Origin of the sequence: Microbacterium sp. CR_7 (assembly GCF_041954755.1) — a bacterium.
Lineage (GTDB): Bacteria > Actinomycetota > Actinomycetes > Actinomycetales > Microbacteriaceae > Microbacterium.
In genome coordinates this window covers 1-53,307 of sequence record NZ_JAVAYF010000009.1, presented here as the reverse complement: position 1 = coordinate 53,307, position 53,307 = coordinate 1, and the positions used below count along the sequence as shown (strand labels likewise).

The 53,307-nt window shown below is 70.2% G+C and carries 42 protein-coding genes; 13 read left to right on the top strand and 29 right to left on the bottom strand.

What is annotated here, in order from left to right:
* Both RAC81_RS16360 and RAC81_RS16355 read right to left on the bottom strand, forming a co-directional pair.
* The coding region (locus RAC81_RS16360; RefSeq protein WP_375083345.1) for a LamG-like jellyroll fold domain-containing protein at positions 1-3,831 on the bottom strand (3,831 nt) is incomplete at its 3' end.
* A 112-nt stretch (positions 3,832-3,943) separates the two neighbouring features.
* Positions 3,944-4,546: a hypothetical protein gene (locus RAC81_RS16355; RefSeq protein ID WP_375083344.1), complete on the bottom strand. Its 603-nt coding sequence runs from the start codon at positions 4,544-4,546 to the stop codon at positions 3,944-3,946.
* Between the two features lie 210 nt (positions 4,547-4,756).
* On the opposite strand from RAC81_RS16355, the gene RAC81_RS16350 reads away from it, so the two are divergent.
* The 5 genes from RAC81_RS16350 to RAC81_RS16330 all read left to right on the top strand — a co-directional run bounded on the left by RAC81_RS16350 (position 4,757) and on the right by RAC81_RS16330 (position 9,401).
* The gene (locus RAC81_RS16350; RefSeq protein WP_375083343.1) at positions 4,757-5,497 is read left to right on the top strand and encodes a CDP-alcohol phosphatidyltransferase family protein; all 741 of its coding nucleotides are present in this window, start codon (positions 4,757-4,759) and stop codon (positions 5,495-5,497) included.
* Positions 5,490-6,185 (top strand): acyltransferase, encoded by a 696-nt coding sequence (locus tag RAC81_RS16345; protein WP_375083342.1) that lies wholly within the window; start codon positions 5,490-5,492, stop codon positions 6,183-6,185. The genes RAC81_RS16350 and RAC81_RS16345 overlap by 8 nt, the downstream gene beginning before the upstream one ends.
* A 209-nt stretch (positions 6,186-6,394) precedes the next feature.
* On the top strand, positions 6,395-7,387 hold the full coding sequence (locus RAC81_RS16340; RefSeq protein WP_375083341.1) for a glycosyltransferase family 2 protein: 993 nt from the start codon (positions 6,395-6,397) through the stop codon (positions 7,385-7,387).
* Positions 7,384-8,109 (top strand): polysaccharide deacetylase family protein, encoded by a 726-nt coding sequence (locus RAC81_RS16335; protein ID WP_375083340.1) that lies wholly within the window; start codon positions 7,384-7,386, stop codon positions 8,107-8,109. Before RAC81_RS16340 ends, RAC81_RS16335 begins: the two co-directional genes overlap by 4 nt.
* A gap of 11 nt (positions 8,110-8,120) precedes the next feature.
* Positions 8,121-9,401, top strand: a complete 1,281-nt coding sequence (locus tag RAC81_RS16330; protein ID WP_375083339.1) for a nucleotide sugar dehydrogenase — start codon at positions 8,121-8,123, stop codon at positions 9,399-9,401.
* Between the two features lie 89 nt (positions 9,402-9,490).
* Here the strand turns inward: RAC81_RS16330 and RAC81_RS16325 are convergent, their stop codons facing one another.
* Both RAC81_RS16325 and RAC81_RS16320 read right to left on the bottom strand, forming a co-directional pair.
* Positions 9,491-11,083: a hypothetical protein gene (locus RAC81_RS16325; protein WP_375083338.1), complete on the bottom strand. Its 1,593-nt coding sequence runs from the start codon at positions 11,081-11,083 to the stop codon at positions 9,491-9,493.
* 321 nt (positions 11,084-11,404) lie between these two features.
* Positions 11,405-12,619, bottom strand: a complete 1,215-nt coding sequence (locus RAC81_RS16320; RefSeq protein ID WP_375083337.1) for a glycosyltransferase — start codon at positions 12,617-12,619, stop codon at positions 11,405-11,407.
* Positions 12,620-12,744: 125 nt separating this feature from the next.
* Here RAC81_RS16320 and RAC81_RS16315 point away from each other — a divergent pair, with 125 nt between their 5' ends.
* The gene (locus tag RAC81_RS16315; RefSeq protein WP_375083336.1) at positions 12,745-13,203 is read left to right on the top strand and encodes an adenylyltransferase/cytidyltransferase family protein; all 459 of its coding nucleotides are present in this window, start codon (positions 12,745-12,747) and stop codon (positions 13,201-13,203) included.
* 13 nt (positions 13,204-13,216) lie between these two features.
* On the opposite strand, the gene RAC81_RS16310 is transcribed toward RAC81_RS16315, so the two are convergent.
* On the bottom strand, positions 13,217-13,609 hold the full coding sequence (locus RAC81_RS16310; protein WP_375083335.1) for an SIP domain-containing protein: 393 nt from the start codon (positions 13,607-13,609) through the stop codon (positions 13,217-13,219).
* 100 nt (positions 13,610-13,709) lie between these two features.
* Here RAC81_RS16310 and RAC81_RS16305 point away from each other — a divergent pair, with 100 nt between their 5' ends.
* From RAC81_RS16305 to RAC81_RS16295, 3 genes are all read left to right on the top strand, one after another.
* Positions 13,710-13,973, top strand: a complete 264-nt coding sequence (locus RAC81_RS16305) for a glutaredoxin family protein (RefSeq protein WP_375083334.1) — start codon at positions 13,710-13,712, stop codon at positions 13,971-13,973.
* Between the two features lie 68 nt (positions 13,974-14,041).
* Positions 14,042-15,805 carry an aldehyde dehydrogenase family protein gene (locus RAC81_RS16300; protein ID WP_375083333.1) on the top strand — a complete coding sequence of 588 codons (1,764 nt, stop codon included), beginning with the start codon at positions 14,042-14,044 and terminating at the stop codon, positions 15,803-15,805.
* 19 nt (positions 15,806-15,824) lie between these two features.
* Positions 15,825-16,454 carry a hypothetical protein gene (locus RAC81_RS16295; protein ID WP_375083332.1) on the top strand — a complete coding sequence of 210 codons (630 nt, stop codon included), beginning with the start codon at positions 15,825-15,827 and terminating at the stop codon, positions 16,452-16,454.
* 23 nt (positions 16,455-16,477) lie between these two features.
* On the opposite strand, the gene RAC81_RS16290 is transcribed toward RAC81_RS16295, so the two are convergent.
* The gene (locus tag RAC81_RS16290) at positions 16,478-17,359 is read right to left on the bottom strand and encodes a neutral zinc metallopeptidase (RefSeq protein WP_375083331.1); all 882 of its coding nucleotides are present in this window, start codon (positions 17,357-17,359) and stop codon (positions 16,478-16,480) included.
* A gap of 66 nt (positions 17,360-17,425) precedes the next feature.
* Here RAC81_RS16290 and RAC81_RS16285 point away from each other — a divergent pair, with 66 nt between their 5' ends.
* Complete coding sequence (locus RAC81_RS16285) at positions 17,426-18,415, top strand: malate dehydrogenase (RefSeq protein WP_375083330.1); 990 nt, start codon at positions 17,426-17,428, stop codon at positions 18,413-18,415.
* Positions 18,416-18,467: 52 nt separating this feature from the next.
* Positions 18,468-18,938, top strand: coding sequence for a recombinase family protein (locus RAC81_RS16280; RefSeq protein WP_375083329.1), 471 nt, complete (start codon positions 18,468-18,470; stop codon positions 18,936-18,938).
* A 127-nt stretch (positions 18,939-19,065) separates the two neighbouring features.
* On the opposite strand, the gene RAC81_RS16275 is transcribed toward RAC81_RS16280, so the two are convergent.
* The 11 genes from RAC81_RS16275 to RAC81_RS16225 all read right to left on the bottom strand — a co-directional run bounded on the left by RAC81_RS16275 (position 19,066) and on the right by RAC81_RS16225 (position 33,023).
* Positions 19,066-19,536: a hypothetical protein gene (locus tag RAC81_RS16275; protein WP_375083328.1), complete on the bottom strand. Its 471-nt coding sequence runs from the start codon at positions 19,534-19,536 to the stop codon at positions 19,066-19,068.
* 3 nt (positions 19,537-19,539) lie between these two features.
* A complete protein-coding gene (locus RAC81_RS16270; protein ID WP_375083327.1) occupies positions 19,540-20,019 on the bottom strand; it encodes a DUF6301 family protein in 480 nt (159 codons plus the stop codon).
* Positions 20,020-20,058: 39 nt separating this feature from the next.
* Positions 20,059-20,958, bottom strand: coding sequence for a hypothetical protein (locus RAC81_RS16265; RefSeq protein WP_375083326.1), 900 nt, complete (start codon positions 20,956-20,958; stop codon positions 20,059-20,061).
* Positions 20,959-21,136: 178 nt separating this feature from the next.
* Positions 21,137-21,547: a hypothetical protein gene (locus tag RAC81_RS16260; RefSeq protein WP_375083325.1), complete on the bottom strand. Its 411-nt coding sequence runs from the start codon at positions 21,545-21,547 to the stop codon at positions 21,137-21,139.
* Entirely contained in the window at positions 21,544-25,605 is a 4,062-nt protein-coding gene (locus RAC81_RS16255) for a hypothetical protein (protein WP_375083324.1), read from the bottom strand. The genes RAC81_RS16260 and RAC81_RS16255 overlap by 4 nt, the downstream gene beginning before the upstream one ends.
* 4 nt (positions 25,606-25,609) lie before the next feature.
* Positions 25,610-25,942, bottom strand: coding sequence for a hypothetical protein (locus tag RAC81_RS16250; protein WP_375083323.1), 333 nt, complete (start codon positions 25,940-25,942; stop codon positions 25,610-25,612).
* On the bottom strand, positions 25,939-26,382 hold the full coding sequence (locus RAC81_RS16245) for a WXG100 family type VII secretion target (protein ID WP_375083322.1): 444 nt from the start codon (positions 26,380-26,382) through the stop codon (positions 25,939-25,941). The genes RAC81_RS16250 and RAC81_RS16245 overlap by 4 nt, the downstream gene beginning before the upstream one ends.
* Positions 26,383-26,432: 50 nt before the next feature.
* Positions 26,433-26,726: a WXG100 family type VII secretion target gene (locus RAC81_RS16240; RefSeq protein ID WP_060928559.1), complete on the bottom strand. Its 294-nt coding sequence runs from the start codon at positions 26,724-26,726 to the stop codon at positions 26,433-26,435.
* Positions 26,727-26,834: 108 nt separating this feature from the next.
* Positions 26,835-27,491 carry a hypothetical protein gene (locus RAC81_RS16235; protein ID WP_375083321.1) on the bottom strand — a complete coding sequence of 219 codons (657 nt, stop codon included), beginning with the start codon at positions 27,489-27,491 and terminating at the stop codon, positions 26,835-26,837.
* Positions 27,492-27,660: 169 nt separating this feature from the next.
* Positions 27,661-31,998: an FtsK/SpoIIIE domain-containing protein gene (locus tag RAC81_RS16230; protein WP_375083320.1), complete on the bottom strand. Its 4,338-nt coding sequence runs from the start codon at positions 31,996-31,998 to the stop codon at positions 27,661-27,663.
* Positions 31,995-33,023, bottom strand: a complete 1,029-nt coding sequence (locus RAC81_RS16225; RefSeq protein WP_375083319.1) for a hypothetical protein — start codon at positions 33,021-33,023, stop codon at positions 31,995-31,997. Before RAC81_RS16225 ends, RAC81_RS16230 begins: the two co-directional genes overlap by 4 nt.
* Positions 33,024-33,098: 75 nt before the next feature.
* On the opposite strand from RAC81_RS16225, the gene RAC81_RS16220 reads away from it, so the two are divergent.
* Complete coding sequence (locus tag RAC81_RS16220) at positions 33,099-33,758, top strand: hypothetical protein (RefSeq protein WP_375083318.1); 660 nt, start codon at positions 33,099-33,101, stop codon at positions 33,756-33,758.
* A complete protein-coding gene (locus RAC81_RS16215) occupies positions 33,742-34,452 on the top strand; it encodes a hypothetical protein (RefSeq protein ID WP_375083317.1) in 711 nt (236 codons plus the stop codon). The genes RAC81_RS16220 and RAC81_RS16215 overlap by 17 nt, the downstream gene beginning before the upstream one ends.
* Before the next feature lie 19 nt (positions 34,453-34,471).
* Here the strand turns inward: RAC81_RS16215 and RAC81_RS16210 are convergent, their stop codons facing one another.
* The 12 genes from RAC81_RS16210 to RAC81_RS16155 all read right to left on the bottom strand — a co-directional run bounded on the left by RAC81_RS16210 (position 34,472) and on the right by RAC81_RS16155 (position 53,230).
* Positions 34,472-34,831 carry a hypothetical protein gene (locus RAC81_RS16210; RefSeq protein ID WP_375083316.1) on the bottom strand — a complete coding sequence of 120 codons (360 nt, stop codon included), beginning with the start codon at positions 34,829-34,831 and terminating at the stop codon, positions 34,472-34,474.
* A gap of 10 nt (positions 34,832-34,841) precedes the next feature.
* Positions 34,842-35,612, bottom strand: coding sequence for a hypothetical protein (locus tag RAC81_RS16205; protein WP_375083315.1), 771 nt, complete (start codon positions 35,610-35,612; stop codon positions 34,842-34,844).
* Between the two features lie 27 nt (positions 35,613-35,639).
* Positions 35,640-36,359: a hypothetical protein gene (locus RAC81_RS16200; protein WP_375083314.1), complete on the bottom strand. Its 720-nt coding sequence runs from the start codon at positions 36,357-36,359 to the stop codon at positions 35,640-35,642.
* A 5-nt stretch (positions 36,360-36,364) separates the two neighbouring features.
* Positions 36,365-38,032 (bottom strand): serine/threonine-protein kinase, encoded by a 1,668-nt coding sequence (locus tag RAC81_RS16195; protein WP_375083313.1) that lies wholly within the window; start codon positions 38,030-38,032, stop codon positions 36,365-36,367.
* Positions 38,029-39,405, bottom strand: a complete 1,377-nt coding sequence (locus tag RAC81_RS16190) for an FHA domain-containing protein (protein WP_375083312.1) — start codon at positions 39,403-39,405, stop codon at positions 38,029-38,031. The genes RAC81_RS16195 and RAC81_RS16190 overlap by 4 nt, the downstream gene beginning before the upstream one ends.
* The gene (locus RAC81_RS16185; protein WP_375083311.1) at positions 39,405-40,217 is read right to left on the bottom strand and encodes a PP2C family protein-serine/threonine phosphatase; all 813 of its coding nucleotides are present in this window, start codon (positions 40,215-40,217) and stop codon (positions 39,405-39,407) included. The genes RAC81_RS16190 and RAC81_RS16185 overlap by 1 nt, the downstream gene beginning before the upstream one ends.
* Positions 40,214-41,728, bottom strand: a complete 1,515-nt coding sequence (locus RAC81_RS16180) for an RDD family protein (protein WP_375083310.1) — start codon at positions 41,726-41,728, stop codon at positions 40,214-40,216. The genes RAC81_RS16185 and RAC81_RS16180 overlap by 4 nt, the downstream gene beginning before the upstream one ends.
* The gene (locus RAC81_RS16175; RefSeq protein ID WP_375083309.1) at positions 41,725-44,142 is read right to left on the bottom strand and encodes a transglutaminaseTgpA domain-containing protein; all 2,418 of its coding nucleotides are present in this window, start codon (positions 44,140-44,142) and stop codon (positions 41,725-41,727) included. Before RAC81_RS16175 ends, RAC81_RS16180 begins: the two co-directional genes overlap by 4 nt.
* Positions 44,139-45,401: a DUF58 domain-containing protein gene (locus RAC81_RS16170; RefSeq protein ID WP_375083308.1), complete on the bottom strand. Its 1,263-nt coding sequence runs from the start codon at positions 45,399-45,401 to the stop codon at positions 44,139-44,141. The genes RAC81_RS16175 and RAC81_RS16170 overlap by 4 nt, the downstream gene beginning before the upstream one ends.
* The gene (locus RAC81_RS16165; protein WP_375083307.1) at positions 45,401-46,372 is read right to left on the bottom strand and encodes an AAA family ATPase; all 972 of its coding nucleotides are present in this window, start codon (positions 46,370-46,372) and stop codon (positions 45,401-45,403) included. Before RAC81_RS16165 ends, RAC81_RS16170 begins: the two co-directional genes overlap by 1 nt.
* Positions 46,373-46,432: 60 nt before the next feature.
* Complete coding sequence (locus RAC81_RS16160; protein ID WP_375083306.1) at positions 46,433-52,489, bottom strand: Ig-like domain-containing protein; 6,057 nt, start codon at positions 52,487-52,489, stop codon at positions 46,433-46,435.
* Positions 52,490-52,648: 159 nt separating this feature from the next.
* Complete coding sequence (locus tag RAC81_RS16155) at positions 52,649-53,230, bottom strand: DNA-3-methyladenine glycosylase I (protein ID WP_375083305.1); 582 nt, start codon at positions 53,228-53,230, stop codon at positions 52,649-52,651.
* Between the last annotated feature and the right edge of the window lie 77 nt (positions 53,231-53,307).

The following is a 53,307-nucleotide window of genomic DNA, read 5'->3' as shown; positions in this document are numbered from 1 at the left end:
ACTCACGGAGACCCGGGCCCTGTAATCGTCGCCTCCGATGCGGCGCACGATCGCCTGAGCGAACACACTCCCCCCGGTCGGGACCGCGTCGAAGGTCGCATCCACCGACAGCTCGGTCGAAGCCGACGACACATCGGTCAGATACGCCGTCCGCAGCGCCCCGCCGGCGGAGAGCCGGAAGACACCTGAGCCGTCCGCGCCGTAGCTCGAGGCGGTGTTCGCCAGCGTCCAGGCACCTCCGGGATCGGCGCTGCCGAGCCCGTTCGCGACGCTTCGGTCGAACGCGTCCGCCGCGAGGATCCCGGTGCCGACGGTTATCGCCAGCGATTCCGTCTTCGACCCGACCGCGCCGTCGTTGTCGGTCACCGTCAACGTGACGGTGTAGGTGCCGGCCACCGCGTACGTGTGGCTCGCCGCCGCACCCGACCCGTGCGCACTGCCGTCGCCCCAGTCCCAGTCGTAGGACGCGATCGACCCGTCAGCATCCGAGGATCCCGACCCGTCGACCGTCACCTTCAGCGGAGACATCGTCGGGGTGAACGACGCGGTAGGCGCCGTATTCGCCACTGCGGTCACCGAAGACGTCGAGACGGCCGTCCCGCCTCGATCGTCCGTCACGGTCAGCGTGACCGTGTACGTTCCAGGCGCCGCGTACGTGTGCGCCGCCGTCGCGCCCGAACCGTGTGCGCTCGCGTCGCCCCAGTTCCAGTCGTACGACACGATGGAGCCATCAGGGTCCGTGGATCCGGAACCGTCCACCGAGACCTGCATCTTCGTCACCTGCGACGAGAACACGGATGCGGGCAGCTTGTTCACGGTCGAACCCGTGCGTCCCAGCGTGTAGTGATCGCCGACGACCGTCGCAGCGATGGCCGATGGATAGACGGCGACATCGTCGATGGTTCCCGCGAACGCGTTGCCGCCAGGGCCCCAGGAGACATCGCCGCCCACGTGCCAGTACCCGGTGTAGTTGCCCGCGGTCTTCGTCGCGTTGGAGCCGACCAGCTCGCCGTCGACGTAGAGCCGCATACCGGCGGCACTCTGCGTCGCGACGACGTGATGCCACTGACCGTTGTTGTACGCGCCGGCCGAGGTGAGTCGAACCTGACCTCCGCTCGATGCGCCGAAGACGAGCTGCCCCGTGTTGGTCATGTAGACGTGCCGGTCGTATGACGACGAGTTGCCGGTCGCGCTGTTTCCGAAGCCGATGATCTTGCCGCCCGCGGTCGACGTCGTCTTGAACCAGGCCTCAGTGGAGTACGTGGTCGGATTCACGAACGGGGTCTGTCCGATCAGTTGTCCCCCGCCGAACGTCACGGCCGTGTTCGCGTTGCCGTGAAGAGCTCCGACCTGCCCCTTCGTGTGGGCTCCGACGAAGGTTCCGCGCTGCCCCGCTCCCGACGAATCCTGCGCGACGGTGCCTGACGTCTCGGCCAGCCGCCAGTACAGCGTGGGGCTGGCCGCCACGACGGCGGCGCCGTATGCATCGGACGGCGGCGTCGACGACTCAGGTGTCCGCCCGGCGGCCGCATAGTGCTGGGCGATCCGAGTCGCGCTGAGCGGCGCGCCGTAGATCGCGACCTCGTCGATCGAGCCGGCGAAGTACTGGGCTCCGGACCACGTGGCGTCGCCGCCCACACGCCAGTAGCCGTTGTAGATCTGCGCCGAGATCGAGTCGGTACGCTGGCCGACTCGGACGCCGTCGACGTAGAAGGACATGCCGGCGACCGGATCGAGGGTCGCGACGACATGATGCCAAGAACCGTCGTTGTAGGCCTTGGAGGATGTGAGCACGCGCCGCTCGTTGGGATACACGCCGAAGTTCACTCGCCCCGCGGTGTCCATGTACACGAGCCGGTCGTTGGACGTGGAGGTGCCCGTGCTCTGACTGCCGAAGCCGACGATCCGTCCTCCGGCCGTCGTGGTCGTCTTGAACCACGCTTCCACGCTGAACGAGAGCGGAGCGCGCGTCGGCTTCACCGTGCCGGCGTATCCGGTGTTCGTCCCGTTGAAGCGCGAGGCGGGAATCGTCGAGGGGGTCAGCGCGCCGTCGACCCCTCGGGTCACCCCGGCGCGCACCGTCAGGTTGCTGTCGCCGGCCCAGTCGTACGAGGTCGTGCCCGTGTCGTTGAGGGGCCAGTAATGCAGCGGAACGTCGGCGAGCACCGCCTGCGAGTACGATGACGCGCCCGTGGATCCGGTCGTGCCCGCGGTGGCCGTGACGGTCGAGCTCCAGGCGACGTTGCCCTTCGCGTCCTCCGCCCTCAGGCGGTAGGTGTGAGTGCTCCCCGGGTCCACGCCCCCGTCGACGAACGACATACCGGGCAGCCCCCAGTCGGCGGACTTCGACCGCGCCGTGACCGTGTGGATCGGCGACGCGTTCACACCGTCACGGATCACCTTGTACTGCAGGTACTCGTTGTCGCGGTCCCAGTTGAGCGGCCAGGTGATCTGCACCGCGCCCGACGCCACCGGCGTCACGGTGGGAACCCAGTTGCTGCCGCTCAGGCGGGGCCCGTCGGAGTTCGGGGCCTTGTCGGTCGTGGCGAAGCGCACCAGCCCTTGCTGCGGTTGGTTGTTCACTCGCGTGAACTCTCCCGCCATCACGAGGTAGTCCGCATTGCCCGTGACGCTCCACGGACCCTGGGTGGCGCCGCTGACCTCCCCCGTATCGAAGGTCGGGTACCAGTGCAGCATCCGAGGAGCGGGATTGCCGACCCAGTTGAAGTAACCCAGCGCCAGCCCGTCAGGAGTCGCTCGTTCGGCGGCATTCGCGAACGCGATGCCGCGATAGTGCGTCCACGGGTCGCTCTGCGGGAAGCCGCCGACGACGCTCTCGCAGTAGTGGGCGTGGCCGGCGCCGTAGACGACATCAGGCGTCGCATAGGCGCTGTAGGTGTCGCCATGGCAGTCCTCGACCCAGGTGAGACCTCCGCTGGCCCAATCGCTCTTGAAGATCCCCTCGAGGTTTCCCCCGTCACGCCCGAATGTGTAGCCCGTTCCGTAGATGTCGGTGCCGTCGGTGCTCAGCGACCAGATGGCTCCGTTCTCCCCGCCGTTGCGCACGACGCCGTTCGCTGCGAACGGCAGGAGCCCACCCGTCCCGGCATCGACCAGAGCCATGCCGTAACCCGGATTAGACGATCCGTTGACCGTGGTGAAGTGACCCGCGATGGCGATCTTCTGACCGTCCGCCGAGACGACGATGTCATTGCCGCGGTTGTTGAGCTCCGGCGCCCAGGGGAGCAGGTCGCCGGCCGCGGTGACCCCCGCAGCACGCACACGGTCGTTGCTCGCGACCCGGCCGAAGTTGCCGGTGAAGTAGACGTTCGTGTCGGTTGCCGCGATGCCGCGCACCGACGCATTGACACTCGGGGACCACGAAGACACGAGAGCGCCCGAGGGCAGGTCGAACGCCGCCACCCGGTTGCGCACCTGTCCGTCGACCTCGGTGAAGTCCCCGCCGATGTAGAGCCGCGTGCCGTCCGGCGAGGCGGCGATCGAGTTGATCTGCCCGTTGACGTTCGGAGCGAAGCGGAGCAGAGCGCCCGTTCGCACGTCGTAGGCGAGGACATTGTTCCTCGTCACCTCGTCGACGCCCGCGGCGGCTCCGGCCGGTCGAGCCGTGGAGAAGGTGCCGGCCGCGAAGACGGTGTCCCCGACGATCACCTGATCCCAGGCTGCGCCGTTGATCTGCACCGTCGGCAGGGCATCGGACGTGACGGTCCCCGGCGTGCGCGGATCGGTCGGCACGGTGTCGGCGGAGGCCGCGGACGGCACCGCGGCGAGACCGCCGGCGATGATCGCCGACACGACGACCGTCGTGATCATTCCGCGTCGGAAGACGCGAGCGCGCGCAAAGAACCCCGATTGCACAGCCATAATTCATTCCCCAATGAATCAGCACGTCCGCGAGGACGAGTTCCCCAGATACCCCAGTCCGTCAACTGGCGGGGGCTGCTCCTCGGAAGACGGCGAGCGGCTCGCCAGTTAACAGATCAAGGGTAATGGCGACATCCCCCCGCGCGTCAAGAGGGAGGGAGAACGAATACTCTCCCTCGGCGCTCTCCCCCGGCGCCAGTGTCGACGGCAGGCCGTTCGCGACCGTGTCGCCCAACGGCGGGGCGGGGGCGCCGTCCGCCCCGGAGGCCAGGTTGACCGCCGCACCGCCGAGATCGAGCGGTGAATCCGTCGCGTTGGTCACACGCACGAGCACGCGCAGGGCGGGTCCGGCGAGATCACCCGGCTGCTCGCTCGACGACTCGAAGGACTCCATCGAGACGACCTCGGCGGTGACGCCCGTCACGACGGTGGCGACGTCATCGATGCCCACCTCGACAGGCCCTTCGTCCGACGGCTCGCCGTCTGTCGCGCCCGGAGTCGGCGTGGGAAACACGCTGGGGGTCGGCGGCACGGAGATCGTGGGCGCCGGAGATGCGTCGTCGGAGGACTGCGAGGAGACGCTCACGAGCCAGATGATCACGGCGAGCGCGACGACGATGACGGCGATCGCCGAGATGATCAGGATCTTGCGCGTGCGAGTCAATGGGTCCCCTCCCCTGCATCCCGGACGTCTCAGCGCCGCGGCGTTCGGCAAACTTTACCGCCTGCGAGACGAACCGTCGACGCGTCGGCTAAAGTCAGTGCAACCGCGCGTCACCGGCGGGGATCGGCCGCGGGGAGGTCGAAACCGATCGACGCCCATCGCGGTCTGTCAGCGATCAGACGTCCCCGTTCACATACGACCGGAGGATTCATGTCCCAGCCGACGCCACGGGTGCGAGAGACACTCGCCTCCCTCCGCGCAGCGCAGAAGTCCAGCTCTGGGGCTCCGGCCTACTCCCGCTTCGTCAATCGACCCATCGGCCGCGTCTTCGCAGCGATCGCCTTCTCGTGGGGGCGCACGCCCGATCAGGTGACCGCCGTCAGCGCCCTGTTCACCTTCGCCGGGATCGCCGTCGTCGCACTGGTGCCGCCGACGTTCGCATCATCGCTGCTCGTGGTTGCCCTGCTCGTGCTCGGCTACGCGCTGGACTCCGCCGACGGACAGCTGGCGCGCCTTCGCGGCGGAGGATCGGCGCGCGGCGAGTGGCTGGACCACATGGTGGACGCCACCAAGATGGCGACGATCCACCTCGCGGTTCTCGTGTGCTGGTGGCGCTTCTTCGATATCGACGCAGCGCTGCTGCTCGTGCCGCTCGGGTTCCAGGTGGTGGGCTCGGTCTTCTTCTTCGGCGTCATCCTCACCGACCTCATCCGACGCACCGGCGCCGGAGGTACCACATCGAAGGCCGCCTTCCGCACGTCCCCGCTCTACGCGCTCCTCGTCCTTCCCGCCGACTACGGACTACTGATCCTCGTCTTCGCCACGCTGTGGGTTCCGTGGTTGTTCGTCGTGCTCTACACCGCGCTCTTCGCCGTCAACGCCCTGATCCTGCTCGCATCGGTCTACCGGTGGCATCGATCGCTGCGCCCGACCGGAGCAGCCCATGCCTGAGTTCACCGGCCTCACCGACCGCCAGGCGAAGGCGGCGAAGTGGAGCGCGTATCGCCGGGCGGCGGGGATGGCGGTGCGCGGGATGCTGCGCAAGCCCTTCCTCGGAGAATCGAGCGGCCCACTTTTCGTCGGCCGCCGCGTGCGCATCACCAATCCGTCCTACATCCGGCACTCCGGGCGTCTCGTGATCGAGGACGGCGTCGAGCTGCAGGGCCTCTCTCAGCACGGCATCGTGTTCGGGGACGAGGTGTCGATCGGAGCCGGCACCGCGATCCGCCCCTCGTCGTACTACGGCGGGGAGGCTGGAGTCGGTCTGCGGGTCGGCGACCGGTCGAGCTTCGCGACCGGATGCTTCATCGGATGCTCCGGAAGCATCGTGATCGGGGACGACGTGATGCTCGGACCGGGTGTACGCGTGTACTCCGAGAACCACGTCTTCGCCGACCCCGAGGCGCCGATCAAGTCACAGGGGGTCGAGCGGGGCGAGGTCGTCATCGGCGATGACTGCTGGATCGGCAGCGGAGTGACGATCACATCGGGCGTCACGATCGGACGAGGTGTCGTGATCGGCAGCGGCAGCGTCGTCACCAGGGACATCCCGGACTTCAGCATCGCGGCGGGAAGCCCGGCCAAGGTGATCCGCAGCCGGAAGAACGCGACCGGTGGCGAAGATCGCGGCGTTGTGTAAGCTGAGCCTCGGTCGTGTCCGTGGGGACGGCACGCCCGGGGAGCACTTTGGGGGTCTGGGGATGTCAGCTGCGTCTGGCGCATCCGCGGCGACGGCGATGGGACCGTCCCGCGATCACGCGATCTGGCGTGCCGTCGACCGACGATCCTGGTCCGAACGACTCCCCGCACACCACTGATCCACGCGCGTCGGCTCCGAGGGGGAACCACATGCACGCAGTTCACGACGACAACCAGGCGTCCACCGGCGATCCCGTCTCGCTCGTGGTCGCGATCCCGACCTTCAAGCGACCGGACCGGCTGGTCCGGACGCTCGATCTCGTCGGAGCGCAGGTGGCGCCGCTCGCGTCAGACGGACGGGTGTCGTCCGCGTCGATCCTCGTGATCGACAACGATCCCGCCGAATCGGCCCGCGGCGTCGTGGACGACAGCTACCACGGGGTGAGGACGCGCTACGTGGCCGAGGCCACGCCGGGGATCCCTGCCGTCCGCAATCGAGCTCTCGACGAGTCCGCCGACATCCGCCTGCTCTCGTTCATCGACGACGACGAGGTCCCGCTCGAGGGGTGGATCTCCTCGCTGCTCGAGACCTGGTCGACCACCGGCCGTCCGGCTGCCGTCATGGGTCGAGTCGTATCGCTCTTCGACCCCGATGCCGACCCCTGGGTGCTGGAGAGCGGGCTCTTCCGACGCCCCCAGCGCCGGACGGGCGCCGAGATCGCCGTCGCGGCGACCGGCAACCTCCTGCTCGATCTCTCGCAGGTGCGACGCAGCGGCGTGCGCTTCGACCAGCGCATCGGCCTGGGGGGCGGCTCCGACACCCTCTTCAGCATGGGCCTGAAGAAGACCGGCGCACGCCTCGTCTGGTGCAACGAATCCGTCGCCGAAGACGCGGTGGAGCCCGAGCGTCAGACCAGACCATGGGCTCTCAAGCGGTCCTTCAGCCACGGCAACGTCTCGGTCCTCGTGCAGCTGCGCCTCGAACCTCGGTCCTCGAGGCGTGCCCTCATCCGGGTGAAGGGCGTCGTGGGCGGCGCGGCGCGAGTCGTCGCGGGCTTCGGCCGCCACCTGTACGGACGACTGAGCCGCTCGGTGCGCCATGACGCGCGCGGTCTTCGTCTGGTCTACCGCGGAGCCGGAATGATCTCCGCCAGCGTCGGTCAGACGTATTCGGCGTACTCGCGCCCGGGCAGCTCGGCATGAGGACGCGCGTGTCTGCTGCGGCGAAGAGATGGCTGCGCAGTCATGGCGGACCCCTGGGGTCGATCGTCCGCGTGCGGACGGCCCGACCCGAGTTCGTCCTCACCTATGACGACGGTCCGGACCCGACGCACACCGAGCGGATCCTGGACGTGCTGCGTGAGCAGTCAGCCACCGCCACGTTCTTCGTGCTGATGAACCGGGCGCGCGCCCACCGCTCCCTGCTCGCCGAGATCGTCGGCGGCGGTCATGAGGTGGCGCTCCACGGACCCGATCATCGGCCGATCTCGCGGCTCGGGTACCGAGCGGTGCGCGAGCGCACGGCAGCGGCGAAGGCCGAACTCGAAGATCTCGCCGAGGTGGCAGTGCGCTGGTACAGGCCCCCGTACGGCCTGCAGTCGCTCTCGAGTTTCCGGGCCGTCAAGGCCGCCGGCGTCGAGCCCGTTCTGTGGGGACCGACCGCCTGGGATTCACGGGAGGCGACGACCGAGCAGCGCATCGCTCGGTCGCTCCGCGGCGCCGAAGCAGGCGCCATCCTGCTCTCGCACGACTCGTATGCGGGGTTCGCCGACGGAGGGCGGAGCGATTCGCCCCCGACTGTCGACCGCCCCGAACTCGCCACGCGCATCATCGAGGCGTATCGCGAACGCGGGTTGGAGGCTCGAAGTCTCTCGCGCGCGCTGGCTTCCGGCACACCGGTCAAGGGAATCTGGTTCAAGAAATGAAGGGGAAAGACATGACGGAGGAGAACAGAGACGGGGCGAAGAAGGTCGTCGTCATCGGTCAGGGGTACGTGGGGTTGCCGGTGGCGATGCGGTCGGTGGCCGTGGGGCACGAGGTCGTCGGTCTCGACCTCGATCTCCGCCGAGTCGGAGCACTCGGGTCGGGTCGCTCGCACGTCGACGACATCTCGGACGACGAACTGCGCTCGGCCTTGGATTCGGGACGCTACCGCGTCTCGTCGGACTACGCCGACGCGGCCGACTTCGACGTCGCGATCATCACCGTGCCGACGCCACTGCGCGAGACGCTCCCCGACCTCTCCTTCATCGAGAGCGCGGCGGAATCGCTGGCACCGCATCTCCGCAACGGCGCGCTGGTCGTGCTCGAATCGACGACCTACCCCGGCACGACCCAGGAGCTCCTGATCCCTCTTCTCGAGCAGGGATCGGGCCTCGCCGCCGGCACCGACTTCTTCGCCGGCTACAGCCCCGAGCGGATCGATCCCGGCAACCCGACCTGGGGTCTGCAGGAGACTCCCAAGATCGTCTCCGGCATCGATGCCGCGTCCCTGGACCAGGTCTCCCGGTTCTACTCCGCGATCGTCGACACGATCGTGCCTGTGAGCTCGCCGCGCGAGGCGGAGATGGCCAAGCTCCTGGAGAACACCTTCCGCCACGTGAACATCGCGCTGGTGAACGAGCTCGCCGTCTTCGCGCACGCTCTCGGCGTGAACGTCTGGGAGTCGATCGACGCCGCGGCGACCAAGCCGTTCGGCTTCATGAAGTTCACCCCTGGCCCCGGGGTGGGCGGCCACTGCCTGCCCGTCGACCCGAGCTACCTCTCATGGCAGGTCCGCCGCAAGCTCGGCAAGAGCTTCCGCTTCGTCGAGCTCGCCAACGACGTCAACGATCACATGCCGGAGTACGTGCTGCAGCGCGTCAGTCGACGGTTGAACGCCGAGGGCAGCGCTCTCAACGGTGCCCGGGTGTTGCTGCTCGGACTCGCCTACAAGAAGAACACCGGCGACATCCGGGAGTCCCCTGCCCTGCCGCTGGTCGAGTTGCTGCAGGATCAGTCCGCGGTCGTGCACGCCGTCGATGCGCACGTCGAGGACCACCAGTGGCCGCGCACCGTCGAGCGCATCGATCCCGGCGCGGTCGATTTCGCCTCCTACGACCTCATCGTGCTGATCACCGATCATGACGAGATCGACTACCAGGCGCTCGAGGCGAGCGGAGCACCGGTCTTCGACACGCGGAACCGCCTTCGCGGAGCGACCGTCGAGCAGCTCTGACAACGAGACGAGGGCCCCGGAGCCTGAACTGCCGCCCTGCGGTCGTCCAGGTTCCGGGGCCCTCGTCTCTGTCTCGGGCCGCGTCCGTCTCAGCCGACGGTGAAACGGGTGAGCGGCTTGGAGCCGACCTCCCAGATGTTCGACGAGAGGATCGGGGCACTCGACTGCGGCGCGACGATCGCGCACCCCGAGTGGATCCGATCGGGGCCGAACACGTTCCCGTCGATCACGGGCGGATTGTTGCCGGCCGTCGAACCCACGTTGATCGTGCAGCCTCCGCCCTGCAGATAGTTGTCGCGGATCGTGATCGAACCCAGCTTCGCGACCGACGAGTTCTGCGTGATCTGCACCGCGGCGTTCGTCGCTCCTTCCATGCGGTTCCCCTCGAGGAGGATGGAGGCTCCGCCCTCGATCTGCACGGAGTCGTCGTGTGACGGGGTTCCGCCGCGGAGGGGATCCTTCTCCCAGTGGGAGTTGTCGTGCAGCCAGGAGTCCCGGACGACCGCCTTGTTCCCGAGAACGCGGACAGGGTCGACGACGTCGTGGATGTCCATGCGCGTCGCCGTGAAATTGGAGCCGACGATGCCGTTCCACGCGGGATCGGGTGACGCCGCGTAGATCTCGGAGTCCTGGATCGTGAACGGTTGACCGGAGTTCACGTTCGTGACGAGTCCGATGCTGCGCGCGGTCGACCCTCCGACGATCCGGGAGTTCTTGATGACGACCCCCGGCGCCTTGATGTCGATGATGCCGCGCACCTCGAGACCGTCGATGACGGTGTTGGGCTGCGTGACGACCAGGTCTCCCTGGTGGACGGTCAGCCTGACGCCGGCGGGAACCCCGGTGGTGGCGGCCGTGGGGAACCCCGAGTCCGTCACGGGCGGTGCCGGAGCAGGCGCGGGCGCCGGAGCAGGCGCGGGCGCCGGAGCAGGCGCGGGCGCCGGAGCGGGTACCGGAGCCGGCGGTGCGCTGGGAGCGGTGGGCGTCGTGGGCACGGGACGGGGCAGCGGGGCGGGTGTCGAAGGAGCCTGCAGGGACGCGATCGACGACCCGACCACGGTTGCTTCTACGCTCGGCGACTGCTTGGAGGTGTAGAAGGCGACGGAGCCCGTGCCCTCCGGACGGATCCGGGACGACGACGAATCCTTGGCCGAGAGAGTCCGGGACGCGGAGCCGTCGATCTTCGCCGTCGCCGTGATCTTGACGTCGGCGCTGCCCTCCACCCTGAGCGAGAGGGAGAGCTTCTGACCGGCGCGGATCTTCTGCGGCAGCGTGAGGTGCTGCGACAGGGTGGTCTGCGTCAGCGACCGCCCCGTTCCGTTGTTCCGCTTGATCGCGATCTTGACGGTGCCGTCGGGATCGGTGCGCGCCTGCACCACGTAGGCGCCGGCTGCGCTCCCTCGGAGCTGGGCGGACGTGTACACGCCGCCACCGCGGGACGGCAGGGAGCGGAGGCTCGTGGTGGTCGAGATCTGGGCGTCACGCAGAGAGGGTCCGGGGACGGTGACGGTCGAGATGGACCCCGGCCGTACCTGCACCGAGGTAGCGGCGTGCGCCGGGGCGGCGTGAAGCAGACCTGCGAAGACGAGGATCGCAGCGACCAGAGCAGCGAGAGCGATCCGCGCGATGCGGGGGGTGAGAGATCGTCGGGTAGGGGAGAGGGAGATGTGAGAGGTGTTCATACGTTTCCAGCCGTTGTCGGGAATCCGCGATTCCTCGCGGGTTGGCGGCTACTGCGGGTCGGAAAGGCGAGCACTCGCGACGCACACGGCGAGGACCGGCGACCGGTGGGACGGTCGCCGCGGGAAGTCCGGGCAGTGGGACGTCATCGGGGAGAGTACGCACCTTCTCATCGGGTGTTGCTTCGGTCAGCGAACCGGCCGGCTCTTTCCTCGCCGACCCGGAATCCGGGTCGCCGCACTTTCGGAACCGACGCAGCTCTGGTCCCTCCCCGCTGGCACCCTACCCTATCCGTGTGGGAGATCTCCTCAGGTCGACGACTTCTAGAGCTCTCCCGGCTTCATCGCCTCGGCGTCGATCGCTCTGATCACCCGCAGCGTCGCCGTGTCCGGCTTGGGCTCGGATGCCGCGTCGCCGCCCCTCGCGCGCTTCGGCGCGTACACGACGAGCGAGTGGAACAGGAACCGCGCGAAGAAGGCGACGATGAGCGAGAGCCCGGTCGCGAGCACGCTGGAGATGTGCCAGGTCTCGACCATGAGTGCCATGAGCGGGATGCGCAGCGCCGCCTCGACGTTGTTGAACCCGAACGACGCGGCGAACCGGAGCCCCAACCCCCGGGCGTCGGTGCGCATGTCGGCGAAGACGAAGCGCTCCTGCAGCAGGAAGTTCCCGATGATCGTCGCCTCGGCGCCGATGATCGCGGCCCAGATGTAGGGGACGCCGAGGGTGGTCAGCAGCCACATGATCCCGAGGTTCGCGACGGCTCCGATCGCGCCGATCAGGGCGAACAGCGACATCTTTCCGAACCGCAGCCGGGCGAGGTGCGCGATGAAGGTGGTGCCCTGACGCAGGCTGGCCTTGGACGTGCCGTGCCGCCGCTCGCCGAACTCCATCGGCACCTCGGCGATGCGCAGGTCCGTGCGAGCGAGGATCTCCAGCAGGATCTTGAACCCCTGCGGCTTCAGCGTCGGGAGGTCGAGGCGGCTGCGGTCGACGAGGAAGAACCCGGTCATGGGGTCGGTGCTGCGGGCGAGGCGGATCGGGAACATGGCGCGGGTGAGCCAGGTCGCCGCCCGCGAGACGCCGAAGCGCACCGCGGTGCCCAGTCCGCTCGTATCGCCGCCGCCGACGTAGCGCGAGGCGGCGACGACGTCGGCCCCGCCCTCCGCGTGCCGCGCGACGAGCGCCGGGAGCAGCTCGGGCGGATGCTGCAGGTCGCCGTCCATCACGATGCACAGGTCGTGTGCCGCGGCCCCGAGCCCGACCACCACCGCGCCGCCCAGACCACCGGTGTTGTCGTCGCGGCGGATGACCCGCACCGGCAGCGGCGCGTCGGCGGCGACCCGGGCGATCTCGGCGGCGGTGTCGTCGGTGCTGTCGTCGACGAAGAGGATCTCGGCGTCGTGCCCGGCGAGCGCGGCGGCGGTGCGTGCCACGAGCTCTGCGACGTTGTCGCGTTCGTTGAACGTCGGCACGATCACTGTGACCGCTGTGTGCACCGGTTCCCCCTTCGACGCGACGGCGTCGCTGTACGGCATCCATCGTTCCACGGGTTCCTGTGCGCCGTGAAACCGGTTCCTGCTACACTGCACGAATGCGGCTGTGGGAGTCGCTGAGCGGGTGGGGATCCGCTCTCTGGGGAACTACTTGATCTGGGGAGATCATGCAGACGCGCATCGGCTATGCCGTTGGTGCCTTCGACCTGTTTCACGTCGGGCATCTGAACCTTCTTCGTCACGCCAAGCAGCACTGCGACGTCCTGATCGCGGGGGTGGTCAGCGACGAGATGCTCCGTCAGGTGAAGGGCATCGAGCCCGTCATCCCGACGGCGGAGCGTGCCGAGATCGTCAAGCACATCTCGTTCGTCGACGACGTGTACGTCGAGACCAGTCCGTCGAAGATGGACTCGTGGCGCGACGTGCACTTCACGCACTTCTTCAAGGGCGACGACTGGCGGGGCACCGACAAGGGGCTGCGCCTCGAACGGGAGTTCGCCGAGGTCGGCGTGGAAGTCGTGTACTTCCCGTACACCGCGCACACGTCGAGCTCGTCGTTGCGTCGGGCACTCGACGCGATCACGGCCGGCGCCTCCGCGCAGACCCCGGCGCTCGCGACCGTCTGAGCGCCGCGCTCCCCTAGTTCGCGACGCCGAGCAGGCTGCGCGCCATGCGCGCGACGTGCGGCGGCGTGTGCGGCCCCAGCCAGACGGTCCACTGCGCCGGCGGCTCGGAGCAGGTCCACTCCACACACCAGGAGTGGACCGCATTCGCAAGGCGCTCGCCCTTCGCGTGCTGCCGGATGCCGTCGCCACGCAGCAACCACCGCACGGACACCCCTTCGGGGACGTCGATATGGCGGAACTGGATGCGAGCGGCCGCTTCGATGAGGATCACGCCTTCGGCGTGCCAGGGCATGCGCGCCGCGATCGCTGCGATCAGCCCGGCGTCGGCGGCGTCTCCCGCGATGAGCACCGCTCCCTCGATGCGCTCCCAGTCCGGATCCTCGAGGTGCTCGCTCGCTGTCGCCATGCTCTCAGTCTAGGTAAGGCTTGCCTAACCTGACAAGCGTCGGTTCCCTCACCCGCGCCGTAGCGGCGCCCGCTCTCCCCCGCGGACGTACCCTTGATGCATGACCTCTCCTGCAGCATCCACGATCACGATGTTCGGCGCCGACTGGTGCCGCGACTGCATCCGCACCAAGAAGCAGCTCGACGAGCTGGGCGTCGAGTACGCGTACGTCGACCTCGTGGCCGACCCCGCCGCCGCCGACGTCGCGAAGGAGATCTCGGGGCGCACGAACATCCCCGTGGTGCTCTATCCCGATTCCTCGCACCATGTCGAGCCCTCGAACGCCGATGTCGAGGCGAAGCTCCGCGAGCTGTCGCTGATCTGACCGCGACGTGACCACTCGCGCAGCGGGTGCGGCGGCTTAGGCTGGAGTCCCGTCCGAAGGAGACGCCGATGACTTCTGCGACCACGTCCGCCTCGCCCGGCGCCGACGCCAAGGCCCCCGACCTCGACGACGCCGACCGCGCCCGCCTCGACACCGCAATCGGCGAGCTGCAGACCGGTGCCGCCACCTGGTCGGCGCTGACTCTCGCCCAGCGCGTGACCCTGCTGCGACAGGTGCGGACGAGCGTCGCCGCAGCGGCGGAGGACTGGGCCGTCACGGCCGCTGCGTCGAAGCGGCTCGACGGACGCCACCCCCTGCGAGGCGAAGAGTGGCTGAGCGGCCCCTACAGCGTGCTGGGAGCGCTCGACGCGTACGTCGATACGCTCACCCGCCTCGCCGACGGTCGCAACGCTCTCGACGGGGTGCGTATGAGCCGCGCACCGGGCGGACGCACGCGCGTGCACGCCTTCCCTCTCACGGGCATCGACCGGTTCCTCCTGTCCGGCTTCACGGGCGAGGTGTGGCTCGAACCGGGCATCACCCCGAACGGCGCGCGCGCCGGCGCCGGCCTCGCGCAGCGCACGCCCACGGCATCCGGAGGTGTAGGGCTGGTGCTCGGCGCCGGCAACGTCACGTCCATCCCGGTGCTCGATGTCCTCTACGAACTGCTCGCGCACAACCGCACCGCGCTGCTCAAGGTGAACCCGACGCAGGACGCCCTTGTCCCCGTGTTCAAGAGGGCCCTGGCTCCGCTCATCGGGCCGGGATTCCTGCGCATCGTCCGCGGCGGCCCCGCCGTCGGCGCCTACCTCACCGGCCACCGCGATCTCGCACACGTTCACATCACGGGATCCGCCGCGACCTTCGACGCGATCGTCTGGGGAAGCGGCTCGGGCGCCACGCGCCGCCGCCGCGAGAACCGCCCGCAGCTGAAGAAGCCGATCACCGCAGAGCTCGGCGGGGTCTCGCCCATCATCGTCGTGCCCGGCCCCTGGACCGAGGCGGACCTGACCTACCAGGCCGAGCACATCGCGACCATGCGCCTGCAGAACAGCGGCCACAACTGCATCGCCGGTCAGGTCGTGATCCTCTCGGCGGACTGGGAGCAGGCGGATGCGTTCCGGGCCGCACTGCGCCGCGCCTACGCGAACGCACCCGAGCGGCCGATCTGGTACCCGGGATCCGATTCGCGCATGGACGCCGCGACCGCGGACTACCCCGACGCCCTCGTGCTCGGCGATCGGCGGCTCGTCGAGATCGAAGAGGATCAGGATGCCGCGGCGCTGCAGACCACGGAGTATTTCGCCCCGGTGCTCGGGGTGGTCGCGCTGCCCGGCTCCGGACAGACGTTCCTCGACGCCGCCGTCGCGTACGCGAACGATCGTCTGCAGGGGACGCTCGGCGCGAACCTGCTCATAGACCCTGCGACGGAGAAGTCGCTCGGCGCCGGCTTCGACCGAGCGATCGCCGCATTGCGCTACGGCTCGATCGCGATCAACAGCTGGACGGCCTTCGGATTCATCATCCCGACGCTGACATGGGGCGCTTTCCCCGGCAACACGATCGACGACGTGGGCAGCGGCCTCGGCGTCGTGCACAACGCGCTGCTGCTGGATGGCGTCGAGCGCTCGGTCATCCGCGGACCGTTCCGTCCGTTCCCGCGCTCGCTGCCGCTCATCAACGGCGGAGGCCGCTTCACCATCCTGCCGACACCGCCGTGGTTCGTCTCCGCGCGCACGGGGGCGCAGGTGAGCGAGGGCCTCACGCGCTTCCGTGCCGGCGGTGGCATCCTGGGACTCCTGAAGACGCTGACCGCGGCGCTCCGCGCCTGACCCCCGCTACCGTGGACGGATGAGCTTCACGCCACTCCGCTCCAAAGCACGAAACCTCTACTCCTGGTTCGCGACGCGTCCCGACCTGTTCGAGTCCGAGCGGTCGCCGCGCAAGACCACCGGATGGGCGATCGTCGCCGGGGTCATGGCGATCGTCGCGCTGCTCGTCTATCTCAACCCCACGGCGACCGCAGAGCTGCTCGGAGGCCGAGTGCGCGCCGGCCTCGCGATCGCCGGAGCGTTCGCCCTCCCGCCGATCATCATCGTCGTCAGCGTGGTCATGATCTTCGTCGGCGCCCGGCGGTGGCGCGTGAAGGGCGGCGGGGTGCTGCAGAACCCGGTCATCCACGGGTTCAGCTCGCGCATTCCCGTCGATCAGGCGGTCGCCGCGCTGCTCCGCGGCAGCACCGACAGCGCGGGGGTGATCGCCGCCCTGTCGGCGATGCAGAAGGACGCCGGCGACGAGCGCCTGCTCACCATCTGGTCATCGGATGCCGATCGCGCGATGTACATCGGAGTGCTCCGCGTCGACGGCAACACGCAGTGGATCGACACGGAGCCGGTGCAGGTCGACCCCGCGAACTACTTCGACGCGAAGAAGCACGACCTCGCGGCGACGCTGGGCAAGACCAGCATCGACGACGTCTGAGCCGCGCCCGCGGATCGCGAGTCTCAGAGCTGGTCGCCGGGTACCGTGAGGGGTTGCGCACAGCTGTCGAGGCCGTTCTGGTAGCCGCTCGCGAACCAGAACTGTCGCTGCGTGCTCGAGCCGTGCGTGAAGCTCTCGGGGTTCACGGTGCCGCTCGACTGCTCTTGGATGTTGTCGTCGCCGACCGTGAACGCCGCGTTCAGAGCATCCTCGCGCTCCGCCTCGGTGCTGGGCTGGAGGTAGGGCACGCCGTTCTTGTCCTTCTCCCCCTCCATCTGCCCGATCCACGCACCGGCGTAGCAGTCCGCCTGCAGCTCGATGCGCACGCCGTTGCTGTCAGGCCCCGTGCCGTTGTTCGGGTAGCGCTCCATGTCGCCGGTGATGTACTGGATGTGGTGGCCCCACTCGTGCCCCACGATGTAGAGCTGCGCGAGATTGCCCGCGGACGCGCCGAACTGCTGCTGCATGAGCTGGAAGAACGTCGGATCGATGTACACCGTCTCGTCGGGCGGGCAGTAGAACGGCCCCACCGCGTTCGACGCCGTTCCGCACGAGCTGGCCGTCGCCCCGTCGACGATGATCAGCTGCGGCGGCCGGTAGTTCTCGACGTGGTCCTCCCAGTAGCCGTCGAGGGCGAGCTGCGAGCTGGCGACCCGGCAGTCGACGTTCTCGTTCGCATCCTGCCCGGTCTCGCAGTTCTCGATCACGCTGCCCTCGGAGGGCTCGGCGCCGGTGCCTCCTCCTGACCCGCCGAGCAGACCGGAGAGGTCGATGCCGAGCAGCGGTCCGGCGATGAGCGCGATGATGCCGAGCAGGCCCACACCTCCCGCACCTGCCACGACCGCGCCGCGGCCCTTGCGACGGGCGGTGTTGCCGGAGACATCGGCCTCGGGGTTGAAGGTCATGCCACGAGGGTACTCCGCCCGACTGCCGCCCTCCCGCATCACCGGCGCCCGTCGTAGGCTCGGGGCATGAGCACCACGATCACGATCACGGGCGCGGGCGGGCAGATCGGCTACGCGCTGCTGTTCCGCATCGCCGCCGGAGACCTGCTCGGCCCCGACGAGAAGGTGCGGCTGCGGCTGCTGGAGATCCCCCAGGGGCTCGGCGCCGCGGAAGGCGCGGCGCTCGAGCTGCAGGACGGCGCGTTCGGCCTGCTCGAGCACGTCGAGGTCACCGACGACGCGGCGGTCGGGTTCGACGGATGCGACCTCGCGCTGCTCGTCGGCGCTCGCCCCCGTGGGCCGGGCATGGAGCGCGGTGATCTGCTCGCGGCCAACGGCGGCATCTTCGGCCCGCAGGGCGCGGCGATCGCCGCGAACGCCTCGCCGGACGTCCGTGTCACGGTGGTGGGGAACCCGGCGAACACCAACGCGCTCATCGCCGCGGCATCCGCCGACGGGGTTCCGTCTTCGCGCTTCACCGCTCTGACTCGCCTCGACGAGAACCGCGCCCGCGCACAGCTCGCCCAGACGCTCGCGGTGCCCGTCGACACCGTGCGTCGCGTGCCGATCTGGGGCAACCACTCGGCCACGCAGTTCCCCGATGTGTCGCACGCGACCGTCGCCGGCACGCCCGCGCACGATGCCCTCGAGGCCATCGTGGGCGATGTCCCCGCCTGGCTGGACTCGACCTTCATCCCCCGGGTCGCCAAGCGCGGCGCGGAGATCATCGAGGTGCGCGGCTCCTCGTCTGTCGCCTCCGCGGCCAGCGCGACCCTCGACCATGTACGCGACTGGGTGCACGGCACCGGGGACTGGACGTCGGCCGGCGTCGTCTCGCGGGGCGAGTACGGGGTGCCCGAGGGTCTCGTCTGCTCGTTCCCGGTGCGGTCGATCGACGGTGAATGGCAGGTCGTCGAGGGGCTCGAGGTGAGCGACTGGGCGCGTCAGCGCATCGACGCGTCGGTGGCCGAGCTCGTCGAGGAGCGCGACGCGGTGAAGGCGCTCGGACTGCTCTGACGCGTCACCGTTCGCGTCTCATTCAGGGCAGAATGGATGCCGGAGGTGCGCGATGAGCGAGACGATCGATCCCACGAGGGCGGCGGCATCCGTCGAGGAGCCGCTGACCAGCCCGCTGCACCTGCCGCACGCGGCGGCCGAGTGCCCGAAGTGCTTCACCGAGCTGCAGCAGAACCGCGATTTCTGGCTCGCGCGTCCCGACGGCTCGCGTCTGGTCGGGCTCGTCGTCTCGCGAGACGACATGCCGTCGGTGGTCGAGCAGCGCGACGACCTCACCCGCTTCGGTGTGCCGATCGAGGGCTTCCGTCACCCCGCACCCGACATCCTGGAGAGCTGGAACGACCGGCTCACCCGTCTCATCGCCACGCTGCACAAGGGCGATGTGCTGGTCGTCGCGAACATCCGCGCCCTCGGCCGCGACGCCGACGAGGGCGCCCGCACGGTCGCTGAACTGCGTCGTCACGGCATCATCGTCAAGGTGCTCAGCCACAACGCACGCCACCTGGCCGACGCCGCGCGCTGAGCGATTTCGCACACCTCGCTTGGAGTGGGCTTTCACGCACACACGATCCGTGATGTGAGGAGACCCTGCGACGTCGGGTCTCCCTCTGTCGCCTCGTCGGCAGCGGAATGCTCATGGAGCAAATCCGTCAGTCCGAAGAGATCCCCAGGGTCGGGAAGTCGACGGAGTCGGCTCCCGGATCGACGTCGGCGATCTGCTGGGGCGACCACGTCTCACCTGGCGGGATCAGCTCGGGCTCACGCCACGCGCGGTAGGCGAGGTCGTCGGGCGACGACACCCCGTACGCCTCACGTAGAGCGGTGACGCTTCGCTCCGCAAGTGCGGCGTACTCCGCCGTGAGGGCAGGAAGCCGGAGCGAGAACGCCCAGTTGGGCTGCTCGGCGGTCGGCTCGGCCCACCCGGAGGTGCGCAGGACGGACTCGTCGGAATCAGAGACCACGTCCCTACCCGGTGCCTCGGCGTCGAGCCGCGACGCCTGCCCCGCGAACTGCACGTAGCGCGTAGGGTCGGCATCGGCCGCGATGATCAGGTACACACGATCCGTGATGCCACGGAACACGCGCCCCAGCTCATCCCCGAACGCATCCCAGGTGGTCATCCGTCAGCGCCCCAACCGTTGGTCAAGGGCGACGCCCTGCGGCGTCTCGAATCGAGCAGCCAGGCTCTTGGGCGCTCTGCTGAACGAGATCCGCCCACCCGACGCGCTGCTCCACGATGCGATCGTCGTACCCTTGACGTCGCGCAGTGACGCCGTCCCCCAGCGACGCTCACCCTCGCGCACCGCGAGCGTGAAGCTGTCGCCGAGAAAAGCCGTCGACTCCGGCGACACGTCACGGATGACATCGGAGATCCGCAGGGTGAGGTAACTCAAAGGGTTCTCACCGATGGTCGAGACGTCGGGGACCGTGAAATTCGAGACGGTGTTCATGAGATAAGAGGTGCCGTCTTCCTCGTCGATCGTCCAACCGAATCGATCGACGGCCAGGCGCAGCACTTCGTCGCGAGAGAGCGGCCACGGAGCCGCAGCCCAGAAGTCCATGAGGTCGCAGACCTCAGCGGCAGGCATCACTTTCCAGCTCATACTTCACACCCTATCGATCACGTCCGACAGCGAGCATCATCACGCGACGCCCGCCGCACCGCGCGAAGTGGATAGCCCGGTCTGCTCCTCGTTCAGGCTCGTCACCTCGGCGGCTGCGACGACGCCCTCGTAGACACCGGCGTCGGACTTCGTCAGGCCGAGCGATTCGGCGTCGATGGCGTCATGACCGAGGAAGACGATGTGCGCGCGGTCGCCGGACTCGCCGCGGTCGGCGCCGACGAGCTGCACCCGACGGTTCTGCCAGCGTCCGACGACGCGGACGGCGAACAGCCGGTCCACCTCCGCCGCCTCGGCGTGGCGCCACCAGACGCCGCGGGCCGACTTCTGCATGCCCTCCCGCTGCTGTGGCGAGCACACGATCACCTGCCCATCGGGCAGGACGTCCGCCAGCATCCGCTCGCCTGCCACCTCCGCCCAGACGCCGACGAGCTCTGGGGAGCGAACGGGAACAGCGGGCAGCCCGAAGTCGGGTCGGACGGAGACCCAGCCCTCGGCGACGTTCGCGTAGCCGGCGAGGATCTCCTCGCGGCCGTCGGCATGCGCGCGCCAGAGACTCGTGCCGGCCGGGAGCGCGCTCGGCGCGAGCCACCAGTACGGGACCATGGCAGAGGCGCTCTCGACGAATCCCGTGCCGCTCGTCGGCGAGTGGTCCCGGAAGGGAGGGACGACGTCACGGGTGCCCGGTGACTGCAGCGCCAGGTACGAGGCCGCGGGGACGCGCAGGGTGTCGATGTATGGCGCATCGGCGGTGAACGGCGACCCGGGGAACCCGAGTCCGAGCTCGGCGAACAGGGCGGAGGGCGTCGTCGCTGCGAGGACGTCGTCGCGACGGACCACATAGCCTGAGACCCACCCGAGTCCCTGACTCAGCCACGCGCGACCTCGCGCGGGCGTGACGGCCTTGATCAGTTCGGTCATCGTGTCCCTCCCAGAGCGGAACGCAGCCTGGTCGCAGCGACCGACGCGTGGCCCGCGGTGATGTGCAGCCGACGATCGTCGAACGCCGAGCGCCGCATCCACCGATCGCGATCAAAGCTATCAAACGGGCGATCTCGATTCGTGGAGTCCCGCTTCCCGGGCACCCGCGGCGGTCCGCTCATCTCGTCCACGGCGCGGGCACTGGCGTGTGCGTCTCGGTGATCCGGAGATCCCGATCGTCTCGCGGGATCAGCTTCACCCAGGAGTCACGCTCGAAGGGATCGAACCCGTACTTCTGCGCCTGCGGATCCCGCGTCACGGCCATGACCCGGCCCTGTGTGCTCGAGGACACGCTGACCCGAAGACCGCGGTACTCCCCCTCGTGGTCGATGTCGAAGCACTCGAGACGCTCGTCGGGTTGGACGCGGCGGACGTACAGGGAACCGCGGTTCTTGTCGAACGGGAGCTTTTCGAAGCCCGGAGCAGGGTTCTCGGAGACCAGCACCCACCCCCGGCCGCGACTCTCGAGCCGGTAGACCACCCCATCGAGTCGGGCGTGCAGCCCCGACTCGAGACGCTCCGCTGTCACGAGCCGGAACCGGGGGTGAAGAAGCCTCTCCCGGGAACGTAGATCCCGACGAGGCGGGGTCCGTCAGGCCCGACCGCCCAGATCCGCGCACCCGCGGACATGTCCATCGGTGCAGATGCTTCGTACTCCGGTCGCCAGACATCGTCGCGGTTGAGGAGGAAGCCCGACCCGGCGAACGGCTGATCGTACTGCGCCGTGCCTCCGAACTCGGGCGAGAAGGGAGTCGTCAGCCGGTGCGTCTGGTCCGTCTGGAACTCGATGAAGCCGTAGGAGTCCGCACCCGGTTCCGTGTACGGGTTCGTCCGACCACTGTCGGGCGTGTAGTCCAGACGGGCGTCCGCGACCACCTGATCGAGACCGCCCCACGGATTCAGGTCGGTAGCGCGCGCCACGAATCCACGGACCTGGGGGTCGTAGTCGCCGGAGAGGTACCGGGCGACGTCGTCGAAGGGGATCACCTTCACGAGATGCGTGTCGGGCGTCGGTGTGTCGATGAGTCCGCGCAGCTCGAGGAGCTGTGCACGCTGATCCAGGGTGAGCTGCGAGGCCGGCGTGTGCCGCAGGTCGTGCAGGTCCTGGTTCGACAGTCCGTTCGCCTCCGCGAAGTCGCGGATGATCTGGTCGGAGCTGAGCTCCGGTCCGCCGCCGTGCCCCGTGCTGTTCGCGGGATCGACGGGATCTCCGCCGTCTCCGTTCGCCTCGGTGCCGGTTCCGCTCTCGCCGAACTCTCCATCGGAGCCGCCGTTCGTGTCGGCATCCGCCGTCTCGGGCGCAGACGCGTCTGCGGCCGTAGTCGAATCCGCCTGCGTGGGCGCACCGTTCGTCGAACCGTCGGCCGCGGTGGGTGCCGCATCGGCGCCCCCCGTGTGGACCGGCGCGTTCACTCCGGCGACTCGCGACGGAGACGAGGAGCCGTCTGCGCCGCCGTGCGGAGCCGAGGGGGTCGCATCCGCACCCGGCACCCGCACCTGGCTGCGGTCGATCTGGAACTCCGTGACGCGGATGTCGCCGTTCGGACGTGCCTCGACGAGCTCGTAACGCACGTCAAGGCTGCCGTTGCGGATGGCCTCCACCACGCGAGGGTCGGCATCCGGACTCTGGATGTAGTCGTTCAGCCCGTTCTCGAGACGGGAGTCGCGCCCTGCGATGTCGTTGAGGTAGGCGGTGGTCCCCTGCTCCGCACGAACACCGTCGACCATGCGGTACCCCAGGGAGGAGTTACCGCCCTTCGCCTCGTACACGTGCAGAGTCGGCGGGTTGCCCGAGATGGTCACGTGGTCGAACTGGCCGGCTCCGGCACCGCCCGGAGCGATCAGCGTGGTCTCGCCGCGGGCGGCGGACACGGCACCTGCGGCCTGGTCTCCGAGGGCTTCCGATGCTCCGCGAAGCGCGTCCGCCGCTTTGCGCTCTTCATCGAGAGCCGCGCGGATCCGATCGGCGTCGCGCTCTGAGAGGTGCCCGTCGTCGACGAGGTCACGGATCGTCTCATCGACGTCCTCCGACCTGCCGTTCAATTCACCAGGGTCGATGTCGGCCTCGCGAGCGAGCTCATCGACACGCTGCTGGGCGGCATCCGAATCCGCTTTGAGTTCGGTGCGCTCGTCGACACGAGCCTGATGCTCTGCCCTCGCGTCGGAGTCGAGAGCGACAGTCTCCGTCTCGCCCCGAGCTGCGCGATCGACCGGCAGGTCGGTCTCGGGCCTGTTCGTGTCGGATGCGAAGTGGTGCGTGTCAGCATCGTGCAGTCGACCCGTCCGGTCGCGGTACGTGTTGTCGGGGTCGCCCTCCAGGGTGCGGCGCCCGTCGGGGCCTTCGAGATACGGCCGACCATGCGGGTCATGGCTCGGCGCAGGTCCGTCCCACTCCCGGCGCGGCTGGTCTGTCGTCGTCTGATCCGCGGCGCCCTGTTCGACGGGTGCGTGCGGCGCTGCATCGTCGGCATCCGCTCCATCCTGCGTCGAGTCCGCGCCGTCTGCTCCGGTGCCATCCGCGCCGTCGCCATCGGCCGTGGGGTCGACGTTCAGATCGCCGTCAGGATCGACGGGCGGCGGTCCGTCGAGGTCGGCGGGGGCAGACGTGTCACCGTCGGGCGTGGTGCCCGCATTCCCCGGTGCGCCGGTGTTCCCGGCTCCGGCGGGGGCGGAGTCGCCTGGGGTGCCCGCGTCCGTGCCGGACGAAGAGGAATCGCCCGCGGTGCCCGGGCCGGTGACCGGCGAGTCGCCGGAGCCGCCGAGAGACGACGAGTCGCCGCCGGTGCCCTGCGGCGCCGTCGGAGTCTCGGACGTCGACGTGCCGGTGCTGTCCGAGCCACCGCCGGTCGAGTCGCCCGAAGACGAGGTGTCCGGCGTCGGGTTCGCCTCGGGGGTCGGGTTCGTGTCGGGGGTCGGGTTCGTGTCGGGGGTCGGGTTCGAGTCCGCCGTCGACGTGGTATCCGGCGTCGACGTCGTGTCGGGCGTCGAGCCGCTGCCGCCGTCTCCGGCGCCGGTTCCCGCGCCGGAATCCGATCCACCCGCTCCGGAGCCGTTGCTCTCGGGCGTGACGTGGATGTCGGTCGCCGTGGGCGCATCGCCGTGGTTCGACGAGGCGGAGCCGCCGTCGCCACCGCTGCCGCTGACGTCTCCGCCCTGACCCGACGGACCGTCGTAGTCGGAGCGCGGAGCGCCGCCGCCGTCGCCGCCGGACGAGCTCGCGTCGCCGCCCTGACCGGACGGGCCGTCGTAGTCGTTCACGTGCACGCCGCCGCCGTTGCCGCTGCCGCCCGCGTTGGCACCGCCGCGACGGCCGGGAAGACGCGCGGAACCCGCGACGCCGAGCCCGGCACCCATCGCGATCGCCGACGCGCTGATGTCCTCACCGCGTACACCGAGGTCGACGACCGTGCCGCCGGCACCGCCCGCGCCGTTCGCGAGCGCCTGCACGACGAAGCGCTCGCCGGCCTTGCCGAACGGCGCGACGATCGCGGCGGTGAGCGAACTTCCTGCGAAACCGGAGAGGAACGCGGCGCCGTAGTTGGCCTCGCTGCCCTGCACGGTCTCGGCGATCACCGACGCGCCGGTGCCCGAGACGACCTCGATGCCGGCGCGGGTGAGCTTCGGGAACTTCGTCGCCGCGCGGGCGAGGCCCGGGACGATCGCGCGCAGACGGGCCGCCAGACGTGTCGCCGTCGCGACGCATCGCGCGACCAGCGCGCCGATGCGACCGCCGATCGCCACGATGCGTGCCGTGATCGCGGCGGCACCGGCGACGCCCGCCGCGCCGAAGGTCACGAACGAGAGAGCGACGCTGAGCCCCGCTCCGGCGACGACCTCGATCACCAGCTGGATGAGCATCTGCCGGGTCTCCTCGAGGGTGTCCCGGATCTGCTGCGCGTACTCCCTGCAGATGTCGTCGATCTGACCGATGCCCTCGTCGTCGCTGAGGAAGGTCGTCAGTCCGTCGGCGAAGTCGTCGATCTTCTGCGTGATCGCCGAGATCTCACCGCTGTCGAGGCCGGCGAGGGCGTTGTCGCCCATGCGGATGTCGTTGCGGAGGCTGCGGATGTCCGAGAGGATGCCCTTCCACGCCCGCCCCGCCTCTTCGAGCTTCTCGGGGTCGCCGTCGGGGAACAGCGTGCCGATGAAATTGAGGATCTGGTCCCATACCCACACGGCCGCGCTGTCGAGTCCCTGCACCATGGTGTCGGGGCGACCGCCGAACGCGGAGGGCGGAGGGGCGACGCTCGACTCGGCGATCGCCGGACGCAGCACGAACTCGGAGGCGGCGTCGTACACGATGCGCTCGGCGTTCGCGTTGGCCTGGGCGTGCGTGCCGCCGGTCGCCATGAGCGTGCGGTCGAGGCCGCGCGCCGCGACGGCGATGTCGTACAGCGTCTGGAGGGCGGCGGCCGCCATCGCGTCGTAGGACTCGGCGAACGATTCGCCGCCCGGGTCGGTGCCGGCGATACCGCCGAAGCCGCTGAGGTCACCGCGCGCCGAGATGGCGTAGTTCAGCGCCTGCTGGGAGATCGTGTCGTATGCGTCTGCCGCGGTGGAGTACTTCGCGGGATCGATTCTCACCATGGGGTCACACCGCCACGGATCCGCCGCCGCCACCGGCGCCACCGCCGCCGCCCCACATGCTGCCGGCGGAAGACTGCGCGGTCTCGTACTGGGTCGCGGCGTCACCGGCCCACGTGGCGAGATATTCGGCGAAGGAGGTGAGGATCGTGGCGCCGACCTGCCAGGTCTGCACGGTGTTGACGAACTCGTTGTTCGCGATGCCGCTCCACTGCGCGCTCACGGCGCCGGTCGCCCCGGACGCATGGGCCTGCAGTTCGCCGCAGTAGCCGTGCAGCTGCTTGAGCGCGGACTCGAGTCCACGGATGTCAGCCGTCTCGTAGGTGTGCAGCCCGCTCATGCGGAATCCCCCCTGGTGACGCGTGCCTCGATCGTGACGTCGGCGGGCATGGCCTGCACCTCGGTCGCCTCGAAGGTCGCCGGTGCAGCCGACGCCTGGGCGCCGCCGTTACCCCCGCCGACGCCGGGAACGCGGATGTTGACGTTCGACGAGCGCGAGGCCACGGTGAGCTGGGCCTCGTTGCCCTCGTAGGTGCTCTGCCCGCTCTGCAGGCGAGCGGCGATGCTCATGAGTGCCTCGCGGGTGACCCCGGCGCTCGTGAGGAAGGACGTCCATTCCTCCAGGAACGCGTCGGCGGCGCTCCCCGTCCAGGTCGAGCCGACCACCGCGTTCACGGCGGCCGTGACCTGTGCGAGCTGCGCATCGAACTGCGCGACCGCACCGGTCATCGACGCCGCGGAGAACCCCAGCGCCGGCGTGGATACGTGGAACTGCACCACGAGGCATCCCCCCTCACATCAGCGGACCCGGCGCACCGGGCCGAACGGACTTACGAACGGAAGCTGTTGCCGATGTTGTTCTCGGACTCCTCGTACGCCAGCGCGGCCTTCGAGAGCTGGTCGCTGATGCCGTTGAGGGACTCCTTGAGCTGGATGCCGGCGGCGTCCCACTGCTCGTAGAGCTCGTTGAAGGTCTGCGAGGCGGAGCCGCCCCAGTCGCCGGCGATGAGGCCCTGAACGAGCGACTTCAGGTTGCCGAGCTGCGACTCGATCGACGTCGCGCCCGATGCGAGCTGGTTGGCGACGCCTGCGAGCGACTCGGAAGTTACCTTGATCTCAGCCATGTCATACCCCCTGTTTGTGCGGCGACGCCGCGGAATAGGTCCGGGTACTTTCTAACACGCACGAGGGCGCCGAGCCGATGGGGAGAACTCCCCATGCGGTGCGGGTCGTCAGGAGATGTGCAGCACGGCGTCGCCGAGCAGCAGTCGGTCGCCGGGGATCAGAGCCGTCGGGGTTCCCGCGACGAGCGCGTACTGCGTGCCCTCACGGTCGAGCAGAGTGCCGTTCGCCGACCCGGGATCGGTGGCGATCACGGCACCAGCGGCCGGGCCGAGCACGAGGTGGACGCGCGACATCGCCCGCGCAGGGTCGTCGAGGCGCACAGGGTCGCCCTGATAAGCGCCGGCTCCGCGTTCGGGCGAGCGGCCGAACACGAGCACCCGGTCGAGGCCGAGCCGCTGCCCGTCCGGGAGCGTCACGGTCGTCGGTAGGGCCGGAGCGGATGCAGGCGGCTGCTCAGCGGACGGCTGCGGCTCGGGGTCCCTGCCATCAGGGGCTGTCGACCGGGCAGCGGCCTGCGTCGGCCGCGGGGCGGGAGCGGATGCCGAGGGCCGTGGCTGCTCGGCGGCCAGCGGAGCCGGCAACGGCACGGGCGGCAGCGGTTCGGTCGGGCGCTGCTCGGCGGGCGATCCGGACGTGGTCGGGGCCGCCCCTCCGGGGAAGGGCGGCACAGCGTTCCCCGGCATGCCGATGAGCTGCCCGCACGACGGACAGAACATGCTGTCCGGGCGCACGGCCTCGCCGCAGAAGCGGCACTGAGTGCTCATCCGACTGATCCCCCGTCTTGGTGCTCCCGTGCCCCGATCGCGGTCGCGGCACCCGCGTCAGTCTATCTCCCCGAGTGGGGATGGGATCGTGTCGCAGATGAGCGTCGGCGTCGCAGAGTCGCGCGGTGTCTCTGCGACGCCCGCGCGAATCTGCGACGCGAGCGCGCCGTCAGGCGGTCAGGTCGGGCACCTGCACCGGCATGTACGACCCGTCGCTGAAGAACACGCCGTTGCCGGGCGCCGCCCGCCCGATGTGGGTGCGCGCGAGCTGCACGCCGAACACCTGGGTTCCGACGATGGTCGAGGGGGGCGACAGCAGGATGCCGGTGCGTCCCTTCTTCGCCTCGGTGAGCGCCACGGTGAGCGAGGAGCCGGCCGACTCCGCGCCCACGCCGACGATGAAGCGCGCGTGGCCGCGGGCGCCGCCCAGTGCCCGATCGAGCGCCGTGTCCCTGATCGACTCGCTGTCGTCGACGACCACCGTGAGCGGCTGATCCGTCGGGGCGAGCGCCGCAGCGATCTCCTCCTCCGGCGTGCGCGGCGACAGCACCGTCACGCCGTGACTCTTCGCGACCTCGGCGAGGATCGAGCCCTCGCGGGCGACGATGACCATCGGCGTCTTGTGCCAGCCGAGCTGGTGTGCGAGCGCCGCGAGCGTGTGGGTCTTGCCGCTGCGGCGGTCGCCGGCCACGACGAACCCGCCGATCGACGGCCAGTCGATCGTGATGCGCGACAGCTGGTCGCCGCCCACGGCGACGACGGGCGTCTCGGCCGTCGACCCCGACAGCAGGGGCAGCGAGGGCACGACGCTGAGGCCGATGCGCGAGGGCAGCGGGTCGACGCGCATCGGCTGCGGGAGCTCCGCCAGCTGCGGGAACTGGCCGAAGTGTCCGCGCACGTACTCCACGATGCCGCGTGCGGCGGCGGTCTGCGCCTCGCCCCCGGCATCCGCCGACAGCACCGCGATCTGCGCCTCGGTGCCCTCCGAGCCGAAGAGCGCGCGGCCCGGCGGCATGTTCGGCGCGAGGTCGCGGATCATGATGCCCGCGCCCCGGTAGTCGTTGATGTCGCGCATCCGCAGCGCGTACTGCGTGTCGATGAACGTCGAGACCTTGTCGGACGAGATCGACCGGTCGGCCGTGAGGATGAGCCGCAGACCGACGGCCGGGCCCTCCCGCAGCAGGCGCATGACCTGATCGCGCACGAGCACCATGTCGTCGGCGCTCATCGATGCGCCGAGGCGCTCCCACCCGTCGATCACGACGATGTTGTACGGCAGGGCGTCGCGGGCGTCGACCTGGCGGCGCTGCTCGGCGATGCTGCCGACCCCGGCGCGTGCGAGGGTCGCCTGCCGTCGAGACAGATCCATGCCGAGCCGGTCGAGCAGCCGGGGCAGCCGGGCGGCGTCCTGCGGCGTGACGACGGCGCCGGTGTGCGGCGCATCGGCGAAGGGCAGCAGCGCCCCGGTGCCGTAGTCGACCGCGTAGATGTGCAGATCGGCCGGGGTGAAGCGCTGCACGGCCTGCGCGAGCAGGGTGCGCACCGCGGTCGTCCGACCCGACCGGCTGCCGCCGAAGAAGAGCAGGTGCGAGCCGGTGAGCACGTTCCACACGAGCGGGCGCTGGTTCTGCTTCGACGGCACGTCGACCAGGCCGAGCACGAGCCCGCCCTCGGGGGCCGAGGACTCGTCGAAGCGGTCGAGCGGCAGCAGGTCGGGCAGCGGCAGCAGCCAGGGCGACGGGCTGCGCTCGATGCCGAGGGCGGTGGCGGCCTGGTTGGCGAGCTGCACGAGGCCGCGCAGGTCGGTGTCGTCCTGGTCCGGTCGGTGCGCGGCGGTCTCGACCGCGGGGAACCTCGGCGGCAGGCCGACCGTCTGCCAGTCGTACCGCGCGGCGGGCGGCAGCACCCGGGTGGTGCGCTGGTGGCCGATGCGCAGCCCGGCGACGCGCGCCGTCTGGAACGGTGCGGGCGCAGCATCCAGTCCCGCTCGCACGTAGCCGCGGCCGGGTGTGGATGCCGAGATGAGCGCGGCGTCCGGCACGCCGATGATGTCGGTGGAGTCGGCGCGGTCGGTCACGCGCAGCGCGATGCGCAGGTTGATGTTCGACTGCATCTCCGGCGTGATGACACCCGAGGGGCGCTGCGTCGCGAGCACGAGGTTGACGCCCAGCGACCGGCCGACGCGGGCGATGCGCACGAGGCCGTTGATGAAGTCCGGCAGCTCGGTCTTCAGCTCGGCGAACTCGTCGACGACGATCATGAGGCGGGCGAGCCCCAGACGAGCGGCGGCCTCGGCATCCTTCTCCCACGCCGCATCCACGTCCTTCGCGCCGATGTCGTCGCGGAGCACGCGCTCTCGGCGCTTGAGCTCGGCGTCGAGCGAAGCGAGAGCGCGCTCGGTCTCGCGGGCATCGAGGTTCGTCACCATGCCGACCGTGTGCGGCAGGCGCGCGCAGTCGGCGAAGGCCGAGCCTCCCTTGTAGTCGATGAGCACGAAGTTCAGGGCGTCTGGCCGGTTCGCCAGCGCGAGCGAGATCACGAGCGCCTGCAGGAACTCGGACTTGCCCGAACCGGTCGTGCCCGCGACGAGCGCGTGCGGGCCGTCGGTCGCGATGTCGATCGCGTACTCCCCCTCAGCGCCCGCGCCGATCACCACGTACGACTGCCGCGGCACGACCTGCCACTGGTCGATGATCGGCTGCGGGTCGGCGAGGTCGATGCCGAGCAGCTCGGTGTAGCGCACGCTGTTCGGCACGGTCGCGTCGTCGCCCACGCCACGCACGTGCTCGATCGAGCACAGCGCCCGCGAGATCTCCTCGGCGTACGCGACGCTCACCTGATCGAACAGCACGGGCGAGTGATAGGCCTCGCCCGACTCCACACGGCCGAGCAGCGGGTCGCCCGGGTCAGCGACGACGACCGTGGTCGCCTCCTCGGGGAGGCGCGAGCGATCGGAGTCGATCGCGATCACGTGGATGCCGTACGCCGCGCCCTGCTCGAGGATCGTCACCATGCCGGGGAGCATGCGATAGCGGCGCGCGCCGTCGACCACGAGGACGATCTGCGACTCCGTGTCGAGTCGGCGGTCGCGCCCGATCCGCATGCGGATGTCGAGCAGCGTGCCGATCTCGCGGATGCGCTCGCGGCGGGTGAGGTCGGTGTTGCCGATGAGCGCGACCGGTCCGACGCCCGGCTGCGCGTGCGGCAGCCACTGCACCCACGACCAGGCGTGCTCCTGGTCGCGGTCGCACAGCACGACCACCTGCAGGTCGCGCGGCGAGCGCAGGGCCACGAGACCGGTGAGCATCGCGCGGGCCACGCCGCCGGTGACATCGGCTGGTCCTGCCACGCCGACCGGGCCGGAGGCGAGATCCACCGCGACCGGCGATGGCGATACGCCGACTCGTCGATCGCTGCGGCGCTCCTTCTGCGGACCTCCCTCGAACCGCACGTCGAGCGGCACGTCGGCGACGCCCACCCTGGCGCGCAGCGCGTCCTCCTCGCTGCGTCGACGCTCCCACAGCCGGGAGAGCGGGCGGGTCACGACGTCGCGGATGTACACGGGGTCGAGGTGGTGGTACCAGCTGGTGAGCCGCTGCTGACGCACATGCACGGCGATGCGCTTGCGCGCGTCGTCGATCTCCTCGATCCAGTCGGCCTCGCTGCGCTCGCCCTTGCGGCGGGCGAGCTTCTTGTTCGCGAAGAACGAGCCGATCACCATGACCGGCGAGGCGGCTGCCATGAGGAGCATGATCGGGCGCTGGAACACGAACGCCAGCGTGATGCCGAGCACGACGGGCACGATGGCCGACAGCCACGGGAGCGGCGAGGCATCCTGCTCCTCCGGCTTGTCGCCGGGCAGCGGGATCACCGGCGGCACCTGCGAGGGGCGGATGCGCGACGGACGGTTGAACGCACGGGCGCCGACCTCGTCGATCGTGATGTCGGCATCGGATGCCGGGGCCGCGCCGATGCGGATCACACTGCTGCCCAGCTGCACGAGGTCGGCGGGCACGATGTCGGCGGAGCGCTCTCCGCTCGACCCGTTCACGACCAGCTCGGCGTCGGAGGCGAGGAGTTCGATGCGCGCGGTCACGGGAAGCAGCGAGCCGTCTTCGGCCAGACCGCCGGAGACCGTGATCGACGCGTGCTCCTCGCCGAGATGCGGGTCGGCGACCCGGACGGCCGCGGTGGAGCCGCGTCCGATGATCGTCGCGACGCCCGGCGACACGGGCACGGATTCGCCGGCGAACGGACCGGCCACGAACTCCAGTCGCAGGGTGCCCGGGTCGAGCATCACCTGACGCCGGGAGGGCACCACCACACCGCTGCGGATGCCGGTGGCCGTGAAGGCCGAGGCGGGGTCGGTGCCGGGCGCGAGCTCGTCGACGGGGACGTCGAGCGACTCGCCGATCTCGGAGATCGTGGTCGCCTCGTCGATCTTCACGATCCACGACTCGGGCTGCGGCGCCCCTGGGCGGTCGGCGACGGTCAGCCGAAGGCTCATGATGCGGGTATCCCTTCCAGAAGCTGGGCCAGACCGGCGAGCGGCACGACGTCGTCCGCCTGCTGCTCGTCGACGGGGGCCGACACGAGCGACAGCGGCGCTTCACTCTCCCACGAGGGGGCGGCGAGCGCGATGTCATCCGCGTCCGGGTCGTCTGTGATGCTGCCCCAGGTGAAACGGCCGTCGTCGGCGACCACGCGGAACAGCAGCTGCGCGGGGCCGGCGCCGGTGCGCTCGACGCCGCCCTCGGCGGTGCAGCGGAGACCGATCGACTGCGGTGCGCTGCAGACGATCGCGGCGTCGCCGCCCCAGATCTGCTCGGCGACGGGGATCGCCGTCGCGTCGCCGACGACGTGCAGGCCGCCCATCACCGCATCCGGCGCGGCGATGACCGAGACGGTGAGCTCGATCGACACCGCCTGACCCGCATCGTCGGTCACGGTGAGCGGCACGACCGCGTCGCCGGGCGTCGTCGCCCGCAGCGCCAGGTGCGTGCTGCTGACGCCGGCCGAGACGCCGGCGGGCGGGTCGTCGACCCGTATGGTCGCGCCGCCGTCGTCGGTGCACACGGCGCACGTGATGGCGAGGGCGGACAGGGGAATGAGTGCCTGCTCCCCCACGGCGATCGGCAGGTCGAGACGGTCGCCGCCCACCTCGGGGGCGGGCGGCGGCTCCAGCCGCACGCGGTAGTCGACGGAGAGACGGGTGGCGCCGAAGACCTGCGGCACCGTGAGCGTCTGAGTGCCCAGATCGGTGTCGAAACCCGCGGACACGAGCTCCACCCTGTCCTCCGCGCACGTCACGGTGATGCCCTCGAGGACGCCGACGCCGGAGCAGTCGATGAGCCACCCCTCGCCGGGGCGGATCTCACTCACGTCCGAGTACGACACCTCGACCGCCCCTCCCGACTCCGGTGCGGACGCGGCGAGTGCGCTGGACGCGGCGAGAGGCGACCCGAGCAGCAGGGCACCGGCGAGGGCGGCGAGAGCGAGAGCTCCGCGCCGGCGTCGGTGCGTCGAGGTCATGGGACTCCAGGGTCGGCGACAGGCCATGACTAGGATAGACGCGCCCGACCACGACGGAGAATCTGCAGCACATCCATGAGCGACATCCCGCGCACGCGCCGCCAGCAGAACGCTGCTCCCGCCGCCGAGCGCCCGGCGAACGCCATGATCACCGCGGCCCCCGTGCCCTGGACGCCGGCGCGCACCGCGGCTCCGGCCGCGCTCGACGGCCAACTCGGCTGGGACACGCCCCGCCCGAGCATGCAGGTCGCCCCCGGCGCGATCCGCACCCTCGAGACCTCGGGCGACGTTCTCCCCGAGCTCGAAGAGGCACCCGAGAAGCAGCGGCCGCTGTGGCGGCATCCCGCGTTCCTCATCTCGGTCGGGACGACCCTACTCGCCCTCATCGCGTTCGTCGTCTTCGTCATCCTCGGCGGCCTGTCGGGCGGATCGGCGGCGACCGACCTGAAGCTCGAGGTGACCGACAACGTCGTCCGCGCCGACTGGTCGGGCCCGGACGTGCCGTACCAGGTGATCGTCGTCGACGGGCCGTCCGGACCCACGCTCGACGTGTCTCAGCTCGTGACCGGCACCGAGGCCTGGCTGCCGCGCGCGGCCGCCATCGTCGACGACGGGTCGTGCATCGTCGTCCGCCCGGCCTCCGGCAACGAGACCGCCGAGGTCAAGCTCGACAGAGAGACGCTCGACGCGCAGGGCGCGGTCTCGGGATGCGTCGCCGATGTCCCGGCCGAGTGACCGGCGGCTGATCGCCGTCCTGCTCGGTGCAGCGCTGCTGCTGACGGGATGCTCCGGCGCGGGGACGCCGGCCGACCCCGTGCCGTCGCCCACTCACATCGACCTCGACGCGTGGGACGAGGAGGCATCCGGGAACGGACTCGTGCTGCTGGATGCCGACGTGGCGCGAGCCACGGTCCTCTCCGCTGTGCGGGAAGCGGGGACGGCGACCATGACCGGCACCTATACGAACGGCGCCGGACGCGTCCTCGCCGTCGAGGTGCGCGGGTCGAGCGAGCAGACGGTCGCGGCGTTCACGGTGGGCGGCGCGACGACGACCGTCGTCGTCGCCGACGGCCAGGCGTACGTGAACCCCTCGGCGACGACCGCCGGCGATGGCCTCGAGGCCGGCGTCTTCGCGTGCGTCGCGACCGACGACGCCGCACTCACGCGCTGGGGTGCACTGCTGCATCCGCTGCAGACGATCGCGGAGTACAGCGCCGACGCGTCGAAGCTGGCCGCCCCGTCGGACGGCACGGTCGACCTCGTGCTCGGGGTCGACGGCACCCTGGGGGCGCTCCGCGTCAGCACCGAGGGGGCGGCCCTGCCTTCGACTCTCACGCGCGCCGATGCAGCCGGCGCGCTGCAGCTCGAGTTCTCCGGGTGGGGCGAGGACATCGAGCTGCCCGATCTCGGCGCGCCCGTCGGTTGCTGACCCGCGCTCGAACAGCCGCTCAGGCGAACTCGGACCCCTCCGGCACGGCCCAGCCCGGCAGTCCGGCGCACGCCGTCGCCAGCCGGTGCAGGCCGAACTGCGGGTGCGAGAAGGCCTCCCAGATGCCCGCCGTGCTCTTGGCCTGCGCGGCCTCGATCATCGCCGTGAGAGTCGCGGGCGCACCTGCTGCCCAGGCCACGTAGTCGTTGCCCTCCACACCGGCGGAGCCGAGCTCGGCGATGTCCCGCACATCCTCCGCCGCCGTGATGACGTCGGTGAACGTGTGCGGGAGACGCTCGTTGCACCCCACGACCGCGATCGTGAGCGCCGTCACCGGTCCGGTGAGCTGGTCGCAGCGGCTGGCTCGCAGGTCGGCCATGATGTTCCCCTCATCCCTGCCCTGCGGCCGCCGGAGACGTCTTCTCCGGGCCGAGCAGGGCGACTGTTCTCGTGTAGATCCTGGAGCGATCGGCCGTGACCTCGACCTCGACGCCCGCGCGGCGACCGGCGATGCAGATAGCCGCGAGCGAGGCGAGTACGTTCTCGGGTGCGACCATGGTGTCGAGCGGCAGGCGGATGCCGCCGTGGTGCTCGATCACCTCGAAGAGGGCGCGGAGGTCGTGCGGGGCTCCGTCGCGCAGGGCGCGCACGCCGCGCACGCCGAACACGAACTCGGACTGCACTCGGCCCGCTGAGCGTTCGATCGCGGCGGCGGGGCCGCGCAGCAGCGGCACCGTGGCGCCCCGGTCGTCGAAGCCGACTCCGCCGATGACCGCGCTCCACGGCAGATCCACGTGGCCGGCGATCCGCAGGCCCTCGGCACTGACCACGAGGTAGTCGTCACCGGCGCCACGGCCGATGCGCAGACGGCGATGCAGCAGCGCGAAGCGCAGCACCAGGATCGCGGCGGCCAGCATCTGGAGGGCCAGCAGCAGCACGGTCACCGGTCCGCCGAGATGCAGCAGGAGCACCGCGACGAAGGTCACGACCGCTGCGATCAGCACGACGACGCCCACCCCGATCACGGCGGCGTTCGCGCGCCGACGCGCACGCACTCGACGTCGGTCCAGCGGCACGGCGAACACCCGCCCGCTCGCGAAGAAGTCGCGCCACTCGTCTTCATGCCGGGGCGACAGCCCGAGGGCGCTCAGCTCGTTCACCGGCTCTCCTCCTCCGGGTGGCGGCTCTCAGGCATCCTCGTCCTCGCCCGAGGCGTGCGGGCGGTCCAGCTCGACGAGGTCCTCCTTGGTCACGAGGCGCGTGGCGATCGTGTACTCCACCAGACGCGCCCGTCGGTTGGTCGCGAAGGAGCGCTGTCCACCGCGCATGCCAGGCACGCCGATCCGGTCGAGCTTGTCGCACACGTTGTCGAGCTTGCGGTTGAAGCGCGTCACGGTCCACCCGAGCCGTGCGGCGGCTCTCGCCGAGGTGGGGATCTCGCTCATCCCCGTTCCGTCGCGGAGCAGCTGCGGTTCGGCGAGTGCGAGGATGAGCAGTCGCTGACTCTCGGTGAGCGGCACGTCTCCGATGGTCGAGTCGCCGCTCGTGACCTCGCGCTGCGTCGCGCGGAAGGCCGGCTGCGTGGCGTGCACGACGAGCTCGTAGGTCGTGGGGCCGGCGCTGAAGACCACGGTCGTCGCCTCGAACACGAGAGGCAGTCGTGCGCCCGGCGACAGCCACGCCTGCACCCCGCCGGCGCTGTCGGTGACGGATGCCGTGAGGCGCGAGCCGATGTTCGACAGCCACCACAGTCCGCCCACCTCGAAGATCTCGAGGAAGTGACGGTGCAGGAACAGGTTGTCGTCGATCGCCAGGTCGCCCTCGCGTCCGACCGTGAAACGACTGCCCGCCTCGATCGGGAAGTACTCCCCCGCGAACTCGACGGTGACCACACCGACGTCCGTCATGTCCGTCATTCCACGCACCCCCGTACCGGTTCCGACGCTCGACCGTCCTCCCTGCGCAGGGAGACGTCTATGCACACCTGCCCCGCGGCGGCGCCCGTGATCGTCGCCGTCGTCTCGGCCGTGGTCGACGGCGTGCCTGCTCCGCTGAGATCGACCGGCATCCAGATGAAGCTGTCGCCCTCGAGCGGATCCGTGTTGGTCCACGTGAACGTGACGCTGTCGCCCGAGCGCGTGCCGCTGAGATCGGAGACCTTGGGCACCACGTCCGAGACGATATCTTGCGGATCGACCTCGTCCTCCGTGGCGACGGGCTCCGGGGCGGGCATGTTCGCCACCAGGACGTTGAGTCCGACGATGGCGCCGACGACGACCACCACGCCTGCTGCGGCCGCGCCGATCCAGAGACCCCTGCGGCTGCGCGCCTGCTGCGGTGCTGCGGGCGCGGCGTCCGCCCGCTCAGCGTCCGTGGGCGGATCGAGGCGCGGGGGCTGCACGGACGAGGAGGCGGATGCCGTCGGCGCGGCGGATCCGCCCGCATGCGGCGACACCACGACCGGCCCGCGAGCGATCGTTCGGTCGTCGTCGTCGGTGGTGATCGGAGCCGGGGTGGGCGGACGCAGCTGCGTCGCCTCGTCGACCGGCTCGGGGCTGTCGAACCGCGGAACCTCCGGCGGCTCGAACGACGGACCCTTGGGCTGGGTCGCGGCCGACGGGCGTGTGAAGGCCGCGACATCGGGATCGATGCTGACGATCTCGCGGACCCGGGTGAGACCGTCGTTGTCGTCGTCGAGGTCTTCGGCGGGCGGGTGGTCGTCGACGATGTCGATCGGCGTCACGGAGTGCGACAGCTCGATCTGCACCTTCTGCAGCGCACGGGCGAACGCCACGGCGCTCGGGAAGCGGTCGTCGGGGTTCTTCGCCATCGACCGGTCGAGCAGCCGCTGCAGGCTGTCCGGCGAATCCGGGCGTCCGAGCGGAGGCAGCGCGGCGCGCTCGATGCGCTCGATGAGGTCGGCGCTGGAGTTGCGCTCCCCCGGCCGCTCGAACGGCGAGCGCCCGGCGAGCAGCGTGTACAGCGTGGCGCCGAGCGCCCAGACATCGGTGCGGGGCCCGCTCTGGGGCGGATCGGCGAAGGACTCGGGCGGGGACCACGGAATGGACATGCCCGACGCCTCGCCGGTGGCGCCGGTGGTCGACGCGATGCCGAAGTCGGTGAGCGCTGGACGGTTGTATTCGGTGACGAGGATGTTCGCCGGCTTGATGTCGCGGTGCAGCACCCCCGCACGGTGCGCGGTCTCGACGGCACCGGCGACCTGGACACCGACGCGGAGCGCTTCGGCGACCGAGAACGGCTCCTTGCGAGCACGGAGCTGCAGGTTCGGGCGCGGGCAGTACTCCATCACCAGATACGGCCGACCGTCGCCCGCGACGCCCGCCTGATAGATCGTGACGATCGCGGGATGCGTCGACAGCATGGCCATGACGTTGGCCTCGTCGGCGAACTCCTGCGCTGCGCCGGTGGCGAGCCGGTCGGCGAGCAGCACCTTCACGGCGACCCGCCGCCGCGGCATCTGCTGCTCGTAGAGGAACACGTCGGCGAACCCGCCCGTGCCGAGTGGCTCGACGTAGGTGAAGCCCGGGAGCTCGGGCGGCGGCGAGGGGCGACGACTCACGGGAGATCCTCGAAGGCGACTGTCACTCCGTCGCCGAGATCGATCACATCGCCCGAGAGCACGATCGTCTGCTCGCCCGGGTGCAGCCGCACCGGGTCGGAACCCGAACGGAGCAGAGTCGACCCGTTCGTCGTGTGCAGGTCGATCACGACGACCGTGTCGCCCTCGGGACGCACCTCGAGGTGGCTGCGCGAGATGTCCTGCTGCGGGCTCTCGACGGCGACGAGATGCGGCAGGCTCGCCCCGCTGGCGCGCGTGGACCGCGGACGGCGCCCGATGATGACGGTGCGGTCGAGTGTGACGATCTGGCCGGTCGAGACGCGGATCCGGCCGGTACTGCCGACCACGGGGAGAGCGACGGTCGGCGCCTCCGGCGAGACCGGCGCGGCGTCCTGGCGCATGGCGCGTGCCTCGGCTGCCGAGATCGTCGCCCCGTCGTGGTCGCCGGTGATCGCCGGGTCGACCGGGCCATCGGCGACGGGGGCTGGGTCGAGCGGCGCCGCGTCGTCGGCGGCGGGCCGGTGGATCGTCTGGCCGAAGAGCAGGTCGAACTCGTCGATCTCCTCGGTCGAGTTCACGTCCTCGGGCAGCAGAGTGTCGGTGAGGTCGGGCTCGGGCTGGTTCTCCGGCTCGGGCCGGGGCTCGGGCTCGGGCTGGGGCTCCGGCTCGGGCTCGGGCTGGGGCTCCGGCTGGGCTGGAGGCGCCGGGACGGGCGCGAGCGCCGGCGTCAGCACGGGCGCGGCGCCGGCGAGGCCCGCCAGTCCGCCCAGGCTCGCACCGACGGAGGCCGGATCCCCGGCGGAGACGGAATCGGATGCCGCAGCGGCGGGCGCCGCGTCAGCCGACTCCGACGCGGTCGCCGCCGGAGCGGCAGGCGCCGCGGCAGCCGCACCGTGCGCGGTGTCGGAGACGCCCCACGCCTCGGCCGACGACCCGGCGGGGTCGATGTCGAGCGACGCCGCGCGCACGACACCGCCGAGGATCGGCAGGTCTGCGGCATCCGCGCCGGCATCCCCCGCCCTCACCGTCGCCCGGGAGACGCCGCGGACGAAGCGCTCGCTCCACGTCGACACTTCCGCGCCGCTGATCCGCACGCTGCCGTCCGCGGCCTCGACGGTCACCTCGGGGGTGCCGCGCACGGCGATGCGCGCGTCGTCGCCGTCGAGCACCACAGCGGCGAAATCGGGGAGCGACGACAATGAGCCGCCCGAGCGCGACGAGAGCAGGTCGACGAGTCCGCCGAGCTCGCGGATGCCGTCGAAGCGGTCCCAGGCCTCGGCGACGAGAGCGGGGTCGACCGAGCCGGGAAGCACGAGCACGGCTCCATCGCGGATCAGCGCGTTCCAGGTTCCCGGGCGGTAGTTCACACGCATCAGCGCACTCCTCCTGCGGCTTCGCGCGGACGTGTGTCCGCGATGTCCGGTTCATCGGTCTCGACGAGCGTTCCCGGTCGGGACGCCACGGCGATCGCATCGATCACGACGACGGTCACGTTGTCGCGTCCTCCCGCGTGCACGGCGCTCGACACGAGGATGTCGGCGGCGCGCTGCGGGTCGACCTCGGCCATGAGGATCTCGCGGATGGCTCCGTCGCTGAGTTCCGACGAGAGTCCGTCGGAGCAGATCAGCAGGCGGTCGCCGAGCTCGGCGGGGAACAGCCAGTAGTCGACCTCGCCGTCGCTGCCCGCGCCGATCGCGCGGGTGATGATGTTGCGTCGCCGGTCGGTCTGCGCGTCCTCTGGGCGCAGCTCGCCCGATTCGATGAGCTCCTGCACCACCGAGTGATCGACGCTCACCTGCTCGAGGTCACCGTCCTCGAGGCGGTACACCCGGGAGTCGCCGATGTTGAGCACGAGCCAGTAGCCCATGCCGTCGACGTTCGCGATGACGACACCGCTCAGCGTCGTGCCCGCCCGGCCGTTGCTCGTCGTGGAGAGCGACTCGACCGCGGTCCGCGCGACCGCCACGGCGTCGCGCACGTCGTCGAGTGCGAGTGCCTCACGACCGATGTGACGGGCGAACTCCGCGATCACTGCTGCGCTCGCGCGCTCGCCCGCCTCATGCCCGCCCATGCCGTCGGCGACGAGGAACACGGGCGAGTTCGCGAGGAAGGAGTCCTCGTTGAGAGTGCGCCGGAGCCCCGTGTGCGTCGCCGCACCGGTCGACACCGCCAGAGGGATGGTCACGCGTATCCGCCGATCGTCACGATGCGGTCGCCGATCTCCAGCGCGTCTCCCAGGCGGACGGGCACCCTCTGACCCGCCGGGCACGCCATGCGCTGTCCGTCTCGCACGAGGGTCATGCCGTTCGTGGAGAAGCGGTCGAGCACCCATCCCCCTGAGGTGGACGAGGCGGCCTCGAAGTGCGTCTTCGACAGCGACAGCGTCTCGTCGCGCACCGGCACGATGACCGCGCCCTCCTCCTGCTCGGGATTGCGCCCGAAGACGGTGCGGCGCGACACGGTGACCCTGGTCCCGTCGTCCCACGTGAACACGAGACGGTGGCCGGGGATGCTGATGCGCGTCTCCTCCAGGTCGTCCTCGTCGCTCTCCGGCTCGGCGGTCGCCGCGGGCGCAGCCGGGAACGCCGGAGCGGCCGGGAAGGCAGGGGCCGCAGGGAAGGCGGGCGCGGCGGGGAAAGCGGGAGCGGCCGGGAGAGAGGTTGCCGCGGGCGCGTCGGCATCCGACACGGGCGCCGCCGGCGCCGCGGGCCGGTGCGGCGGGGCGTCGAGGGTGATTCCGGGCACGAAGGCGATCACGCCCTCGTCGGCGGCGGCGGGAGCCGCCGGTGCCGAAGGGGCGGCGGTCGCCGGGAGTTCCGGTTCCGGCGCCGCATCGGAGGGCGCCGCAGGGGCGGAGGCCTCGACGGCGACCGGGGCGGGCAGAGGCGGTACCGGCGGGACGGCGGGCGATGCTGATGGGCCCTGCTCGGGTGCATACTCCTGCGGGGGCGCGTACTGCGGTGTTTGCGGTGTCGAGTACTGCGGTGCCGCGTGCTGCGGTGCCGCGTGCTGCGGTGTCGAGTACTGCGGTGCCACGTGCTGCGGTGCCGCGTGCTGCGGGGTCTGCGGGGCCGCGTAACTCTGCGGAGCCGACGGCGGAGCCGGGATACCGGGAATCGCCGGTGCGCCGACAGCAGCCGCCGGCGCGTACGCCTGAGGCGGGGCTGCGGGCGCCACGGGTCCGACCGGTGCGCCGGGCTCCGGCGAGGCGGACGTCGCACGCGTGTGCGGCGGCAGAGCCGAGCCTTCGCCTCGAGCATCCAGCATCAGCGACTTCGCCACCTTGTCGTGCCACCCCTGGAATCGGCCCGACCCGTCGAACAGCGGCGTGAAGTATCCGACCACGATGCCGGCGGCGAGTCCGAAGATGACGTTGCGCAGCAGGGTGCGTCCGAAGCCGAGAGCCGAGCCGTCTTCGGAGGCGAGTCGAAGGCCCTGAGCCCGCATGCCGATCGAGCCGTTCCCGGCCTGCATGAAGGTGTAGAACACGAACCAGCCGAGCATCACCAGACCGACGAGCGGCCCGCCGATGAGCAGGATGCCGATCGAGGCCTCGAGCGATCCCGACAGCGAGGACGCGAGCGTCAGGATGCCGAACAGGACCACGGCGATACCGCCGGCGATCAGCGCGTCGATCAGATAGGCGATCGCGCGCCGGGAGATCGGGGCGATGCCGCCGGACGGGGGCTGCGTCATGGTGTCTCGCTCTCGGGTGAGGTGGAGGTCGTCGGACGAGGGCTCTTCTCGATCGTGCCAGGTTCGCGGCGGACGCGCGCGGCCGCCGCCTCTTTCAGGTTCTGCAGACCGGCCGACACGGCGCTGCCGTCGAGGAGCGACCGCAGGCTCAGCCGCGCCTTCATGCGCTTCCAGAATCCGGCCTCCTTGCCGAGACCGCCGACGATCGTGTCGACCTCGGTCCAGAACGCGTCGACGTCCTCGGCGGTCGGCTCGGTCGGGCCGAACACCTCGGCGTCCGCCCGGCGGGCCAGCGTCGTGACCTGCGGGAGCGTGAGAGTCGCGGCCACCGTCGCGGCCTCCTCCGACCGGGTTCCGCCCGGCGGGATCCGCGCGCCGTAGTCGACCGCTCTGTCGGTGAGCTCGTCCCATCCGCCGCTGATGCGGTCGGAGGTCCGGGCGGCGGAGCGCCGAGAGCGACGCTTCGCCGCCTTCCACGCGCCGATCACGATGAACGGTGAGGCGAGCAGCGCGAGGATCGACAGCGAGATGCCGCCGATCACGAGGATCGTGCCGATGATGCCGAGGATGTTGAGCGTCTCGTCGTCGCCCTTGCGGTCGTCGGGCAGCGTCGGCGGCAGGTCGACCGGCTCCTGCGGCGGGGGCGGCGGCTGCAGCACCTGCGGCTTCGGGTCGACCTTCGGCTTCGTGTTCTGGTCGTTGGGGACCTTGTCCTCGGGCGGCGTCGGGTTGAACGTGAGCCAACCGAGGCCCTCGAAGTTCACCTCGACCCACGCGTGAACGTTGTCGCCGGTCGCCTCGAAGACCGCCTCCCCGGCTTTCTCCTCGTCGGGGTAGAAGCCCATGACGACGCGCGCGGGGATGCCGACCTCGCGCGCGAGCAGCGCCATCGCCACCGAGTACTGCTCGTCGTCGCCGATCATCTGGTCGCCGCCGATGAGCGTCGTGATGCGCTCGGCGGTGTGTCCGGCCCGCGACAGCACCTCGCCTTCGAGACCGTGGCTGAAGAAGCCGCCGTCGGCGAAGAACGTCTCGAGCGCCCGCACCTGCTCGATGGGCGACTCGGCCCCCGACACCGTCTCGGCGGCGAGCGACGTCAGCTCCTCCGGCACGTTGCTCTGCTTCGGCAGCGGCACGGTGCCGAAGCCGACGTCGGCGAGCTGCGTGTCGTCGAACTCGTTCGGGATCACGGTGTCGACCGTGTAGCTGTCGCCCTCCGCGAGCTTCGACGTCGCGACGGCCGTGCCGGTCGCGGTGTTGTAGTAGGTCGAACGGCGCAGCTCGTCGGCGCGCGCGCCCGAGAAGTCGATCTGCGACACCTGTCCGGCGTCGGGCACCCATACCCCGCGGTATTCGTCGATCTCGACCTGCAGCGTCACGGGGATGCCGTCGGCATCCGGCGACATGTTCGCGCGGATCGGTGTGAACGCGCTCGACGAGTCGGCGCCGCCGTCGGTGACGTTGTAGACCATGCCGTCGTACTGGTCCATGACCGCGATGCGCATGCGGGCGCCCTTCGGCAGACCGTTCACGCTGAAGAGCGTGTCGCCGGCCTCGTCGCGCACGTTCTTGCGGAACGCCTGCAGCGGGCTCGGGTAGTCGCGGATGTTGAAGGGCGGGATGATCACGTCGCGGAACACGTGCCGCGGCTGCACCGGGGCGGCGATCGCACTCGTCGCGACACCAGCGCCCCCGGCGACGGCAAGCACGGCCACCCCCGCGAGCAGACGGCGCAGCCGCATGTGCGCGGCCCGCGACGGATCGACCTCGCTCACCGAGACGGCGGCGTTCTGCGGCGCCCACAGCTGACGGAGCGCGAGCCATGCCGTCGCGAGCACGGCGAACACGAGACCCTGCACCACGGGGAAGGCCGGCTCAGGGGTGCCGAGCGCGATCACCAGCATGAGCATGACGCCGGCGGGCAGCAGCGCCCACGCCACGTGCGGCAGTCGCAGTGCGAACGACGCCGTCAGCACCGTGATGACGAGGGTCAGCAGGAACGGCACGAGGAAGTGCCCGTCGGTCCCCGACACCGGGGCGACCGTGGTGAGCAGCTGCTTCCAGGCTGTGACGGTGCCGACCGCGAGCTTCTCCAGGGTCTCCAATGACGGGATGACGCCGAGGATGGCCGTGTGCGGCAGAGCGAGCGCGCCGCCGAAGACGAAGTAGACGGCGACCGTGAGGCCGGCGACGATGAGGATGCCCCAGCGCTGCCACGCCGCGACGGCGGCGATCGCGAGGCCGAGGAGCAGCGCGCCGATCGCTGCAGGGAGGTACGACGGTCCGGCGAACGTGGGCCAGAAGCCGACGATCGACACCGCGATCAGCAGCGCTGAGGCGGCGAGGTCCAGGATCCAGCGGCGCACCGGCATCCCGGCGAAGTCCTTCGCGAGCGCGGTCGACACGGCGGTCATGCGAGTACCTTCTGCAGGGCGAGGGGCACCTGTTCGAGAGCGCCGATCGTCACGACATCGGCCTCGCCGATGCGCCGGAGCGCCGGTGCGGCCACGCTGCGGTCGGCGACGACGGCGAGCACCTTCGCGCCGAAGGGCAGGCGGGCGCACGCGACGCGCAGGTCGTCGGTGTCGACCCTCGAGCCGCACACCAGCACGACGACGCTCGCGAGCGGCATGGTGCGCGACACGACGCCGGCGAGCTGGTCGATGCCGCCGTCTCGGGGTTTGGAGTACTCGACCCCCGACAGCGAGTCGAGCAGCTGCTTGCCCGTGCCGGCGGGGAGCTCGCGACCCTGCACGCGCACGTCGACGCGCTGCGAATCGCGGATCGCGCGGAGTCCGATCGATCCGGCGGCCGAGATGGCGAGCTCGAAGTCGTCGTCCGTGGCGTAGTCGCCGGCCGAGCGCGAGAGGCCGATGACGAAGTGCGAGCGGCGCGTCTCCTCGTACTGGCGGACCATCATCGTGCCGGTGCGGGCGGTCGAGCGCCAGTGCACGTGGCGCAGGTCGTCGCCTGGCTGGTACTCGAGCAGGGCGTGGAACGACACGTCGTCGCGCGAGAGGTCTGCCGCGGGAAGGCCCTCCAGGTCGCGGAGGTAGCCGAGCGACTGGCCGTCGAAGAGCACGGTGCGCGGATGAACGTACAGGTCGACGGGCTCGTCGCGACGGTGCGCGCGCTCGAACAGCCCGAGCGGATCGCCGCGCACGACGCTCACCGGGCCGACCTTCACGACAGCGCGCTTCTGCGTGGGGATCGCGAAGAGTTCCTCGGCCTCCTCGCCGGGGGCGAGACGCTGGATGCCGAACTCGCCGCGCCCCGAGCCGACGGGCAGCACGACGCGGGAGGGCAGGATCGCCCTCGCGCCGCGGTTCGCGAGGGTGAGGGCGCCGACCGCGCGCTCGCCGACGACGACGCGGGTGCGCGCGAGATCGAGCGAGACGTCGTAGGCGGTGCGGCCGATGAGGAACAGCGCGCACAGGACGACCGTGATGGCGATCACCACGGCGGCGACGGTGAACTCCGCCCAGCCCGCGATCTGCCCGAGGATCCAGAACCCGACCGCGAGCGCGATCAGCACCCACGCCAGCGGACGGATCGCTCCGGCGATGAGACGGAGGCGCCTCAGAATGCGCGCACCGACGACCGCCGCGACGTCGCGCCAGCCGGCGTCGCGGTCGATCGGCGCGGTCGCAGCCGGAAGGGCCTCCGTCGTCATCAGGCCGCCGCTCGGGCCTGCGGTGCCGCGACAGCGTCGAGGACGCGCGCGATCACGGTGTCGCTGGAGGTTCCGGCGAACTCCGCCTCGGCATCCAGCAGCAGGCGGTGCTGCCACACGGGGCGTGCGAGTGCCTTGATGTCGTCGGGGAGCACGAAGTGCCGGCCCTGCGACGCGGCCCACACCTTCGCGATGCGGATCATGGCGATCGCACCTCGCACCGAGACGCCGAGGCGGATCGCCGGGTCTTCTCTGGTCGCCTCCGCGATCTCGGCGACGTAGCGCAGCACGGCGGGCTCGACGTGCACGGAGGCGCCGAGGTCGGCCATGTCGGCGACGGCGCTCGTCGTGATGATGGCCGAAAGCCCGGCCGACGGATTGCGGTCGGAGGCACCCGCGAGGATGCTCTCGGTCACCGAGATGTCGGGGTATCCGATCGACGTCTTGATGAGGAACCGGTCGAGCTGCGCCTCGGGGAGCTTGTAGGTTCCCGCCTGCTCGATGGGGTTCTGCGTCGCGATCACGAGGAACGGGCGCCCGGTCTCGTGCGTGACGCCGTCGACCGTGACCCGCGACTCCTCCATGACCTCGAGGAGGGCGGACTGCGTCTTCGGCGAGGCGCGGTTGATCTCGTCGGCGAGCACGATCGACGCGAAGATCGGGCCCTTGTGGAACTCGAACCGGTGCTGCTGCTGGTCGTAGATCGTGACGCCGGTGACGTCGGAGGGGAGCAGGTCGGGCGTGAACTGGATGCGGGTGCTGGTGCCCTGCACGGTCGCGGCGAGCGCCTTCGCGAGGCTGGTCTTGCCCGTGCCCGGTGCGTCTTCGAGCAGCACGTGGCCCTCGGCGAGCATCGACGCGAGCACGAGGCTGACGATCTCGCGCTTGCCCTGCACGGCCCGGTCCACGTTGTCGACGAGGCGCTGGAAGGTGCCCTGGAACCAGGCGGCCTGTTCGGGGGTCATGGTCATGAGTGTGTGGGTTCCTCGTTCTGTGAAGGGTCGTGCGGCGCGACGCGGGGGCGAGTCGCGCTAATACCAGTTGATCGCGTCGGCGTAGCGGTTCAGCTCGACGATGTAGACGCGGATCGAGCGGCCGGGGTTTCCGTAGAAGCATCCGAGCTGCACGGTGCCGTTCTCGGGCACGGACCGCACGGAGTTGCCGAACTGGCCCCCGTCGTCGCACCTCAGGGTGTAGGTACCGGGACTCCGGAAGTTCTGCACCGTGAGGGTGACGTATGCGCACGAGGAGTGCGTGCACTCGCCCGGCCAGTTGCCGGACGCGCCCTTGCCGGTCTTGAGGACCTCGGCCGGACGATCGTTCGTGCGCGCGGAGGCTGAGGCCTCCGGCGACCATTGCCCCTCGGAGTCCTGTGCTCGCACCTTGATGCTGTGCGTCTGCTCGTACCCGTTGCCGACGGTCGTCGATCCCGTCATGCCGACGCCCTGCCAGCCGCCGCCGTCGACGCTGATCTGCACGACCTTGATGTCGCGACCGTTGTTGGATCCGTTCGCGTTCCAGGACAGCCTGACCGACTGTCCCAGGTTGTCCGCCCCGGCCTGGGGAGGTTTGGGCTGCCCGAAGGGCACGACCCTCGCCACATTCGACGCGGCACCCGCATAGGTCGTCCCGTCGACGGTCGAGACCGCGCGAATCTGCAGGTTGTACGTCGTGCCGTTCGACAGTCCGCCGATCGAGTTGCCGTTCAGCGTCTGCCAGCTGCCGCCGCCGTTGAAGGTGTACTGGTAGCTGAGCTCGCTCGACTTGGCGCCGTTCCTGGCGCCCTCGTTGTACGAGATGTTGACGATCGACCGGTCGGCCGCCTGGCCGCTCAAGCTCGTCGGCGCGCCCGGCGCGTTGACACCGCGGCGGGGCGCCGAGAGCTCGGACCACTCTCCCCAGCCGGCCTTGTTCTGCGCGCGGATGCGGTAGGTGTACGGCGTCTCGGACGTCGGGACCTTGACGGCCTGCGAGGTCGCCCCCGCGCCGGGAGTGAGCGTGTTGACCTTCGACGACCCGTTCCACACCTCGAGCTGGTAGCTCGCGATCGCGTCACCGTTCGAGTTCGGCGCACTCCAGTTGACCTGCATCTGCGCCTCGGTGCCGACCGACGCGAGCTGCGTCGTCGTCGGGGCGCCCGGGGCGAGCGGCGGTCCCGCCGGAACCTCGGATGCCGACCAGTTGCTCCAGCTCGACGGATCCGGCGCCTTGTTGTGCGCCTGCACCCGCACCTGGTAGTTGCCGCCGTTCTCGAGGCCCTCCCAGGTGAGCGAGTTGCCGGTGACCTGCTTCTGCGCGACGCCCGAGGGCGGGGCGGGCGAGATCTCGAGCGTGTAGCTCTCGACCGGCGAACCGGGGGTGGAGGGGGTCGTCCAGCTGACGGCGAGCGACTTGTCGCCGAACTTCAGCGTGGGCGGGTTCGGGGTGTCGGGGCGCGCGTCGGGGCGGGCGACGGCCGACGTGCCGGAGGGCTTGCCCTCACCGACGCGGTTGGTCGCGGTGACCTGGAACGTGTACTCGACGTTGTTGGTGAGTCCGTCGAGCGTGCACGTGGTCGAGCGGCACTCCTTCGAGTAGGCGCCGCCGCTCACCGACTTCACCGTGTACTTGGTGATCTCGGCGCCGTTGTTCGACGGAGCACCGTACGACACGACGACCGTGCGGTCCTGCACGCTCGTGACGATCGGCGCGCCGGGAGCCTCGGGCACGCCCTGCACGGTCACCACGACCTGGCCGTTGACCTCGCGGTCGGGGTCCTCGGTCGCATCCTGGATCCGGTAGCGCACGACGAGCGTGCCGACGAAGGTCGCCGCGGGCGTGACCGTGAGCTGATCGCCCTTCTGCGAGACGCTGCCCATTCCGGCTTCGACCACGGCCGAGACGACCTTGAGCGGCGTCTCCGGGAACGGATTGAAGTCGTTCGCGAGCACGTCCACCGTGACCGGTTTGCCCTGGTCGGCCTCCGACACCGTGTCGGTGTTGGCTGCGGGCATGGCCCGCGTGGATGCCGCGACGAGCACCGTGACGGTGCCCTCGACCGGTTCGGTCTGTCCGTCGGTCACACGCACCTTGAGCGTGAGCGCGGTGCCCTTCTTGGCGCTCGACGAGGCCTCGACGAGCAGCTGCGTACCGTCGACCCTGGCCGAGACGCCCTTGCCATCGCCGCCGGCGAAGGTGTACTTGTGCTTGCCCTCGTCCTCGGGGTCGGGGTCGGTGGTGAGCGCGGCGAGGTCGAGTGCCGTCGCGTCCTCGCCGGGTGCGACCTGCATCTGGCTGTTCACGAAGACGGGTTGCTGGTTGTCAGGAGGCAGCACGTCGATCGGGATGGTGAGCGTGGCCTTGCGCCCCTCGGGGTCGTCGGGGCCGTCGCCGTCCGTGACCTCGAACGTGATCGCGTCGGGGCCGAAGTAGCCGGCGGCCGACGTGTAGACCAGCGAGGTCTCGTCCTTGACGAGGTCGGAGCCGTCGGCGTGCACGGCGGTCACCTTGGCGTGCTCGGTGATGCGGGCCGTGCCTCCACCCGCGACCGTGACGTACTCGGAGAGCGGCAGTGCCTTCGTCTCACCGCTGATCACCTCGACGGGCTTCGTGAGGTCGACCATGGGCCGCAACCCCGACTCGGCGGGAACGAAGATGAAGGCGGAGGCCTCGAGGCCGTCTCGGTCGGTGAGCGTGTAGCGGATGAGCTGCTGCTCCTCCTGCACCGTCACCCGCACGAGGCCGTTGTCGAGCTGCGTCGCACCGGCGCCGAGCGTGACGTCGAGTGCGTCGGTCGTGCCGTCGGGGTCCTCGTCGTTCTTGAGGATGTCCACCTCGGCCGTGAGGCTGTCGTCCTTGAGGTCCTCGGGCCGCACGCGGTCGTCGCGGGCGACGGGAGCTTGCAGCGGCACGTCCTCGTCGACCGTGATCTGCAGCACGGCCGAGGCGGTCGCGCCGCGGGAATCACGGATCGTGTACTGCAGCGACGTCTCGAGCGAGCGGTTCGGCGCCTGCACGAGCACGCGGTCGCCGGACACCCGCGCGGACAGGCCGTCGATCTTCGGGACCTCGAGGCCGCCGTTCTTCTCGCTGACGAGGGTGATCTTGTCGCCCTCGGGGTCGGAGTCGTTCGCCAGCACCGGCACGGCGATCTCGCGGCCGGGGCGCACGACGACGGCATCCTTCACCGCGTACGGAGACTGGTTGACATCTTCGGCAGGGGCGATGCCGACGCGGATGGTGGCCACGCCCTCCTTGCCGAGGCGATCGCGCACGCGGTACTTGAAGGTGTCGACACCGGTCGAGTCGTCGAAGGCCTCGTAGGTGAAGTAGTTCGCTCCCGTCTCGACGATGCGGCCCTTGGCAGGGCTCGACGTGATGTCGAGCAGCTCGACGGAGTCGCCGTCTGCGTCGATGCCGTCGAGCGGCACCGCGATGCTGACCTCGGTGCCTGCGAGCGCGCGCGACACGATGTCCTGAGGACGGGGAGCCGCGTTGGTCTCCTCGTCGATCGGCAGGACCTGGATGGTCACGAGCGCGGCGGCCTTCTGCTGTCGCGAGTCGACGGCCTCGTACGTGAGATAGACGGTCTTGGCCTCCGGCCCCGCCTTGAACCGCACGGCGTCCTGCGAGACGAACGCCTCACCGTCCTCGGGCTCGGGCGACTCGATCAGCTCGGGCGAGACGTGCATGACGTCGTCGTTCGGGTGGGTGTCGTTGTCGAGCACCGGGATGGTGACGACGTCGCCCGCCCGCACGGTCGCGGTGTCGGGATTGGCGACCGGCTGCAGGATCTCGTCGGGGGCCGGGATCGGGATGACGACGACTTCACCCTCCGCGGACTTCGAGCCGTTGGAGATGCGGTACTTGACGCGCACCTGATCGGTCAGCGCGCCCTGGTCGGTGATGCGCAGCGTCTCGTGGTTGATGACGGACACCGAGATGCCGGAGCTCGGCTCGACCGACACGGACTGCACGACGAGGATTCCCCCGGCAGGATCCATGTCGTTCGCGAGCACGCCGACGAGCACGTCGCCGCCGCTCGGGAGGAGGGCGACGTCGCGCACCGCGATCGGCGGCAGATCGTTGTCGCTCTCGTCCTGCACGTCGACGCGGACGAGTCCCTGCGCGTTCTTCGGGCCGGCGGTCGCGAGGTACTGCACGTAATAGGTGCCAGGGGCCTCGGCCGAGAACGTGAAGGTCTTGTTGGGGTAGTCGGGCAGGATCGTCGCGCCCGGCGACTCGTCGACGCGGCCGAGTCGCAGCGGCTCTCGTCCCGAGCTCGTGTCGTTGGCGAGCGGGGCGACCGTGACCTGCTCGCCGACGCGGGTGACGACGTGGTCGGCGTTCGTCTTGGGGTCGGTGGATCCCTCGGGGCGCACGTCGAGCGAGATCGTGCCGACGTAGGTCTCGCCGAATCCGTCAGCGACCGTGACCTGGACTTCCTTGCGACCCTGGAGGCTCGCGGTGGCCTTATAGGTGATCTGGCCGTCGGTCGTGAAGTCGACCTCGTCGCCGGGAGCCGGTTCGACGCCCTTGAGGTAGATGTCGTCGCCGTCGGGGTCGATGAAGTCGGGAAGGATGTTGTAGGACACCGTCCCCCCGGACTCGACGACCAGGGAGGTCTTGCGCTTCGGGGCCGGGGCGGAGTTCTGGTCCCAGGGGTGCACCGTGAGCGTGACGTTCGCGGTGTCCTTTCCGTTGCGGCCGTCGTTGGCCTCGTAGACGAAGGTCGTCGACCCCGTCGCCTCCTCATCGACGGCGATCTGCAGCGACCCGCCGTTCTGCACGGGTTGGACGGTTCCGAGCGACGGCTGTGCTTCGGCGAGCGTTGCGACGAGCACGTCGCCGTCGGGGTCGTTGTCGTTGTCGAGCACCGGGAGGAGGGTGGTGGCGCCGGGGCGGACGCCGAAGTCGTCGTCTTCCGCGACCGGAGGCGAGTTCTCCTCCTTGCGGTCGGGGAGGGTCGTCTCGACCGTCTCCTCCGTGGTGTTGTCCTCGTCCTGCGTCTCCCCCTCGGGCGGGGTGAGGTCGTTCCAGTTGTCGACGCGCTGCAGCGACTCGTTCGCCATCCAGGCGGCACCGCCGACGGCGTCGTTGAGGATGATGACGTCGCGATTCACGCGGAACGTGAGGGTCTTCGACTGCTCGGCGCCTTCGATGCGCTCGTTGACGTCGTTGCCGTCGCCCGGGCACTCGCGTAGGAAACGCGCCGAACCCGCCCATGCGGCGTACGTGCAGCCGCGCAGCGAGACGGGGGCGGCGGGCGTGCCGGTGCCTCCGACGTCGGTCACGACGGGCTCGCTGCCGTCGAGGGGGACGCTGACGAGGGCGGACTTCGTGGCGAGAGCGACGGAGGTCGTCTCGGCGGAAGCTGGCTGCAGCACGGCGTCCGCGACGTCGGCGACCTCGGTGCGGAAGCCTCCCGGCGTGGTGACGACGCCTGCGGCCGGGTCGAGCACGACGGGAGTGCGGCCGACGGCGGTGATGTGCGGTGCGCCGGACTCGTCGAACTCGCCGACGGATGCCGTGGACGGCTCGAGCGCTTCCCCTTCGTTGTCGACGGGGATGGTGACGACCTCGCCGCGGTCGGCGGACAGGCCGAAGACGGTGCCGTCCTCGGCGACGGCGACATCGGCGTTGGCTCCGAGTTTGGCGGCGGGCTCGGCGCCGTCCATCTTGAACGTGGGAATCCCCTTCACAGGGACGACGAACAGATTGCCGGACTTCTTGTCGAGGATCGCGGTGGTCTGGTGGCCGAGCGCGACCTTGGACGACGAGGGGATCCTGGCGGAGTCGCCGAGGGAGACGCGAGCGGGGTCGACGGCCGTGACGGTTGCGGCGCTCTCGTCGACGACGAGGATGGTGGTCTCATCCTGCAGGATGTCGAAGTTCTCGCCGGTCGTGCGGAGTCCGCCGTCGAGCACGGTGGACTCGTGGTTGAAGTGGCCGACGAGCAGGCTGGAGGCCTTGGTGATCCAGACGCCACCGTCGTTGAGGTCGACCTTCGTGGTCGGGAAGCCCTGGTAGTTGATCGCCATCGTGGTCAGGGCGATCACGCCCACTGTCACTCCGGCGGCGGACGCCAGTGTCTTCGGTCGTGACCGCATCCACGACAACGCCTTCATACCCGGTTCCCCCCAGGGTCTCGCTGAACAAGACTCTCCCTATCGCGCACCTGGCCGGGCACGATACACCCGATCATCCTAACCGGCCGGAATACCGCGCACGATGGGGAGAATTGTCCAGGCGGAACGCGCCCTACGGACTCAGCGCAGGTCGGCGGCGCGCCAGCATCCCTCGATGTGGTCGTCGACCATGCCCGCTGACTGCATGAGCGCGTACATCGTGGTGGCTCCGACGAAGCGGAACCCGCGGCGCCGGAGCTCCTTGCTGAGGGCGGTGGATTCGGGTGTGACGGCGGGGACGTCGGCGAAGCTCGCCGGGCGGACGCCGGTGGCAGCAGGGGCGAACGACCACATGAGCTCGTCGAGCTCGCCCTCGGCCATCGTTCGGACGATGCGGGCGTTGCCGATGGTCGCCTCGATCTTGGCCCGGTTGCGGATGATGCCCGCGTCGCCCATGAGGCGCTCGACGTCGGTCTCGTCGAACGCCGCGACTGCGTCGGGGTCGAATCCGGCGAACACCTCCCGGAAGCGCGGACGCTTGCGGAGGATAGTGATCCACGACAGGCCTGCCTGGAACCCCTCGAGCGCCATCTTCTCGAACAGCGCCCGGTTGCCGTGCAGCGGGGTGCCCCACTCCTCGTCGTGATAGCGGCGGTACTCGGCGTCGTCTCCGACCCAGGCGCAGCGCGCACGATCGTCAGGACCGATGAGGATGGAAGGCATGGGTCGACCGTATCGCCCGCCACGGACATGTCTCGTGCACCCTTAGCGCAATGCCTGCGCATCATGCAGACCTGGCC

Excerpts from the sequence above, each read along its gene's own strand:
- RAC81_RS16350 (WP_375083343.1), top strand. The coding sequence starts at position 4,757 with ATGTCCCAGCCGACGCCACGGGTGCGAGAGACACTCGCCTCCCTCCGC.
- RAC81_RS16345 (WP_375083342.1), top strand. The coding sequence starts at position 5,490 with ATGCCTGAGTTCACCGGCCTCACCGACCGCCAGGCGAAGGCGGCGAAG.
- RAC81_RS16340 (WP_375083341.1), top strand. The coding sequence starts at position 6,395 with ATGCACGCAGTTCACGACGACAACCAGGCGTCCACCGGCGATCCCGTC.
- RAC81_RS16335 (WP_375083340.1), top strand. The coding sequence starts at position 7,384 with ATGAGGACGCGCGTGTCTGCTGCGGCGAAGAGATGGCTGCGCAGTCAT.
- RAC81_RS16330 (WP_375083339.1), top strand. The coding sequence starts at position 8,121 with ATGACGGAGGAGAACAGAGACGGGGCGAAGAAGGTCGTCGTCATCGGT.
- RAC81_RS16325 (WP_375083338.1), bottom strand. The coding sequence starts at position 11,083 with ATGAACACCTCTCACATCTCCCTCTCCCCTACCCGACGATCTCTCACC.
- RAC81_RS16320 (WP_375083337.1), bottom strand. The coding sequence starts at position 12,619 with ATGCCGTACAGCGACGCCGTCGCGTCGAAGGGGGAACCGGTGCACACA.
- RAC81_RS16315 (WP_375083336.1), top strand. The coding sequence starts at position 12,745 with ATGCAGACGCGCATCGGCTATGCCGTTGGTGCCTTCGACCTGTTTCAC.
- RAC81_RS16310 (WP_375083335.1), bottom strand. The coding sequence starts at position 13,609 with ATGGCGACAGCGAGCGAGCACCTCGAGGATCCGGACTGGGAGCGCATC.
- RAC81_RS16305 (WP_375083334.1), top strand. The coding sequence starts at position 13,710 with ATGACCTCTCCTGCAGCATCCACGATCACGATGTTCGGCGCCGACTGG.
- RAC81_RS16300 (WP_375083333.1), top strand. The coding sequence starts at position 14,042 with ATGACTTCTGCGACCACGTCCGCCTCGCCCGGCGCCGACGCCAAGGCC.
- RAC81_RS16295 (WP_375083332.1), top strand. The coding sequence starts at position 15,825 with ATGAGCTTCACGCCACTCCGCTCCAAAGCACGAAACCTCTACTCCTGG.
- RAC81_RS16290 (WP_375083331.1), bottom strand. The coding sequence starts at position 17,359 with ATGACCTTCAACCCCGAGGCCGATGTCTCCGGCAACACCGCCCGTCGC.
- RAC81_RS16285 (WP_375083330.1), top strand. The coding sequence starts at position 17,426 with ATGAGCACCACGATCACGATCACGGGCGCGGGCGGGCAGATCGGCTAC.
- RAC81_RS16280 (WP_375083329.1), top strand. The coding sequence starts at position 18,468 with ATGAGCGAGACGATCGATCCCACGAGGGCGGCGGCATCCGTCGAGGAG.
- RAC81_RS16275 (WP_375083328.1), bottom strand. The coding sequence starts at position 19,536 with ATGACCACCTGGGATGCGTTCGGGGATGAGCTGGGGCGCGTGTTCCGT.
- RAC81_RS16270 (WP_375083327.1), bottom strand. The coding sequence starts at position 20,019 with ATGAGCTGGAAAGTGATGCCTGCCGCTGAGGTCTGCGACCTCATGGAC.
- RAC81_RS16265 (WP_375083326.1), bottom strand. The coding sequence starts at position 20,958 with ATGACCGAACTGATCAAGGCCGTCACGCCCGCGCGAGGTCGCGCGTGG.
- RAC81_RS16255 (WP_375083324.1), bottom strand. The coding sequence starts at position 25,605 with ATGGTGAGAATCGATCCCGCGAAGTACTCCACCGCGGCAGACGCATAC.
- RAC81_RS16250 (WP_375083323.1), bottom strand. The coding sequence starts at position 25,942 with ATGAGCGGGCTGCACACCTACGAGACGGCTGACATCCGTGGACTCGAG.
- RAC81_RS16240 (WP_060928559.1), bottom strand. The coding sequence starts at position 26,726 with ATGGCTGAGATCAAGGTAACTTCCGAGTCGCTCGCAGGCGTCGCCAAC.
- RAC81_RS16235 (WP_375083321.1), bottom strand. The coding sequence starts at position 27,491 with ATGAGCACTCAGTGCCGCTTCTGCGGCGAGGCCGTGCGCCCGGACAGC.
- RAC81_RS16230 (WP_375083320.1), bottom strand. The coding sequence starts at position 31,998 with ATGAGCCTTCGGCTGACCGTCGCCGACCGCCCAGGGGCGCCGCAGCCC.
- RAC81_RS16225 (WP_375083319.1), bottom strand. The coding sequence starts at position 33,023 with ATGACCTCGACGCACCGACGCCGGCGCGGAGCTCTCGCTCTCGCCGCC.
- RAC81_RS16220 (WP_375083318.1), top strand. The coding sequence starts at position 33,099 with ATGAGCGACATCCCGCGCACGCGCCGCCAGCAGAACGCTGCTCCCGCC.
- RAC81_RS16215 (WP_375083317.1), top strand. The coding sequence starts at position 33,742 with ATGTCCCGGCCGAGTGACCGGCGGCTGATCGCCGTCCTGCTCGGTGCA.
- RAC81_RS16210 (WP_375083316.1), bottom strand. The coding sequence starts at position 34,831 with ATGGCCGACCTGCGAGCCAGCCGCTGCGACCAGCTCACCGGACCGGTG.
- RAC81_RS16200 (WP_375083314.1), bottom strand. The coding sequence starts at position 36,359 with ATGACGGACGTCGGTGTGGTCACCGTCGAGTTCGCGGGGGAGTACTTC.
- RAC81_RS16190 (WP_375083312.1), bottom strand. The coding sequence starts at position 39,405 with ATGCGTGTGAACTACCGCCCGGGAACCTGGAACGCGCTGATCCGCGAT.
- RAC81_RS16180 (WP_375083310.1), bottom strand. The coding sequence starts at position 41,728 with ATGACGCAGCCCCCGTCCGGCGGCATCGCCCCGATCTCCCGGCGCGCG.
- RAC81_RS16175 (WP_375083309.1), bottom strand. The coding sequence starts at position 44,142 with ATGACCGCCGTGTCGACCGCGCTCGCGAAGGACTTCGCCGGGATGCCG.
- RAC81_RS16170 (WP_375083308.1), bottom strand. The coding sequence starts at position 45,401 with ATGACGACGGAGGCCCTTCCGGCTGCGACCGCGCCGATCGACCGCGAC.
- RAC81_RS16165 (WP_375083307.1), bottom strand. The coding sequence starts at position 46,372 with ATGACCATGACCCCCGAACAGGCCGCCTGGTTCCAGGGCACCTTCCAG.
- RAC81_RS16160 (WP_375083306.1), bottom strand. The coding sequence starts at position 52,489 with ATGCGGTCACGACCGAAGACACTGGCGTCCGCCGCCGGAGTGACAGTG.
- RAC81_RS16155 (WP_375083305.1), bottom strand. The coding sequence starts at position 53,230 with ATGCCTTCCATCCTCATCGGTCCTGACGATCGTGCGCGCTGCGCCTGG.